This window comes from Virgibacillus oceani (assembly GCF_041521345.1).
Lineage (GTDB): Bacteria > Bacillota > Bacilli > Bacillales > Amphibacillaceae > Virgibacillus_N > Virgibacillus_N oceani_A.
In genome coordinates this window covers 1-57,671 of sequence record NZ_JBGOHB010000020.1, presented here as the reverse complement: position 1 = coordinate 57,671, position 57,671 = coordinate 1, and the positions used below count along the sequence as shown (strand labels likewise).

37 protein-coding genes and 3 pseudogenes (1 of these 40 running past the window's edge) are annotated in these 57,671 nt (G+C 38.9%); 30 read left to right on the top strand and 10 right to left on the bottom strand.

Features of this window, described 5'->3' with window-relative positions:
* The 3 genes from ACDX78_RS14925 to ACDX78_RS14915 all read right to left on the bottom strand — a co-directional run.
* Positions 1–165 carry the 5' end (the start) of a beta-L-arabinofuranosidase domain-containing protein gene (locus ACDX78_RS14925; protein WP_486028951.1) on the bottom strand. The gene continues 1,539 nt to the left of window position 1, outside the view, so 165 of the gene's 1,704 nt are visible here — the first part of the coding sequence; it begins with the start codon at positions 163–165; its stop codon lies off the left edge, out of view.
* A 117-nt stretch (positions 166–282) separates the two neighbouring features.
* Positions 283–1,569: a cyanophycinase gene (locus tag ACDX78_RS14920; protein WP_486028950.1), complete on the bottom strand. Its 1,287-nt coding sequence runs from the start codon at positions 1,567–1,569 to the stop codon at positions 283–285.
* A 154-nt stretch (positions 1,570–1,723) separates the two neighbouring features.
* Entirely contained in the window at positions 1,724–3,112 is a 1,389-nt protein-coding gene (locus tag ACDX78_RS14915; RefSeq protein WP_486028949.1) for a sugar-transfer associated ATP-grasp domain-containing protein, read from the bottom strand.
* Between the two features lie 660 nt (positions 3,113–3,772).
* Between ACDX78_RS14915 and ACDX78_RS14910 the strand changes: the two genes are divergently transcribed.
* From ACDX78_RS14910 to ACDX78_RS14895, 4 genes are all read left to right on the top strand, one after another.
* Positions 3,773–6,460: an N-acetylmuramoyl-L-alanine amidase gene (locus ACDX78_RS14910; protein ID WP_486028948.1), complete on the top strand. Its 2,688-nt coding sequence runs from the start codon at positions 3,773–3,775 to the stop codon at positions 6,458–6,460.
* A 171-nt stretch (positions 6,461–6,631) separates the two neighbouring features.
* Entirely contained in the window at positions 6,632–10,093 is a 3,462-nt protein-coding gene (locus ACDX78_RS14905; protein ID WP_486028947.1) for a peptidoglycan-binding protein, read from the top strand.
* Positions 10,094–10,350: 257 nt separating this feature from the next.
* The gene (locus tag ACDX78_RS14900; protein ID WP_486028946.1) at positions 10,351–11,361 is read left to right on the top strand and encodes a YheC/YheD family protein; all 1,011 of its coding nucleotides are present in this window, start codon (positions 10,351–10,353) and stop codon (positions 11,359–11,361) included.
* A 24-nt stretch (positions 11,362–11,385) separates the two neighbouring features.
* Positions 11,386–12,843 carry an APC family permease gene (locus ACDX78_RS14895; RefSeq protein ID WP_486028945.1) on the top strand — a complete coding sequence of 486 codons (1,458 nt, stop codon included), beginning with the start codon at positions 11,386–11,388 and terminating at the stop codon, positions 12,841–12,843.
* Positions 12,844–12,918: 75 nt separating this feature from the next.
* On the opposite strand, the gene ACDX78_RS14890 is transcribed toward ACDX78_RS14895, so the two are convergent.
* Complete coding sequence (locus ACDX78_RS14890; protein ID WP_486028944.1) at positions 12,919–13,911, bottom strand: YheC/YheD family protein; 993 nt, start codon at positions 13,909–13,911, stop codon at positions 12,919–12,921.
* 524 nt (positions 13,912–14,435) lie between these two features.
* On the opposite strand from ACDX78_RS14890, the gene ACDX78_RS14885 reads away from it, so the two are divergent.
* The 4 genes from ACDX78_RS14885 (at position 14,436) to ACDX78_RS14870 (ending at position 17,973) form a co-directional block, all read left to right on the top strand.
* A complete protein-coding gene (locus ACDX78_RS14885) occupies positions 14,436–15,395 on the top strand; it encodes a PhnD/SsuA/transferrin family substrate-binding protein (protein WP_486028943.1) in 960 nt (319 codons plus the stop codon).
* A gap of 13 nt (positions 15,396–15,408) precedes the next feature.
* The gene (phnC, locus tag ACDX78_RS14880) at positions 15,409–16,224 is read left to right on the top strand and encodes a phosphonate ABC transporter ATP-binding protein (RefSeq protein WP_486028942.1); all 816 of its coding nucleotides are present in this window, start codon (positions 15,409–15,411) and stop codon (positions 16,222–16,224) included.
* Positions 16,202–17,062: a phosphonate ABC transporter, permease protein PhnE gene (phnE, locus tag ACDX78_RS14875; protein WP_486028941.1), complete on the top strand. Its 861-nt coding sequence runs from the start codon at positions 16,202–16,204 to the stop codon at positions 17,060–17,062. Before phnC ends, phnE begins: the two co-directional genes overlap by 23 nt.
* 341 nt (positions 17,063–17,403) lie before the next feature.
* Entirely contained in the window at positions 17,404–17,973 is a 570-nt protein-coding gene (locus ACDX78_RS14870) for a DUF6434 domain-containing protein (RefSeq protein WP_486028940.1), read from the top strand.
* Between the two features lie 72 nt (positions 17,974–18,045).
* On the opposite strand, the pseudogene ACDX78_RS14865 reads toward ACDX78_RS14870, so the two are convergent.
* A pseudogene (locus ACDX78_RS14865) lies at positions 18,046–18,798 on the bottom strand (IS1595 family transposase); the annotation flags it as partial.
* Positions 18,799–19,123: 325 nt separating this feature from the next.
* Between ACDX78_RS14865 and ACDX78_RS14860 the strand changes: the two are divergent.
* Positions 19,124–20,212, top strand: coding sequence for an MraY family glycosyltransferase (locus tag ACDX78_RS14860; RefSeq protein WP_486028939.1), 1,089 nt, complete (start codon positions 19,124–19,126; stop codon positions 20,210–20,212).
* 342 nt (positions 20,213–20,554) lie between these two features.
* On the opposite strand, the gene ACDX78_RS14855 is transcribed toward ACDX78_RS14860, so the two are convergent.
* Positions 20,555–22,141, bottom strand: coding sequence for an ABC transporter substrate-binding protein (locus tag ACDX78_RS14855; protein ID WP_486028938.1), 1,587 nt, complete (start codon positions 22,139–22,141; stop codon positions 20,555–20,557).
* Between the two features lie 871 nt (positions 22,142–23,012).
* On the opposite strand from ACDX78_RS14855, the gene ACDX78_RS14850 reads away from it, so the two are divergent.
* From ACDX78_RS14850 to ACDX78_RS14790, 13 genes and pseudogenes are all read left to right on the top strand, one after another.
* On the top strand, positions 23,013–26,822 hold the full coding sequence (locus tag ACDX78_RS14850) for a M14 family zinc carboxypeptidase (RefSeq protein ID WP_486028937.1): 3,810 nt from the start codon (positions 23,013–23,015) through the stop codon (positions 26,820–26,822).
* Between the two features lie 502 nt (positions 26,823–27,324).
* The gene (locus ACDX78_RS14845) at positions 27,325–28,914 is read left to right on the top strand and encodes an ABC transporter substrate-binding protein (RefSeq protein WP_486028936.1); all 1,590 of its coding nucleotides are present in this window, start codon (positions 27,325–27,327) and stop codon (positions 28,912–28,914) included.
* 85 nt (positions 28,915–28,999) lie between these two features.
* Entirely contained in the window at positions 29,000–29,950 is a 951-nt protein-coding gene (locus tag ACDX78_RS14840; RefSeq protein WP_486028935.1) for an ABC transporter permease, read from the top strand.
* Between the two features lie 12 nt (positions 29,951–29,962).
* The gene (locus ACDX78_RS14835; RefSeq protein ID WP_486028934.1) at positions 29,963–30,892 is read left to right on the top strand and encodes an ABC transporter permease; all 930 of its coding nucleotides are present in this window, start codon (positions 29,963–29,965) and stop codon (positions 30,890–30,892) included.
* Complete coding sequence (locus tag ACDX78_RS14830; RefSeq protein ID WP_486028933.1) at positions 30,882–31,901, top strand: ABC transporter ATP-binding protein; 1,020 nt, start codon at positions 30,882–30,884, stop codon at positions 31,899–31,901. The genes ACDX78_RS14835 and ACDX78_RS14830 overlap by 11 nt, the downstream gene beginning before the upstream one ends.
* The gene (locus ACDX78_RS14825) at positions 31,885–32,904 is read left to right on the top strand and encodes an ABC transporter ATP-binding protein (protein WP_486028932.1); all 1,020 of its coding nucleotides are present in this window, start codon (positions 31,885–31,887) and stop codon (positions 32,902–32,904) included. The genes ACDX78_RS14830 and ACDX78_RS14825 overlap by 17 nt, the downstream gene beginning before the upstream one ends.
* A 27-nt stretch (positions 32,905–32,931) precedes the next feature.
* Entirely contained in the window at positions 32,932–33,753 is an 822-nt protein-coding gene (locus ACDX78_RS14820; RefSeq protein WP_486028931.1) for a M55 family metallopeptidase, read from the top strand.
* Positions 33,754–34,235: 482 nt separating this feature from the next.
* On the top strand, positions 34,236–38,285 hold the full coding sequence (locus ACDX78_RS14815; RefSeq protein ID WP_486028930.1) for a M14 family zinc carboxypeptidase: 4,050 nt from the start codon (positions 34,236–34,238) through the stop codon (positions 38,283–38,285).
* A 521-nt stretch (positions 38,286–38,806) separates the two neighbouring features.
* The gene (locus ACDX78_RS14810; protein WP_486028929.1) at positions 38,807–42,079 is read left to right on the top strand and encodes a M14 family zinc carboxypeptidase; all 3,273 of its coding nucleotides are present in this window, start codon (positions 38,807–38,809) and stop codon (positions 42,077–42,079) included.
* Positions 42,080–42,201: 122 nt separating this feature from the next.
* The gene (locus tag ACDX78_RS14805; RefSeq protein ID WP_486028928.1) at positions 42,202–43,590 is read left to right on the top strand and encodes a leucyl aminopeptidase family protein; all 1,389 of its coding nucleotides are present in this window, start codon (positions 42,202–42,204) and stop codon (positions 43,588–43,590) included.
* Between the two features lie 233 nt (positions 43,591–43,823).
* Positions 43,824–44,546, top strand: coding sequence for a GntR family transcriptional regulator (locus tag ACDX78_RS14800; RefSeq protein ID WP_486028927.1), 723 nt, complete (start codon positions 43,824–43,826; stop codon positions 44,544–44,546).
* A gap of 372 nt (positions 44,547–44,918) precedes the next feature.
* A pseudogene (locus tag ACDX78_RS14795) lies at positions 44,919–45,359 on the top strand (aminotransferase class III-fold pyridoxal phosphate-dependent enzyme); the annotation flags it as partial.
* A gap of 120 nt (positions 45,360–45,479) precedes the next feature.
* Positions 45,480–46,256 carry an SDR family NAD(P)-dependent oxidoreductase gene (locus tag ACDX78_RS14790; RefSeq protein ID WP_486028926.1) on the top strand — a complete coding sequence of 259 codons (777 nt, stop codon included), beginning with the start codon at positions 45,480–45,482 and terminating at the stop codon, positions 46,254–46,256.
* Positions 46,257–46,627: 371 nt separating this feature from the next.
* On the opposite strand, the gene ACDX78_RS14785 is transcribed toward ACDX78_RS14790, so the two are convergent.
* The 3 genes from ACDX78_RS14785 to ACDX78_RS14775 form a co-directional block, all read right to left on the bottom strand.
* Entirely contained in the window at positions 46,628–47,680 is a 1,053-nt protein-coding gene (locus ACDX78_RS14785) for an LCP family protein (RefSeq protein WP_486028925.1), read from the bottom strand.
* A gap of 301 nt (positions 47,681–47,981) precedes the next feature.
* On the bottom strand, positions 47,982–48,365 hold the full coding sequence (gene tagD / locus ACDX78_RS14780; protein WP_486028924.1) for a glycerol-3-phosphate cytidylyltransferase: 384 nt from the start codon (positions 48,363–48,365) through the stop codon (positions 47,982–47,984).
* Between the two features lie 68 nt (positions 48,366–48,433).
* Positions 48,434–49,444, bottom strand: a complete 1,011-nt coding sequence (locus ACDX78_RS14775) for an LCP family protein (protein WP_486028923.1) — start codon at positions 49,442–49,444, stop codon at positions 48,434–48,436.
* A gap of 665 nt (positions 49,445–50,109) precedes the next feature.
* On the opposite strand from ACDX78_RS14775, the gene ACDX78_RS14770 reads away from it, so the two are divergent.
* From ACDX78_RS14770 to ACDX78_RS14735, 8 genes and pseudogenes are all read left to right on the top strand, one after another.
* Complete coding sequence (locus ACDX78_RS14770) at positions 50,110–50,334, top strand: DUF1659 domain-containing protein (RefSeq protein WP_486028922.1); 225 nt, start codon at positions 50,110–50,112, stop codon at positions 50,332–50,334.
* Positions 50,335–50,368: 34 nt separating this feature from the next.
* Positions 50,369–50,587 (top strand): DUF2922 domain-containing protein, encoded by a 219-nt coding sequence (locus ACDX78_RS14765; protein WP_486028921.1) that lies wholly within the window; start codon positions 50,369–50,371, stop codon positions 50,585–50,587.
* A 75-nt stretch (positions 50,588–50,662) separates the two neighbouring features.
* Positions 50,663–50,800, top strand: coding sequence for a YvrJ family protein (locus ACDX78_RS14760; RefSeq protein ID WP_164218500.1), 138 nt, complete (start codon positions 50,663–50,665; stop codon positions 50,798–50,800).
* Between the two features lie 271 nt (positions 50,801–51,071).
* The gene (locus ACDX78_RS14755) at positions 51,072–52,127 is read left to right on the top strand and encodes an LLM class flavin-dependent oxidoreductase (RefSeq protein ID WP_486028920.1); all 1,056 of its coding nucleotides are present in this window, start codon (positions 51,072–51,074) and stop codon (positions 52,125–52,127) included.
* Between the two features lie 46 nt (positions 52,128–52,173).
* A complete protein-coding gene (locus tag ACDX78_RS14750; protein ID WP_486028919.1) occupies positions 52,174–52,740 on the top strand; it encodes an NADPH-dependent FMN reductase in 567 nt (188 codons plus the stop codon).
* A 324-nt stretch (positions 52,741–53,064) separates the two neighbouring features.
* Positions 53,065–53,652 carry a M15 family metallopeptidase gene (locus ACDX78_RS14745; protein WP_486028918.1) on the top strand — a complete coding sequence of 196 codons (588 nt, stop codon included), beginning with the start codon at positions 53,065–53,067 and terminating at the stop codon, positions 53,650–53,652.
* A 29-nt stretch (positions 53,653–53,681) separates the two neighbouring features.
* Positions 53,682–55,025 (top strand): GTP cyclohydrolase IIa, encoded by a 1,344-nt coding sequence (locus ACDX78_RS14740; protein ID WP_486028917.1) that lies wholly within the window; start codon positions 53,682–53,684, stop codon positions 55,023–55,025.
* 99 nt (positions 55,026–55,124) lie between these two features.
* Positions 55,125–56,340, top strand: a pseudogene (locus tag ACDX78_RS14735) (DUF819 family protein).
* A gap of 187 nt (positions 56,341–56,527) precedes the next feature.
* Here the strand turns inward: ACDX78_RS14735 and ACDX78_RS14730 are convergent.
* On the bottom strand, positions 56,528–57,406 hold the full coding sequence (locus ACDX78_RS14730) for an acyl-CoA dehydrogenase family protein (RefSeq protein ID WP_486028973.1): 879 nt from the start codon (positions 57,404–57,406) through the stop codon (positions 56,528–56,530).
* Between the last annotated feature and the right edge of the window lie 265 nt (positions 57,407–57,671).

Sequence of the window (57,671 nt, the reverse complement as noted above, 5' to 3'; positions counted from 1 at the left end):
ACCCATGACAACGTAGGATCGTGTATAGCCGTTATCAATTGATATAAATACTACAAGCTCACCGTTGTCGTTTGTATAATACTTCTTTCTATCTAATTTGAAATTGGAAATAGTTTCTTTATTATTTATGATTACATCATATAAGTCATCCATGATTTTTTGCATTAGAAAAACTCCTTCATTTCATCAATATATTCTTATTAAAGATACCATAATATAGTTTTTTTATGAAGCTCAATTGAAAATAAGAAAAGTGATGTGAGCAACAAGGCTAAAATATCTTTAATATGCATAGTGCAAATCTATTTGTAAACCAGTATAAGAAATCTTTCGTTTGCCATCTTCATTAACAAAGTGGGCTTGGGTATGTTCAGACTTACTGAAAACCACCTCGTATTGAGGTACTGAAGTTCGTGTATATCCGTAGGCCATATCCAATTTAAATGTATCGACAAGATGACAAGCTGTATTAATAAATTCATTTTTTACACGTTTGGCAGAGCTAAATATGTCTTTAGAAAGGATTAAATTGCCACTAAGATCTTCCTTATTACTAATATTTTCTTTGTTAGAATGAAAAATCACTTTGTCGGTTTGTGGTATATACCGGTCACCTTCAGTTAAATAAGTTCCTTGAACATTTTCTATAGCCCACAACCCTTGATCATCTTCTTCTGTTATAGCTTGACTCAGGTCAAGTATTTGCACGCCGCTTTTACCAATTATCTCCATCATTGCCTGTGGTTTATGCGCATCTGTAACAACGAGGGCAGTAGTCTCATCTAAACCAAATACCATGTCATTTCCTGTATCGGAAGCTAATCGAATAGCACGTCCTTCACGACCTCTTTCCGAGAAATGAGAATCCACAATCCCATAGTTGAAAAAACCAAAACCTCCTTCTTCTATGTATGTGAGAACAGATGAATCAGATTGGTAGTCTTTCTGAGCTCCTTCAACGATAGCTCGGTCACTTGAGCCACCTATAATCATATCATCTAAAGATTGAACTGCTGCTCCTGCTGAAGTTCCAGCAATCATCGTTCCCGCTGATGTAAATTGATCTCGAATCGCCTCTAGCACTACACTATCAGTACTTTCCCCTTCATCATTTTCCCGATAAAACGATTCTATGTATTGGTATTGTTTACCGCCTCCAAAAAAGAAACCACTGAATTCCCCTTTTGCTATACGATGAGCCCATTTTTCATTATCTGCTATTTCTACATTTGCTAAGTCAACTGGTATCCATTCAGCATGGATTCCGTACTTATTTAAGAGTTCAATATAATTATTTGCAACTGTTTTACTGTTACCTGCCTTCGGATCGTTACAACCTCCATCTGTCGAGTCTCCTTTTTTTTCACAGTCCCAATCATATGGAGTACGAGCTGAAGTAATCACTCCAATTTTTCCTTCTTTTCCTCCAGCCAATTCAACTATCTTTTTATATATCTTCTGTGCATGTTCGCCGATTCCCAATTTGCCTCCAATTAAAACTAAGCTACTACCTTGATTTGGATTTGTTGCTGCCTCCGTTGCTCCAAAAGAATTTGTGGAAGTTAACAATACTATAAACTCTCCCATCATAATAATTTACAATACACTTTCATAATAGTATATAATACTTTGAATGTTGATTAATGAAAGTATTAAGTGTGATCTTTTCTGTTTTTTAAGAACTAATAGACAATGATAAGTGCTTTTTTGCCCTTTATTATACTCACTCAGAACTTCTTGGTTTACCTTTTTTATTTTTAAATTTACTAATGATAGTTCGTACAGGTTGTGTGTATCTAAATGTCTTGGAATTCTTCAAATTATTGTATTGCATATTTATCTCTTCTAATTTTTTTTCGTTATCTTTCAATGAATGCTCAAGTTTTTTGTTTTTCTTTTTTATTTTGCTTAATTTTTTCCTTAAAATTATTTCAGCACTATTATAATTACTAACTTCTTCTTCCATCTTTACTATTTTTTTATCTTGTCTTTTAATTGCTTTATCTCTATTTTTTAGTTGTTGTATGTATGAAAAAGAAATTCTTTCTTTTTCATTGGCTACATAATGAAGGACTTCATCTGTTAGTTCACCAAAAATAGGTTTCTGGGCTGCTAATTGATACAGCCAAGTAGCTCCTGCAAAGTTAGCTTCAATAAAAATAGGGCGACCATCCTCACCTACTGCTACATCCCAAGATATAAAATCATGATGGATAATATCTTTATGAGATGTAATAACAAAATCTTTGAATTCTTCGAAGTTAGGTATTTGATCAAGTTCAGCAAAACAGAAATTGGTCGTAGGATGATGTGTATAGGTTTGTGTCTTTTCATCTATTGCTAAGTCTAAAAAACATCCTGTATCAGTTACGCCTAGACAGACGCCACCAGTACCCGCATTATCTTTAACATCATTATTTGCTCCAAATCGTGCAAATGTTAAAAGGTGATGTATGTTGCCTTTCCATCTAAATGTTACCATTCTGAGGGAATTAACCGATGAAGGATGCGGAGCTGCCATAATTGAATGTTGTTTTATTACTTCCTGAACAATAAAATTTGAATCATAAATATTAGCTAAATCATTAATTGTAACCACTTGGCCATTCAATAATATCTGGTTATTTTTAATTATGAGTTTTTCAATGCCAACTCCGTTATTATTGTTGCTTGGTTTAATGATTAATGATTTATAAGCTAACAGCTTTTCTTTGGCATTTAATTCATCTATATTACTGTTTGATGAATCAAAATAATGTTTCCTAACACACTTTAAAACTGTACTCACTGAACGAGGAGTTTTCATTAAAATGTCATAAATATTTTTGTCTCTATATCCAGGTGTTATACTTAAGTCATTGAAAAAGGGAATAATTTCGTCCCACATTACTGTTCCAGGAATAATTTTTGTGCCTTTTTTACCGGTTAGGTTCATAAATGCCATATTTAAAGAAGGCTCAATCATTTGGCCATAATGATTTTGCCAATAACGTTGGGTTTCTTCTATATAAGGTTTATCAATATCATTTAATAAACCAGCATTTAGATATCGTTTGAAATGTTTTGATTTTGTTTTAAATCCTAGATCTTGGTAAAGTTGCTTTTCCTTCAATTATATTAACCTCCAAATGAGAATTGTATTTCGATTAAGTACCTTATATTTAACATGCAATTTTAGACGTTAAAATATTGCTTTTGATTCTAATAATACTATGAAAAACTATGGGAAGCGAGCCAAACATGAAAAAATGAGCTGAGAATAAAAGTAACTAATTACTCTAATCAATTATATAAAATAGAAAGGATAATTCAATTTGAATAAACAATAGATAACTACGGAGATGCTGAGAGGAGTGCGCCCTGTCTAGTAGACATTGGAAAAAGGAAAGGCTAGTTCCGGTCTTCGAGTGGGGCTAGGCTTTAATTTTTCTTGTATCAATTTACATTATAAAATTTGATTAATTTATATCTTTCGTAAATTCCTCGTAATCTTATGCTGTTTAAAATCGTATCTTTTATACTTGAAATGACAAAAGGAACTATCTAAAGGTAAATTATCAGTACAATCACAATCACTATTATTGAGCTTATTAAAGATGCCATAAATTTCTTAAATTAAAAACTTTACTAGTTTAGTTTTTTTATTGACAGAAATGCGTAAGACTCATAAATGTTGAATAAGGAAAAAATCCTTATATAACAAATAATTTATGTTGAAATGAATATCATTTTGTCCGATACTAGAGTAGTAGAAAATAAGGAGGTGAACTAAATGCAAAGAAAACTTAGAGTTGGTATATTATTGATTGCTTTTTCTCTTTTTTGCTTAACCCCTTTAACAATAACCGCAGCAGAAAATGAAGAACCAGAACAAGAAAGTTCGGAGAAGGAAGAAGTTGAAGAGGGGACAAAGCAAACGGAGGAAGAATCCAATGAAGTTGAATCTGAGGAATCAGCTACTCAGGAGGAACCTGAAGCCAAGGAAGAAGAAGTAATAGATGAAGCAAACGATGCCGAAACGGGACAAAAAGAAAATAACGAAACAGAAGACAGCAATAAGAATCAAGAAAACAACGAGACAAAAGATGAAGCCTCCGATGATGTAAAAAACATAGAAGATGAGGAACGGGAAGAACCTCAAGACTCTATTGAGTCAGAGGACGAAGTATCCATACAGGCGGCTGATGATGATTCACCACTCTACGAGGAAGGAAGCAGGGGCGACCATGTTGTAGAACTGAAAAAGAACCTGACAAAACTTGGTATTGGAAATTATCCGGAAAACCCATCTGATTTCTTCGGAGACTCCACCAAATACAATGTGGAAGAATTTCAGCGTTACTACGGGTTAGAAGTGACAGGTATTGCAGATGAAGAAACCTTATCTGTATTGGAAGACAATGTGAATTCTCCATATAAGGATGGCGAAAGCGGCGACCATGTTGTTGAATTAAAACAAAATTTAACAACACTAGGTATCGGGAATTATCCATCGAGCCCGTCTAATTACTTTGGAGATTCTACAGAGAATAATGTAAAAGCATTCCAGCGTTCACACGGATTAAAGGAAAATGGAATCGCAGATGATGTAACATTAGCCATAATAGATGAACAGTTGGAACTTCTTCATGAACCTCCATACGGAGAAGGAAGCAGGGGCGACCATGTTGTAGAATTGAAAAAGAACCTGACTAAACTTGGTATTGGAAATTACCCAGACAACCCATCTGATTTCTTCGGAGACTCCACCAAATACAATGTGGAGAAATTTCAGCGCTACTACGGATTAGAAGTGACAGGTGTTGCAGATGAAGAAACCTTATCTGTACTAGACGCCAATGTTAACTCTCCATATCAGGATGGAGAACGCGGTGACCATATTGTTGAGCTGAAACAGAATTTAACAACAATGGGAATTGGAAATTATCCATCAAGCCCATCCAACTATTTTGGTGACTCAACAGAAAATAATGTAAAAGAATTTCAGAGATTACATGATTTAAAGGAAAATGGAATCGCAGATGATGTAACATTAGCCAAAATAGAAGAGCTTCTTGAGCTTGGGGAGGGTGCCAGAGGTCAACATGTTGTAGAGCTAAAAAAGAACCTGACTAAACTTGGTATTGGAAATTATCCGGACAACCCATCTAATTTCTTTGGAGATTCCACCAGATACAATGTGGAGGAATTTCAGCGTTACTACGGGTTAGAAATAACAGGTATTGCAGATGAAGAAACTTTATCTGTACTGGAAGCCAATGTGAATTCTCCGTATCAAGATGGCGAACGCGGCGATCATATTGTTGAGTTAAAACAAAATTTAACAGCAGTGGGGATCGGTAATTATCCAACCAATCCATCTAACTACTTTGGAGATTCGACAGCATATAATGTAAGCGAATTTCAGCGTTACTATGGTTTGAAAGTAAACGGAATCGCAGATGATGTAACCATAGTGAAATTACAAGAAGTCCTTGATTCTTCATATAAAGATGGGGAAAGAGGAGAACATGTTGTAGAATTGAAAAAGAATCTGACAAGACTCGGTATAGGCAATTACCCGGAGAATCCATCTAACTATTTTGGAGACTCAACCAAATATAATGTGGAAGCATTTCAACGTTATTATGGAATAAATGTAAATGGAATTGCTGATGAAGTTACATTGGAAAAAATACAAGAAATTCTTAATTCACCATATCAGGATGGAGAAAGAGGAACTCATGTTGTAGAGTTGAAAAAGAAACTTACTAAATTAGACATAGGTAACTATCCAACAAACCCATCCAACTATTTTGGAGACTCAACAGAATATAATGTAAAGGAATTCCAACGTTCATATGGGTTAAATATTAATGGAATTGCCGATGAAGTAACATTAAGAGAATTAGATAAAGCTATTCAAAATAATGTCGTTAAAATTTTCCTTGATCCCGGTCATGGTGGTAACGACCCAGGTGGCCAAGGATATGGACTTGATGAAAAAGATGTAGTATTAGATATTGCCCTTAAAACAGCAGATGTTTTATTGTCCAGTTATACTGGAGTAGATGTTCAATTATCAAGGACAGATGATACATTTGTTGAGCTTGAAGATAGAGCTAACCAAGCAAATGAGTGGGGAGCTGATTATTTCGTCAGTTTTCATGTAAATGCCTTTATGGGTTTGGCTGAAGGATTTGAAACATATATTCATAATGGAAATGTTTCCAGTGAAACCAGAGAGAGGCAAGAGGATATACATGATTACTTAATTGATCGTATTGATGTAAATGATAGAGGAAAAAAGGACGCTAATTTTAGTGTATTACGAAACACTAGTATGCCTGCAATATTGTTAGAGTATATGTTTATTGATAATTACGATGAGAATCAGAAGTTAAGCGATTCTAGTTATAGAGATTTTTTGGGAAGAATAACTGCAGAAGCTATAGCACATTCTTTCGGTTTAAATAATTAAGTGAAAATTATTTTATAGTGGGCCATCATTCGGATGGCTCATTTTTTTGGTTGATTTTCCTAATGATAATGAATCCGTTACTTTATATCAATTGTAATATTTATGTAAGCTATTGAAAAGATTGTTATTTTAGCCGATACTAGAATAGTAGAAAATAAGGAGGTGAACTAAATGAAAAGAAAACTTAGAGTTGGTATATTCTTAATTGTTTTTTCTCTTTTTTGCTTAAACCCTTTAGCAATAACTGCAGCAGAAAATGAAGAACCAGAACAAGAAAGTTCGGAGAAGGAAGAAGTTGAAGAGGGGACAGAGCAAACGGAGGACGAATCCAATGAAGCTGAATCTAAGGGAACAGCTACTCAGGAGGAAACCATATCTGAATCCAATAAAGATGAAAATAATGCAACAGAAGACATTAACAAGGATGAAGAGAACAACGACACAAATAATGAAGAGACTGGGGGTTTAAATAACTCAGAAGATGAGGATAAGGAAGAACCTCAAGACTCTAAAAAGCGAACATCCATAATGGCAGATGATTCACCACCATACGAAGAAGGAACCAGTGGCTCTCATGTTGTTAAGCTGAAAAAGAACCTGACCAAACTCGGCATAGGAAGTTACCCAGAAAATCCATCTAACTACTTCGGGGACTCCACCAGGTACAATGTGGAGGAGTTTCAGCGTTACTATGGATTAGAAGTAATTGGTATTGCAGATGAAGAAACCTTATCTGTATTGGCTGATAATGTGAATTCCTCCTATCAGGATGGAGAACGCGGTGATCATATTGTAGAGTTGAAAAAGAATTTAACAGCTCTGGGAATCGGAAATTACCCGTCAAGCCCATCAAACTACTTTGGAGACTCAACCGAGAATAATGTAAAAGAGTTCCAACGTTTACACGAATTGAAGGAAAACGGGATTGCAGATCAGGTAACATTAGCTAAAATAGATGAAAAGCTGAAACTTCTTCATGAGCCTCCATACGAGGAAGGAACTAGGGGCGACCATGTTGTTGAACTGAAAAAGAACCTGACCAAACTCGGTATTGGAAATTATCCGGAAAATCCATCTAACTACTTCGGGGATTCCACCAAGTATAACGTGGAGGAATTTCAGCGTTACTATGGATTAGAAGTGACAGGTATTGCAAATGAAGAAACCTTATCTGTTTTGGGTGACAATGTAAATTCCTCTTATCAGGATGGAGAACGCGGTGATCATATTGTAAAGCTGAAAAAGAATTTAACAACACTGGGCATCGGGAATTATCCATCAAACCCATCAAATTATTTTGGCGACTCAACAGAACATAATGTAAAAGAGTTTCAAAGATTACATGATTTAAAGGAAAATGGAATAGCAGATGATGTAACATTAGCCAAAATAGAGGAGCTCCTTGAGCTTAGTGAGGGTACAAGAGGTCAACATGTTGTAGAGTTGAAAAAGAACCTGACCAAACTTGGTATTGGAAATTATCCGAAAAACCCATCTAATTTCTTCGGAGACTCTACCCGATACAACGTGGAGGAATTTCAACGTTATTATGGTTTAGAGGTAACTGGTATTGCAGATGAAGGAACCTTATCCGTACTCGGTGATAATGTGAATTCCCCATATCAGGATGGGGAACGCGGCGACCATGTTGTAGAGTTGAAAAAGAATTTAACAACATTGGGCATCGGAAATTACCCGTCAAGCCCATCTAACTACTTTGGTGATTCGACAGAGTACAATGTAAGTGAATTCCAGCGTTATTATGGTCTGAAAGTAAATGGAATCGCCGATGATGTAACATTAGCTAAAATAGAAGATTTACTTGTACCACATGAAGGAGTCAGAGGTCAACATGTTGTTGAGCTAAAAAAGAATCTGACCAAACTCGGCATAGGAAATTACCCGGAAAACCCGTCTAATTTCTACGGGGACTCCACCCGATACAACGTAGAAGAATTTCAGCGTTACTATGGATTAGAAATAACTGGTATTGCAGATGAAGAAACCTTATCTGTACTGGATGACAATGTGAATTCCCCATATCAGGATGGGGAACGTGGTGACCATGTCATTGAACTAAAAGAGAATCTAACCAGATTAGGGATCGGTAACTATCCAGAAAACCCGTCCAATTATTTTGGAGATTCCACTGCATACAATGTCAGTGAGTTTCAACGTTATTATGGTTTAAATGAAAATGGAATAGCAGATGATGTAACTTTAGAAAAAATACAAGAAATTCTTAATTCTTCTCACCAAGAAGGAGAACGTGGTGACCATGTCGTTGAACTAAAAGAAAATCTAACCAGATTAGGGATCGGTAACTATCCAGAAAGCCCGTCCAATTATTTTGGAGATTCCACTGCATACAATGTCAGTGAGTTTCAACGTTATTATGGTTTAAATGAAAATGGAATAGCAGATGATGTTACATTAGAAAAAATAGAAGAAATTCTTAACTCTCCTTTTCAAGATGGAGAAAGAGGCGACCATGTCGTAGAGCTAAAAAGGAATTTGTCAAAGTTAGGAATCGGGAATTATCCAGAGAATCCTTCGAACTATTTCGGAGATTCTACTGAACATAACGTAAAAGAATTCCAACGATTATATGGTCTAAAGGTAAATGGTATAGCTGATGAAGTGACATTAAGCACAATAGATGAACTATTAAGAAGTAATAGATATACTCAATACAACTTGACACTATCTGAAGCAACTGATATTCAAATGAGATTAAATAACCCTGCGCCTCAAACAGATCAAAAATATGCTTATGTCTCAGGTGCATATATTGATGAGGACGAGAGAGTAACTGCAAGTGTACTTAATGTTAGATCCGGACCTAGTACAAACGGAAACATTGTAGGAACACTGGAAGATGGCTCGCAAGTTAATATTATAAGTGAAGTAGGCGGGTGGTATCAGATTGAGTATGAAACCCAGCCTGGTACATGGGTAGACGCTGCTAGAGCTGATGTATTATACTATCTTGATCCATCTAACTTCATAGATGATGAAAGACAAAGGTTCCAATTCCTGGATCTTGCCAGAACAAGTGATGCTTCTGCAGACTTGCTGAATGATTATCTATCTGGTAAAGGTATACTTGAAGGCAGAGGGCAATCATTTATTGATGCCAGTAATACTCATGATGTAAATGATGTATATTTATTATCTCATGCACTGCTAGAAACTGGGCATGGTTCATCCGTTTTAGCAAATGGAGTTGAAGTAGGGAAGAATCAATCTGGAAAACTAGTATTGGTTAATGCCAGCAACAGAAGTAGTTTAACAGATATAAAGACTACTTATAACATGTACGGTATTGGAGCAGTTGACGGGAATGCGCATCAAGGAGGTGCATTCCGGGCATACGAGGAAGGGTGGTATACACCGGAGGCTGCTATTATCGGTGGTGCCGGCTTTATCGGTAATAATTATGTCAAAGCTGGTCAAAATACTTTATACAAAATGCGTTGGAATCCGACTTCAATGGATGAAAACGGATATGCGTCACACCAATATGCGACAGATGTTGGCTGGGCTTCCAAACAAGTAACAAATATGTATAACCTTTATCAAGACTTGAATATCTTTAATGTTTACTTGGAAATACCACAGTATTTAAAATAAGGTTAAATCATAGGGAAGAGTTATAGAAATCCGAACTAATTTAAATCTTAGTTCGGATTTTTTTTATTATAAACTTCTTTAACAGAAATTATTTGACTGAATTGGAGTTAGTGTTAGTTAAGTGTGCAAACTTTCCATTTAGGGTTATCGCCTATATAATAATTAATAATAGATTAAAACACTTGTATATGATACATATGATACAAATTCCTGTTTCTTGTTAATAAAAACCTAAATCGGGAAGGATGTTTAAATAAATGATAATTGGGTACATGAGAAATCAAAAAAAACCTACCTTTAGCGCTAAATTAACTGCTAAGTTATGTAAGTATCATGGTATAGATCTTATTTATATACGGCCTAAGGATGTAGATATAGAAAAAGGAAAAGTTAAAGGAAAACTGCTGGTGAATAACGAATGGATTAGTGTTCAAAAAGAAATTCCCCCTTTTATTGATATTTTTCCAAGTTGCTTTAAAGAAAAAAATAAAAAAATAACGGACTATTTAGCTGAGAAAACTTTTTTATCTGATAATCGCACCAACCGATTACCTAAAAATAAACTACAAAAAAAGCTGGAAAACGACTCGGAATTTTCTCATCTTGTTATTCCAACAGAAAGAGCCAGAAAGTATAAAGATATCAAAGAATTCTCGAGAAACTTTTCTGAAATTGTCTTAAAACCATTAAAAGGAGGCAGGGGTAAGGGCATTTATATCTTATATAAAGATAAAAATTCGTATATACTAGGTTATCAAAAAGAAGAAAAGAGACTTTCTAAGAAGGGTCTAAAAATCTTTTTTGAGAATCATTTAAAAAACAAAGGCTATATTATGCAAAAACATGTACAATCGAGAACCAGTCAAGGTGATCCGTTTGATTGCAGAATTCATCTAGAAAAAAACGGAGAAGGGAAATGGCAAGTTGCTAAAATATTTATTAGAATTGGTATAGGTCAAAAAGTAATTTCCAACGTTAACCAAGGTGGGGGAATAAGTGAAGTTGAACCGTTTTTACAGGCTAATTTTGAAAACAAACATGAAGAAATCATTCACAAATTAAAACTATTAGCAGATACTTTACCGTATAAAATTGAACAATTAAGAGCTACACATATAATGTCTTTAGGGTTAGATGTAGGAATTGACAAAAATGGTCATTTATATTTATTTGAATCAAATGGGTCACCTACGACAAAAACACTTGAGGCAGAAGTTGCAATGCTCAGAAGTGAATATTATACTTATGTTCTCGATAACCTTATTTAATAAATTATGAGAAGGAGCACTTGAATGGAACAAAGAACCACACTAAAAAGAACTCTAAAACCCCATTGGATATGGGCTATAGCACTTGGTTCCTCCATTGGATGGGGAGCGTTTGTTCAACCGGTTAATTGGATGTCAACAGCCGGACCAATGGGCGCTATGGTTGGCTTCCTCCTCGGGGCAGCACTTATGATGGTAATTGCTGTAAGTTATGGATTCTTAATTAAAACCTTCCCAGTATCTGGCGGAGAATTCGCTTATACCTTTGTTAGTTTGGGACGTACACATGCATTTATCAGTGGCTGGTTTCTTACTTTGGGCTACATATGTATTGTTGCGTTAAATGCTTCAGCCCTTGCACTTATGTTTAAATATATTTTTCCTGCAATCCTGGAAAACCTTTATATGTATCAGATTGCTGGTTGGGATGTTTATTTTGTGGAAATTATTATTGCCACTGCTGCTCTTGCATTATTTGGCTATTTTAATGTTAAAGGAAGCAGCTTTTCGGGAAGAATGCAATTTATTTTTTGTATAGTTATGGTTAGTGGTGTAGTAGCTATTTTCTTAATGACCGGGGCTCAGCCGGAAGCAGACTTTAGTAATGTGCAGCCTAGCTTTCCTACTGAAACCACAGCACTCGCAGCTATTTTGTCAATTGTTGCTATCGCACCTTGGGCTTTTGTCGGGTTTGATAATATTCCACAGGCAGCGGAGGAGTTTAAATTTTCTTCAAAGAAAGCATTTAGTTTAATTATTCTTGCGCTTGTGTTTGCTGCTCTCTTATATTGCCTTATGATTTTAGCAACAGCTATGGCGGCGCCTTGGACTGAGTTAGTTGTGGAAGGTCATCTTTGGGGAACAGGTGCAGCAATTCAAGAGTTGTTAGGTACAACCGGGCTGGTTTTATTAGTTATTGCCCTCACAATGGGCATTTTCACTGGACTAAATGGGTTTATAATATCGACAAGCAGGCTATTATTTGCAATGTCACGGGCAAAATTTATCCCACAAGCATTTTCTAAACTTCATAATAAACATGAAACACCATATATCAGTGTGATCTTTACCGTAATTGTAGCGATGATTGCTCCATGGTTTGGAAGAGAAGCATTAACTTGGGTAGTGGACATGTCCTCTGTTGGGGTAACAATTGCTTATTTTTACACATGTTATACAGCCTTTATTATGTTTAGCTGGAATGATTCAGGCGGGATGGATAACAAAAAAGTTGTAGCCCCGGTTAAAAAGGTATTTGCCGGTTTGGGTATGCTTTCAGGTGTAGTATTTCTTGGTTTACTGCTAATTCCGGGCTCACCTGCATTTCTGGTAATGGAATCGAGGATAGCATTAATTGCATGGATTTTGCTTGGTCTTATCTTCTATTTCATTAAAAGGAAAGATTTAAATGCCATTCCGAAAGAAGAATTGAATTATTTGATACTGGGACGTAATGAAGTTAGACTCAGAAAAGATAGTTAGACATAACAATAAAAAACTTGTAAAGAAAATGTCTGTTTTTTTACAAGTTTTTTTATAGCTAAGCATCTTTAGCACCTAATTATTTTTAATGTAATTATAGTGGTCTACTTTTAATGAAACAACTTCCCCTGAGCCAAATTCAAAACCAGGACCTGTTTCTACTTCAAACAAATAAGGTTTCCCACTTTGGTTAATACCTAAATCTAATCCTAAAGAAACTAATCGTTGGTCAAGTATCTCTTCTAATTTAGGAGGGAATTCTTGAGCAATCTTATTTATATTTTCTTCAATCTGTCCAGCTCTATTTTCAAAATTAGCTTTTAAAAAGGAAGGTAATTTACTTACTCCTCCACCTCTTTTAACATTTGATACAATTTTGTTGTTACTTCCAATTCTAACTAAAATTATAGCCACTTCCCATTTCCCTTTTCCATTTTTTTCAAGTCTGACTCTGCAATCAAAGGGTTCGTCTTTCTTGGTCCGAGAAATAATATATTTTTGTATAACAGTTCTATCTTCTTCTATGTTATTTTTTAAAAAGCTCTTAAATTGCCTCTTGTTATATTTTCTTTTGTCATCTAGATAGTCAACCAAAAACTTACGTCCTTCTCTAGTTATTTTATATACATCTTTGCCTTTTGAGCCGAAAATGGGTTTTAAAATTATATTTTTGTGTTGCTTGATAAACCTTATAACATCTTCGTATCCAGTATAAATTTCATATGGAATGAGTAAGTGGGAAAAACTTCCTTCTCTTTTAATTTTATTAAATACCTTTATTTTTGAACCTGGTCGTTTATTGATTGATAATTTACTTCTCTTCTTTAAGAACTTGATCAGATCTTTAAATTTAAAAAAGTATGGTTGAATATCAATATATGGAGGAATTTCTTTCATTTCGATGGTCTCCCATTTATTATTTACCAATTTCTTTCCATATATAATTTCTTTATCGAGATCAACGTTGTTTTCATTGAAATAAATTAAATCAATATCATAGTATTTACAAGCTTTTGCAAGTAATTTTGTAGTTTTACTGGTATTTTTATTCATGTAGCCAATTTGCATGGGATTACCTCCACTTTATAAGTTAATTTTATTATATCTAATACCAAGACATTTATTGCTCGAATTTTACAGAGTATACTTAAATGCGTAGTATTACAAACCTTTTGTGAAATTCGATTATATTAAATTCAGCTTATATTTAGCAACAAAGATATAATTAAATTGTCTTTTTCTACACCTTACTTTTTCTCTCCTTGCTTTTTATATAGTTGTGTAACGTTGTTGGTATGTGAATGAAAACTATAGCTTTTCTTTTATATTCCCCATTTTATTGAATAGAAACACCTTAGTTATTATAATTTTCGGCTAGAGTAGAATTTATATGGGGTGGATAGATCTATGAAATAAAAGAAATTAAAGGAAAATTAAGCTTGCAGAGAAAATACAACTCTCTACAAGCTTTTTTAAGTGACAGCAACAGCCTCCCCGATTCCTTACAAAACCTAAACACTATCTTAACACTATCTAAACATTCCCTTGTTAGACTTATACTGGAATGGATATTTGTCCTTAGGAGGAATTTGATGAAGAAATGGTTAGGCATTGGCATGGTTTTATTTGCACTTATTATCATGCTTACAGCGTGTAATGAAGAAGATGAGGGAGCAGATGTAGCCTCAAGCACGGCAGAAGCAGAGGAAAACACTGCAGACTCTGATGATGCGGAAACGGCAGAAGAAGACGTGGACCGCAGTGATTGGCCGGATACGGTAAAATTTGCAGCGGCTGGAATAGAGGGGATGGAAGAGCTTACGAGAAGATTTGATGAATTTTCAGCGTTAATGGAGGATCTAATGGGAGTGGAATTTGAAATGTTCTCCTTGTCTGACCGGACTGTATCCTCTACTGCATTGGAATATGGCCAAGTTGACATGGTTCTTTTAGGACCATCTGAATATATATTATCCAAGATTGCCAATCCGGAGATAGAGCTGGTTGGCGGGCTGGAAAGAGAAAATTATTATACAGTATTTATCACGCATGCAGACAGCGGGATTGAAACATTGGATGATTTAGTTGGAAAAACAATTGCCATGAAGGATAGTGGTTCCACCTCCGGGCATATTGGGCCAAGTGGAATATTGGTTGATGAAGGATATGACCTGGATGAGGATTTCGATATACAGCTGCTCGGAGATGCCTCTCTGGAAGCATTGCGAGCAGGAGAAGTGGACGCCATGGGAGACGGCGTAAAGCACTATCATACATTAGTTGAGCTGGATGGAGAAGATGAATGGAATTTGTTATACGAAGGACCGCCATTACCCCCGGATCCATTTATTTTAGGGACGACGCTGCCGGATAGCTTTAAAGAAGAATTTGAACGGGTTCTGTCTGAAAGTGACGAAGAAATTTTGGATGCCATCCTGGCTTCTGAGGATAATGATAAGTATGAAGACGGGTCAATCATCGAAGTGATGGATGAAGACTATGATTTAATGCGTGAAACTTATGAAATCTTAGGTCTGGATCTGGAAGAATAGAGGAGCGTTACGCATGTCGATTTTGCAGGTGGAGCATTTAAATAAAGTATATCCCAACGGTACGGAAGCTTTGAAAGATATAAGCTTCCGCATTGAAAAGGGTGAATCTGTCATTATTCTTGGCCACAATGGATCGGGAAAATCCACGTTATTCCGTTGTGTCACCGGTTTTGAAAAGCCGACTAAGGGAAGCGTAAATATTTTTGATCGACCTTTACATCCTATCTCAAAAAAAGAACTTCGGAATGTACGTAAAAATATAGGAATGGTATTCCAGAATTTTGGTCTCATCCACAATCTCAGTGTTTTTCAAAATGTTTTGTTTGGGGCTATGGGTAAAACAACATTTGCATTTCAAACTTTTAGCTCATTTGCTTCAAGTGAATGGCGTGAAAAAGCCATGGATGCCGTTGAAAGAGTCGGATTGGTCCATGTAGCAAAAAGACGGGCGGATCAGTTGTCTGGTGGGCAAAAACAGCGGATTGCTATTGCCCGAATGCTGATGCAGGAGCCGGAAGTTATTTTGGCAGATGAGCCGATTGCAAGTCTTGATCCTAAAGCAGGGAAAGAAGTCATGGACCTGTTATGGAGTATTGTGGAAGAAAAAAATCTGACTGTCATTGCTGTGCTGCACCAATTGGAAATAGCAAAAGAGTATGGTAAACGTATCATTGCTTTGAAAGAAGGAAATAAAATTATCGATGCTGATAAAGATGGGATAGATGAAACATTTTTGAATTCCATCTATGATCTGGAAACCACTCAGAAGAAATACGAAGAAGTAAATGTAAGAAAGATTGGAGGGATTGAGTATTCAACCTTCCAATAAAAAACATGATTCAGAACAGGAAAAAAGGGATGAATCGACATCCCGGTATTCGGAAAACAGTCATATGCCTGCCAGGTGGAAACGTCCTTCGATTGGTACCTGGATGCTTCTGGTAGTCGTATTTGCATTTTTAATAAGTGGAGTACATAACGCAGAAATTACAATTTCCAGACTCATTCAGGGTGCTGGCAACATTGGGAATTTCGTTATAAGTGCCTTTCCGCCAAATCCGGATAGGATCGGTCCTATAATGGAAGCAATTATTGAAACGTTTGAAATGGCACTGGTGGGAACGGTCATAGGTGTAGCCCTTTCCGTACCTGTGGCGATTTTGAGTTCTGCCAATACGACCCCATTTCGTTCCGTTCGTCTCGTCATCAAAACGATGGTGTCCGCTATGCGAACGATTCCCGATTTGATTTGGGCTTTATTGTTTGTCATATCGGTAGGATTGGGTCCATTGGCAGGGATTTTAACCATCGCCGTGGACACGATTGGATTTTGTGCCAGATTCTTTTCAGAGCGGATTGAGGAATTGGATAGAGGACCAAAAGAAGCGCTTGAAGCTACCGGCGCCACTCATTTTGGGGTGATCTCCGGTGCTATACTGCCGCCGGCAATCCCTTCCATGGTTGGTACAAGTCTTTACGCTGTAGAAAAATCGATCCGTTCAGCTACAATACTCGGTCTTGTCGGAGCGGGAGGCATTGGCGTAGAACTTAGTACATCCATGTCATTAAGAAATTTTGATGAAGCATTAATGATTATTTTGCTAATCCTTTTACTCGTGCTGGCCGTGGAGAAAGTATCCTCCACGATTCGAGCAAAATTTATATAAATAGAGAGCATGCAGCGGTTTGTACCCCCTTCCGCTGCATGCTTTCTTATCTCATTAATATTTATTAAACGATCTCCGTATTCCATTATACCTATACTTCCCAAATGTGTTATTACAAGAAAAATAGTAATGATAATGTTTCGAGAAGGATAGTTGCTTCAAGCGAATCTGCTTGTGCGTGAAAAATGTGCCGGATTAATTGTAAGAACAGTGCTGCAAAGGCGATGCAATATTAGAAAAAGGCTGTTTTCGTAAACTTTGTTGTTTTTGATTATGATTACTTTTGATCAACAGGAACAATTGTTCTGTAATAGAAATAAGTAAATATGGAGGTGTAGAAAATGAGACCAAATCTAACAAAAGATATTAGTGTAGATAGTTTTAAAGATTTCTATTGGTTGAAAGAAGAATTACAATCTTTTTGCAGGGAAAGTGGAATAAGTGCTTCTGGTTCAAAAATAGAGATTTCCGATAGAATTCAAACAATTCTTCAAACAGGAGAGATAAAAAAGCCAATTAGAAAATCAAAGGTGAATAGTAAGTCGGAGCCACAGGTCGATTTAAGTCTTGATACAGTCATTTCAGAAAACCATCGTTGTAGTCAAAATGTAAGAGCCTTTTTCAAGACAGTTATCCCTGATTTTCATTTTTCTACCTATATCCAAAACTATTTTAAAAACAACATTGGAAAAACGTATCGAGATGTTAAAGATGCTTGGTATGAAGAAGAAGAACGAAAGAAAGACCCTTCGTACAAGAAAAAAATCGCTCCTCAATTTGAATACAATCAATTTATTCGTGATTTTTTTGCCGACTCCAATAATCAAGGGAAAAGTCGTGAGGAGGCGATTGAAGCCTGGAACAACATCAAAAAACTCCCTGGAAGCAATAAATATACGTCTAATAATTAGTTAAGCACATCTCAACATTGCAACTGTGGTGTGAATTGATTTTCGACAGGATGAAACAAGCATTTGTTTGACTCGTTCATTAACTGTTTCGTGTTGTAATCCTTTTAGTTTGGCGAATTTCTTGTAGTTAGTTGCTGTATCTGTACATAACAAAGCAGACGAGTGATATATTCACCTATCACAGTATCAATTTCTTCTGCCTTTACACGACTTGTTCCTGCTTCCCGAGCAATTATATTACCATTTCGGTCTTGTGCCACGACAACTGCTGTTTTAAGATTAGAAATCCCTCTTTTCTTTCCCTTTCTCCACGTTTCTTGGCTGTTCTATGGGATTTCAAGACCCTTCATAGACTCTCGAAAGAAGGTCTCGTCACTTTCAACGATACCTTGCAGTTGATTAAAACCAAGACTTCCTAATGCGTTCAAGATTTTATGTCTCCAATAGAATGCAGTTGATATATGAATTTTTAAGCGTTCAGCAATTTTTGGTAGGGTATAACCTTCGACCATTAGTTCAATGTATTTTCTCCACTTCTCAGGGGAGAAAGAGCCTGAAAATGGTGTATATATCGTTGAAGGACTTTCCGTAATCATTACACAGATAGTTGTTGTCTTGAACGGTATTTACCGTTTCTTTTTACAGATGTACTTCCACAATAACGCACCCTAAACCAGAAGCAGATCGGGCTTCACGAATGCTTTTGAGTAGTTTATTAATCTTATTTGGCTAGTCTGGAAATAATTCCTGTTTCATAGCATTAAATAACGCCATTTGCTCTGATTTGGTTCGTTCGCTGAACTCTTCATACACATCTCTCCACATACTTGAACACCTCCTTAAACCCCATTATATCAACCCTTTAACAGTGTGGTTAAGAAAGCAACAATCTACACGAAAACAGCCTAGAAAAACAGGGTGAACTGCTGTGGGTCTCACTTCTTTCTTCTTCTGGACTTGGAAGACTGATAGAATTATATTATTCTACTTCTAATATGATTACAACCGCTCCAGTAAGGGAAATAGTTTATAAGTTAATTCTTGAAATATAACAATCTGCCAATTCATTAAACAATCCCTCTATTATTTTCCGCGAGATATGGTAAAATAGATGAGAACATTAACGATTAAACTAAAAGCAGGTGTGACCATGTGGAATATAACGGAATTAGTCATTGCCTTTCTTATATCCGCTGCAACAGCATTACTCATTACGCCATTAATCAGCAAGCTGGCGATTAAATTAAAAGCAGTAGATAAACCGGATCATAGACGAAAAAATCACAATGGAATAAAACCAAGCATGGGCGGCCTTGCTATTTTTATCGGAGCGGCCGCGGGCTTTATTTATCTTCAGCCGGCTGCACCGGAAATGAATGCGATCATTATCGGGGCATTTATCATGCTCATTACCGGCATGCTTGATGATATATTTGAATTAAGAGCCTCTTATAAACTGATCGGACAGACAGCAGCAGCAGTTACGGTAGTTTCATCCGGCCTGATTATTGAAAAACTGACGATCCCATTTATGGGTACCGTATTCTTCAACGATTTTGTTGGTATTGCATTAACGATTTTCTGGATTCTTGCCGCATCCAATGCGATTAATTTAATCGATGGATTGGACGGGCTTGCCGCGGGCGTGTCAGCAATCGCATTATCCAGTATTCTTGTGATGGCAGTGATTGATTATCGAATCGTCGTCGTCTATCTGACGGTAATTTTAGTCGGAAGCATTATCGGATTCTTATTTCACAATTTTTATCCTGCCAACATATTTATGGGCGACACGGGTGCTTTATTCCTGGGCTATTCCATCTCGATCGTTGCGATGCTTGGGTTGTTTAAAAATGTGGCCTTCTTCAGCTTCATCGTGCCAATTATTGTGATCGCCATTCCGGTTTTTGATACGATCCTGGCAATTATCCGCAGGTCGATGAACAATCAGGGGATTGCCACCCCGGATAAAAAGCATATTCATTATCAATTAATGAAAATGGGTTACACGCACAGACAGTCCGTATTAATTATTTACGGCTTCAGCATATTCTTTGGCTTCATGGCAATTATCTTTAACAGTGCTACCTTGTTGTCCTCACTCGTGACAATGGTGATCATTGTCCTCGGGATTCAGTTGATCGCTGAACTGGCCGGCGTCACATTTTATAATCGCCGCCCGCTAATCGATGCATTTCATAGAATGATAGGTCTTAGGAAAATCGATCGGATAAAATAAAAATAATTGTTTTTCTGAAGAGAGTAGATGTTTGTCAGCGGTATAATTCAGAGTAGGAGGCAATCATGTAAATCGTCCCAAACAGTTGCCTGTATAAAAGTATCCCTTATGAGCAGGACGGCACTATGGTTGAACTTGAGGAGGTTTATTATCGCATTGGTTTGAACCGTTGATCAGGCACCTCCTACGCAGCTGCTATGGAAAAAGGAGCGTTATTGAGCATGGGTCGGACCTACTAAGAGAGGAGTAGCCGAAAAAGGCTACTCCTCTCTTAGTAGGCTGTTGCACATCAATATTTTTATTTTACAAAGTATCATTTCCCTGCTTGCAAAATCTTAACCTCTACTCCACCACACTTGTATTCCAAAGCATAGGCCCCATTTGTCCCACAGTAAATCCTTCCACATCATCTGAGATAGCGTAAATACTAGCAAATGTACCTAATTTTGTAATTGGCAGGAACTCTGTCCATGCATATTCCTGTAATTCATTCCAGTATTCTTGTGCATCCTCCTGAGATGGAGACGTACGTATAGCATGGAGTAATTCTACTACTGTAGGATCCTCCACTCCCCCTGCGAAATCCGAGTTGATTTGCAATAGCTGAGTAGGATCGGATTTGAATGGAAAAGCATTAACGAACAAATCCCATGCTTCAGGGTCTTCACGCCGATCAACAATGGTTGGCCAGTCGTATACTTCTAAACTCGTATTTATACCAATCTGCTCGAGCTGCTCGCTAATCACCACAGATGCATTATAATAATGCTCATAGTCTCGAGTTGTCATGATAACTATTTCTTCTCCATCGTAACCTGCTTCATCAAATAATTGTTGAGCCTTTTCTGGATCGTTCTCATTATACATTTCACTTCCGGCATCGCTTGCCCAATGTCTAATATCATTACTCATATAACCGGAGTCCGCTAAAAATAGCGCTTCATCGGAAAAGGATGCTTGTAAGATATCATCAATGTCAATGGCTGCATTTACAGCTTTTCTCATTGTAACATCTTCCATTAGGCCACCACCTTTGTTATAAATTAAATCCATATTGGATGTATAAACTGGTTCAAGGTTTATATCGGGGTTTTCAGCCAATTGTTCATAATTCTCAAAAGCAATGGCAAAAGCAATATCATATTCCCCTGTTTGGATACCTGCTACCCGTGTGGATGCGTCTGTCACAATATCGAAATAAATATCCTTGACCAGTGCTTCTTTTTTTCCGCCTAATCCATCGGCAGGTTCATCAAGAGGCTGGTAATCATCAAATTTTGTGAAATGAACATATTGATCCTGTGCCCATTCAGCAAATTCATAAGGTCCAGTTCCAATAAGTTCATTAACTCCTTCTGGATCTGCTTCATCAATAACTTCTTTCGGCATAATGGCTGCAAATTGTTCTTTTGAGGCCAATACATCTAATGCAATGGAGGATGATCCCTCAAGTTCTAAAACAACCTTATATTCATCAATTTCTTCAAATTCCGCATCACCAAAAGCTTCATTAGCTACAGCGGAGTTTTCCAGCCACCGGTTCATCGATGCAACGACATCCTCAGCCGTCATTTCTTTTCCATTGTGAAAGGTCACACCTTCTCTTAGATGAAAAGTAAATGCATCATTTTCATCACTTTCTTCTACGGATTCCGCAAGCATAGGAATTGGCTGATAATCCATGTCCACTGTTACTAGTGTTTCAAAGGCTATTCTGCTCATATCACTCGTTACCCCTGCTGTCGTCATATGCGGGTCAAGTGTTGGAGGTTGGGCGTTATGGGCAACCCTTAATTCCCCACTTACACTGTCTTCACCAGCTTCAGCTTCCCCTTCTGTTGGTTCTGAATTTGAAGTACATCCAGATATAATGAAAATTGAAATAATCATAATTATAACTGTCCATAGACGTTCGTTTTTATGCTTCAATGATATTTCCTCCTTTATTAAACTTTTTAATTTGATAATTAATGTCGTGAAGTTTGTAAAATATGCTGAAACCGTGAGAGCAAGCCTGTGTTTTTCTACTATTTGATGCTCATTGATGTGCAGGACGTATACTCGCCTCCTCTCAAACCCGCAACAACGTATTGAGTAATGGTAAAGCGTGGAATTATCAATATTTGTAGTTTCTAATGTTGATAACGCTTACACTGAAAAGTTAACATTATGAAAAATTTAGTTTCTTGAAGATACTTACAACTCATAGAGCCTATTTATTATTTTATATATTTACTATATTTGATGAGCCTTCGCAAAGCAAGGATTATTTAATTGAATTGTATAAATGAAACTAATTTTAAGACGTGCAATAAGGGTTTCCATTAAATCTTTAAACTAGAAAATATGTAATTAAAATAGCCAATATTAACGGGCACAGCACATAATAGGATTAAGACAATCAGCAATTCAATAGTGAACACTTCCATTCAATAGATCTATACCTGTAAATAAAACCTTGTGTGTTACTACGTACCAATATTCTTATATATGACAAATAGCATAATACATTAGATTCATTTTAAATATATCATCTAGATCAATATACCTTAATATAAAAACTAGTAATAGCATAAATATACTAATTTTAAGAATTTTAAACAATTTGAAAATACAATCTGCTATACTAGTTTACGATAATACCTGTGAATTCAAAACTTTGAAAATGGGGGGGATATATATGACTTAATTGAAGGTGGTTATATTTAAGATGTGTTTTTTTAACAGTCGATTACCTATGTGGCTATATAGTAGTAATTTGTTTTATGAGTGCTTAGGATCTTAGGAGGAGTTAACAATAATGATAAAGAAGATAAATCTTGGATTATTAGCAGCAATCTTTTTCTTTTTTTTATCACCATTAAACGGACAAGTATACGCTCAAGATGAAGAACCACCCGAAACGGGATTAGAGATACGTAACGATGGAAGTTGGACAACCCATCAGGAGGAATTGGATTTTCTGGAAGAATTATCTCAAAAGTCCGACCGTATGGAATATGAAGTTTACGGACATTCCGCAGAGGGTCTACCGATGCATTTAGTGAAAGTAGGCTACCCAAGTCCCGGCACAAATGAAGAGGTCGCAGAAGGAAGAAACATTTTTATTATGGGAACTATTCATGGAAATGAACCATCCGGCCGTGAAATGGCTTTACAAACAATGAGAAATTTAGCCTATTCTGAAGATCCGGAAATGATAGAGTTACTGGAGAAATCTACTATACTGTTTCTTCCAACAGCAAATCCTGATGGAAGGGAAGCTAATATTAGAAGAGTTCAGGATGACATTGATCCAAATGGAGATTCCATTTTCTTTATGACACCGGAACACCGGGTAATTGCAGAAATCCAGAATGAATTTAAACCCGATATTGTAATGGATGCTCATGAAAGAATATCAGGTCCGAATATTTCTGTGTTAGGAAATTTAAACCTTAATGTCGATTCAGATTTGCAGGCATTAAATTTTGACTTAATTGATAATTATATGTTTCCTGACCTGGAAAAGGGGGGCTTTACCTATGATTACTATCCCCCTAGTGGGAGGCCCGGAAATATACGTGGTATGACAGGATTAAGACATAGTATTGGTATTTTGACTGAAGGTTCATGGACCGATGAACCGCTTGTAAGAGTTGATGGACAGATGCAATCCGTTGAGTCTATTTTACGATTTTATAGTGAACGTTTCGATGATGTAGGAGAAGTTGTAAGAAAGTCGCGTGAAAATAAGCAAAGAATTGGCAGAGAGCAATCCGAACCATTTTACTTAGATGGAATGGTTGGTTTAGATGGAGAGGAAGATGAATTCCCTGAGGATGAATCGGATATTCTAGATCCGCCTGCCTGTGGTTATTTAATTAATGAGAGACAAAAGGAAAGGATTAGTACACAAATAGATTTATTTTCATTGGAAGTTGAAGAAGTAAATAATGGTTTCTTTATTACGATGGATCAGCCAATGATGACCGTTGTACCATTTATATTAGATGAAAACTCTATATATAAAAGAGCTAATGGTTTAGCTGTGCAGGATTGTTCAGAATTAGAATCCTTAGACCCACCTGCTCTGCCTGTGCCAGAACAATTTAACACAGACTTCACCGAATATGATGCTGGAGATATACCGCATGATTGGACAGAGTATTGGGGTGACAGTGACTGGGTAGTGCAAGATGAACCAAAAAGATTAGAGCATGTTGTCAATGAAGGGGAAGGAAAACGATTACTGAACTGGGATAAAGTGGGTGAGGTCCATGGTGATGTGGAAGTAGCTTCCATGGTTCGTTCTGACAGTATGGGAGAATTGTTTCAAATCCATCTGCATGGTTATGGGGATGAAGATAATGAATATGGATACTTCCTTGACGTCTCTAACAATCATAATGAAAATAGGGTAAGCATTAATCGACTATATAATGGACGAACCACCGAGTTAAACAGTGAAATTTTACCGTTTGATGTTGAGGTTGACACATGGTATCAAGTTGTACTGCAGCGTGAAGGAAACACTTTAAAAGGTAAGGTTTGGCCATATGATGAAGAAGAACCCGGCGATTGGCAGATAGAAGTTGAAGAGGATAGATATGTTATTTTAGGAAACGTGGGTGTAGGGCATGACACAGCCGGAGTCATTAATGATTGGAAGTACTTTAGTGTTGGTACTTATGGTGAGCGTGCAGAGCGAGCTCCCAATGATTTAATAGACGGGCTTGATAAGTCTGTGTTAGAAAGACGTATTAATGAAATTAACGATCAAAATTTAGATGAAAGTATCTACTCTCCTGAGAGTTGGGCAGTATTGCAGGATGCTTTGGCAGAGGCTGAGCGGGTTCTGGAAGAAAAGAATGTGACCCAGGCAGAAATTGATGAAGCTGTAAGAAATTTATATGCGGCTTATACCTCGCTTGCAGCACATTACCAAACAGACTTTTCGGAATATGACATTGGACAGATGCCGTTTGATTGGTCAACATTATGGCGTGAAAGCGGCTGGACAATCAAAGATAATCCGAGACGTTTGGAACACTCTGTGACAGAAGGTTCAGGACGTCGTGTATTAACTTGGGATAAACCAGGAGATATAACGGGGGATGTTGAAGTTTCAGCACTTGTTAAAAAAGGAGACTATGATCCAGGCGTTTTATTTCAGCTTCATTTACAAGCATATGGTGATGCGGGAAGTGACAGCAGCTACTACCTTGATGTAACTAATTCAGGGAACATACGAATAAATCGAAATAGAAATGGTGGATTTAGTGTTTTGGGATCAGAAAGTTTATCATTTTCTCCAGAGTTCGAAATGTGGTATCAAGCTGTTTTTAAACGTGAAGGTACGATGTTAAAAGCTAAAGTATGGCCATATGGCACGGAAGAACCTGAAGAGTGGCAGATCGAGGTGGAAGACGATAGTCACTTCAGAGGTAAAGTGGGTGTTGGGCATGTAACAACAGAAGTTACCAATGACTGGGCTTTCTTTGGAGTGGGGACCAATGATCAAGAGGCACCTCGTGCTCCAGAAGATTTAGTTGTAGATACAGCACCACTCGAGTTAAAAATTGAAGAAATGGAATCTTTAGATGAAGCATTATTCACACAAGATAGCTGGAGCAATTTACTACATGCAATGGATGAGGCGAAAGATTTGTTGAATGAATCAGATATAACCCAGGCTGAAGTATTTGAACAAATACAAAACCTGGATGAAGCCTATGCTGAACTACAATCCGTAAACAACCAATTTGCGACAGACTTCATAGAATATGAAACTGGAATAGCCCCTTTCGATTGGTCGACATTGTGGAGAGAAAGTGATTGGACGGTGAAAGCGCATCCAAGCCGACTGGAGCATTTTGTAACTGATGGTGGATTACGCAGGGTCTTAACTTGGGATCAACCAGGCGAAATTTATGGTGATGTAGAAGTTTCAACGCTAGTGAAAAAATCAGAAAATGACATTGGTGTTTTGTTTCAGCTTCATATGCTGGGATCAGGGGATGCAGGGTCAGAAAGCAGTTACTATCTTGATATAACAAATTCAGGAAACATACGGATTAACCGTAATCGAAATGGTGGATTTACTGTTTTAGGATCAGAAAGTTTGCCATTTTCTACAGCAATTGACACGTGGTATCAAGCCGCTTTCAAACGTGAAGGAACAATGTTAAAAGCAAAAGTATGGCCGTACGGTGAGGAAGAACCGGAGGGATGGCAAATAGAAGTTGAAGATGATAGTTTTGTAAAAGGAAAAGTGGGAGTAGGCCATGTCAGCAGTGGAGCAATTAATGAATGGGCATTCTATGGCGTTGGAATTGGAGATATGGAAGCGCCAAGGGCTCCGGCACCTAGTGCAAGTGAATTAATAGAATTTGTTGAGCACTTTGGAGAAACCGGAGAATTTGAAGATGATGAAATGACACGCTTATTTACAACGCACTTAACTGCCGTAAGCCGGTATGAAGACCAGGATGAAACAGATAAAGTTGTGAGGCACATGCAAAGCTTCTTGTTGTTACTGGATCATCATATAGAGAGTTCACTAATAACTGAAGAAGCATATGAGTCCCTTTATGACTATTCAGAGTTAGTCATAAATCATTGGGAATAATTCTAGAAACACCATCTGTCACAGGGTGGTGTTTCCTTGTGTCAGAACAGCTCTAAAGTATATTCCATATATATCAATTTTATTAACTTTAAACAATTTATAAATAGATTTTGTCATACTACTTTTCAAATAAAATTTCCCCATTAATATATTAAATATCACGTTCGTGAGAAAGAGACGCAAATTTTCCATTTTGTTTCACCTTACAAAGATTCATTAAAATATTTTATTAAAAATATAATATTTACGGATAAATCATTTAAAAAATTGCACTTGTAAAGCGAACTTTGTGTGTTATAATATTTTTAACAGTTTTCAGCCTTATCAATATTATCAATATTATCAATATATAAGTTAAATTCTATCCTGGATAAATTTACTAAAAGATTTAGTTAATGGAATTATATAATTCAGTTGAAGAGGCATGAAAATGAAAGGGTTTACAGATGAAGGAGGTGTATTACTTACTTTTCTTTCAAAAGATTAATAAGGGGGAAATTTTGTGAAATTAAAAAGAAGTTTTATTATTTTGTTTTTTCTTGGAGCATTGGCGTTACTGATTGCGGCATGTGACAGTGGAGATGAACCGACGGAAGCTGATGGATCCGGTGAATCAGAAGAAACAGAAGGCGGCCAAACCGGTGGCACATTAAATATTGCGCTTAACGCACAGCCGCCTACATTTGATCCAGTGATGACTACATCTACAGCAACAAGAGATACAGCAAGAATGGTATTTGAATCTTTACTGGTATTAAATGCGGAATATGAGGCGACACCACTCTTGGCAGAAGAAGTGGAAAATGAAAATAATCAAACATTTACTTTTCATTTAAGAGAAGGCATTATGTTTCATGATGGCGAAGAAATGATAGCAGAAGATGTAGTGGCTTCCATGAATCGTTGGAAGGAAAATGCGAATCAGGCAAGTGAAATAATTGGTAATAACGAGTTTGAAGAAGTGGATGAATATACTGTTTCCCTGGAATTGGATGAACCTTCTTCAATGATAATGAGTACAATGGCAAACGCAGGCCAATTTGGTGCTATTATGCCTAAAGAGATCGTTGAAGCAGCCGGGCCGGATGGTGTTACAGAGTATATAGGAACCGGTCCTTATGAATTTGTGGAATGGGCGCAGGATAACTATATCCATGTTAGTAAGTTTGAAGATTATCAACCGCTTGAAGAAGAACCGGATGGATTAGCAGGTGCAAGAACAGCGCCTGTTGATGATATTTACTTTTATATTGCGCCGGATTCTTCAACAAGACTGGCAGGTATACAATCCGGAGAATATGATTTAGCTTATCAGCTGCCATTTGACAGTTATCAGCAATTGATGGAAACCGATTTGCAGGTAGAACCTTCATTAGCAGGTGATATGGTTATGCAATACAATTCATCAGAAGGTTTATTCTCGGATCCGACGATGAGACAAGCCGTCAATGCAGCCTTGAATCTTGATGAAATATTACAAGCATCACTTGTAGATCCGGAAATATATACCATGGGTGCAAACCTGATGGAAGATGAGAATGTACAATGGGCAACGGATGCCGGAGAAGAATATTACAATCAAAACGATCAAGATTTAGCCCAGCAATTATTGGATGAGGCAGGTTATGACGGGGAAGAAGTTAAAATAGTTACAACACGGGATTACCAGCATTATTATGATTCATCGGTAGTAATCCAGGAACAGTTGGAGAATTTAGGGATGAATGTATCACTGGAGGTTTATGATTGGCCATCCTTAACTGATTTGGTAGATGATGAATCAGCTTGGCATTTGCGTGTAAATGGATATACATTTAGACCCAACCCTACCCAAATGCTATATATACAATCAGATACTGCGGGGGTAGCTCAAGATGATCAGGCTGATGCATTAATGGAAGAAATTGAAACAGCAGATACCGAGGAAGAAGCCAGAGCAAGCTGGGAAGAATTGCAGGAATATATATGGTCAGATTACCTGCCAGGAACGAAATTAGGCAGATATAGCCACCTATACGTTATGGCTGATTATGTTGATGGGTTTGTGTATTCAAACGGCGGGATTTTCTGGAACATATCTGTAAATAATTAAGTGTGATTACTCTCCTAAGTAACCCTCTTAGGAGAGTAATCTATTATTAGTTGATTAATTTTGAACAGAAGAGGGAGGTTTATAGATGCTCAGTTACATAGTAAAAAGAATTTTATCCGCCATACCTGTATTATTAGTAGTTTCTATCGTCATTTTTTTAATTATACATATAACCCCGGGTAACCCTGCTTCAGTAATTTTAGGAGAAGAGGCTACTCCGGCACAAATCGCTGAACTTGAAGAAAGTTTAGGGCTTAATTTGCCTATACATCAGCAATACTTCAGTTGGATGGCAGGGGTTTTTCAAGGGGATCTGGGCACTTCTTATTTTATGAATTCACCTGTTACTGAGGCCATTGGCAATAGCATTGTTCCTACAATTTCGCTGGCCATTTTTGCTCAAATTATTTCCCTCTTTATCGCAATTCCTATTGGGGTTCTTGCAGCAAATAAAAGAGGCTCATTAACAGATTCATCCATGATGGTTTTTGCATTACTCGGAATGTCCATACCAAGTTTCCTGCTGGCATTATTGTTAGTGCTGTTATTTGGCGTGCAGCTGGGCTGGTTGCCGGTGGCGGGTTTCAGACCTTTATCAGAAGGTTTGCTGATTCATTTACAGTACCTAATCTTGCCTGCCGTATCCCTTGGAGCTATTCAAGCTGCACTTATTGCAAGAATGACCCGCTCCTCTATGCTAGAAGTATTAAATATGAATTATATTAAATCAGCTCGCGCCAAAGGTGTGAAAAATTTTGGCTTAATACTTAAGCATGCGTTTAGAAATGCGCTTTTACCGATTTTAACGGTAGTTGGTGGAACTTTCGGAACGTTAATTACAGGTGCGGTAGTTGTTGAAACTGTATTTAATATTCCCGGAATCGGACAGTTAGTTATTAATTCTATCGAACGAAGGGACTTTGCAGTTATTCAAGGAGTGGTTTTGTTTATTACCGTTGTATATATTTTCCTGAATTTAATTATTGATATATTGTATGGAATGATTGACCCCAGAGTTCGTCTGGATCGTAAGTAAAGGGGGATAAGAATGCAGACATTGAAAACGGACAGTAATGTAGATCTGTCAGAAATAAAAAGTAAATTGAAATCGGAACAACGAAAAATATTAACGAAGAAAATTTTACGAAATAAATTAATGGTTTTTGGCGGAGTTATATTTATCCTGCTATGCCTTCTGGCTATATTCGGTCCTATGTTAGTAAAGTATACTCCAAATGAGATGACAGTGAGTGAACGTCTTTCTTCACCAAGTGGAGAATATGTATTGGGTACAGATAACTTTGGCCGTGATTTACTTTCGCGTATAGTGTATGGAGCCCGTGCCACATTAGGCGTCGGATTTGCGGTTGCCCTTCTGTCTTCTTTATTTGGTTTAATTATAGGGTTATATTCAAGTTATTATAAAACGTTAGACCATATACTTATGAGGATAAGTGATGGGTTAATGGCCATACCGGGCGTTTTATTAGCTATTGCATTGATGGCAGCACTTGGTCCATCTATCAGAAATGTAATTATTGCATTAACTATCGTTTTCACACCATCTATTGCCAGGATAGTACGTTCAGTTGCTTTGTCGATTCGTGAACAGACGTATGTTGAAGCGATGAGAGCACAAGGAGCAAGTTCATTTAGAATTATTTGGCTGCATATTATGCCGAATACCATTTCTCCTTTGATCGTTCAAGCTACTTTTATTTTTTCAGATGCCATGATCACAGAAGCAGCGTTGAGCTTTTTAGGGGTTGGGGTTCCCGCACCGGACCCGAGTTGGGGAAACATTTTATATGACGGAAAGTTAGTCATTTTTAATTCCTGGTGGATGACGGTTTTTCCTGGAATAATGATCATTTTAGCTGTAATGAGCTTGAACTTATTTGGAGATGGATTGAGAGATTTAATCGACCCGCGTGTAAAATCAGGCAAAAGAATAAAGGGGGATAAGAATGCAAACTGAGGCTCTGCTCAAAGTGTCCAATTTGAAAACACATTTTGGTTCAGATGCAGGTTTTGTTACTGCCGTTGATGGTATATCATTCCATGTTGAAGAAGGGGAGATATTAGGGGTGGTAGGTGAATCGGGTTGTGGCAAAAGTGTAACAGCAGAATCGATTTTACGTCTGCATGATGAAAAGTTTAACACCAAGTATGAGGGTGAGATAAAATACAGGGGAGAAAATTTATTAAAACTGCCAATGTCAAAAATGCAGAAAATTCGGGGTAATGAAATTTCCATGATTTTTCAGGACCCAATGAGTTCTTTAAACCCGGTTTATACCATTGGCAATCAAATTATCGAAGCTATTTTACTGCACCAGGATATATCAAAAAAAGAAGCATATAACAAAGCAATTGAACTTTTGAAGTTAGTGGGAATACCTTCTCCCGAAAAAAGGATTTCGGAATATCCGCATGAGCTGTCCGGAGGAATGCAGCAAAGAGTGATGATCGCTGTAGGGTTGGCATGTCAACCATCACTATTAATTGCGGATGAGCCGACTACGGCATTGGATGTAACAATTCAGGCGCAAATACTTGATATTATCCTTCGTTTAAATGAGGAATTAAAAACGGGAGTCATATTTATTACGCATGATTTAGGGGTTGTAGCTGAAATCTGTGACCGTGTTGCTGTCATGTACCTCGGTCAAATCGTTGAAGAAGCAAGTACTGTAAGTTTATTTGAGCAGCCGCTTCATCCTTATACTTCCGGTTTATTGGAAGCTATACCTAAAATGGATGGAGATCGATCGAAAAAATTGAATGTAGTAAAAGGGAGTGTGCCTTCATTAGACAGTGTTCCCGAGGGATGCCGGTTTGCATCAAGATGTCCATTTGCTGATGAATTATGCTTGAATGAAATGCCTGAGCTAAAGTCTTTGGGGGAAGAAGGTTCTAAAGTCAGGTGCTGGCATGCTGAAAAAATCCTTAATGGAAGGAAGGGAGAACATGTCGCAACAGATTGAAGAAAAAACACCTTTTCATAAGACTGAAGAAAAGACACCTATTCTAAATATAGAAGGATTAAAAAAGTATTTTCCGGTTAGAGGAGTATTTGGGGGATTAGGCGGAGTAAAAGGGTATGTTAAAGCGGTTAATGATATATCAATTAAGCTGAATGAAGGGGAGACTTATGGGCTTGTTGGAGAGTCAGGTTGTGGAAAAAGCACAGCAGGGCGATCTATATTGCGGTTAACAGAACCGACTGAAGGAAGCATTACATATAAAGACCAGGATATACTCAATCTATCCGGGAAAGAAATGCAGGAACTTCGCAGGGATTTGCAAATGGTTTTTCAGGATCCTTATTCATCCTTAAATCCTCGTAAACGTATAGGGAAAATACTCGAAGAACCGTTAATTATTCAATCTATAGGTGATAAGAAAGAACGAAAAGACAGGGTTATGGAAATTATGGACAAAGTCGGGATGCGCCCGGAGCACTACTATAGGTTTCCTCATGAATTTTCCGGTGGACAAAGGCAGCGTTTTGGCTTGGCAAGAGCCTTAGTTGTTAACCCAAAAGTTATTATATGTGATGAGCCAGTATCAGCTCTGGATGTCTCTATTCAATCGCAAATTATTAATTTATTACAGTCTTTACAGGAAGAATTAAATCTATCTTATCTTTTTATTGCACATGATATCAGTGTCGTTCGTCATATTTCTGATCGGATAGGTGTCATGTATTTAGGGAAAATTGTGGAGGAAGCACCTACAGACAGTATGTTTAATGAACAGCTGCATCCATACACACAAGCATTATTTTCAGCAGTACCACAGCCTGACCCTAAATATAAAAAAGAAAGAATTATTTTAAAGGGTGATCTGCCATCACCATTAAATCCGCCAAGTGGTTGTGTATTCCATACAAGATGCCCGTATGCAATGGATATATGCAAGCAGGTTGAACCTGAAAAGAAAGAAATGGAAAAAGATCATTTTGTTGCTTGTCATTTATATAATTAAAATGAAGATGGAGAGGGTGAAAGTATCATGCGTGTCTATATTTCTGCAGATATAGAAGGTGTCGCCGGGGTTGTTCATAGAGATCATACAGCCCGAGAAGGCAAAGACTATGAGCAGGCCAGAGTACTTATGTCCCATGAAACAAATGCTGCGGTCAAAGGAGCTCTAGAGGCTGGTGCTGATGAAATTATAGTGAATGATTCACATGGGACGATGCGGAATATTTATGTGGAATTACTTTCAAATAAGGCAAAATTAATTTCGGGTACCCCTAAAAAGCTGGGTATGATGGAAGGAATAGATAGTAACTTTGATGCTGCTGTTTTTATAGGTTATCATACCAAAAGTGGGTCACAGGGAATTTTAAATCACACTTACAATGGCAGAGTCATCAGCGGGATCAGGGTGAATGATCAGGAGTACGGAGAATTTGGATTAAATGCATTAATAGCAGGAGAACATGATGTTCCCGTAGCCTTTGTATCAGGATGCAACCTGCTTGTTGACGAAGCCAAATCACATATTGATAATATTGTTATTGCCCAGGTTAAGCGTACTATTAATCAGGTTACGAGTGAAAGCCTGCACCCTGAACTATCCTGTGAATTAATTGAACAAGGTGTAACCAATGCGCTATTAAACTATAACGCTATCCAACCATTCAAATTAAATACAAAAGCGTTTAACTTTGAATTACAATTTACAAAAACTTTATTTGCAGACATAGCGGCTACAATGCCAATGGTGAAAAAGAGAGATCCTTTGAGTGTATACTATAGTACAGACAACTTTATTGATGGCTTCTTAATTTTGAGAGGGCTTATTATGATGGCTAATAATTATGCATAAGAGATTCGCGAGTCACCAGAGTTGGTAGAACATATCGCTTTAAAAAATTGAATTTACTCAGTAGCAGGGAAAGTTTAAACTGGGATATTCACTCCGGTTTAAACTTTTTTGTTTTAATGAAATAACTTTTAGAAAAACTTGCAAAGATCACACTCAATGATGTATTACGATGACCGCCTAATACGAATGAAGTACTATTTACCTACTAAACATTAATATTAATGAAATTTACCTATAAGTCATTCATAGAAAAATAGTAGTTTATTACCATTTTTCTTAAAAATTATGAATCTCTATAGCGTATTTTGTTGCTTTTTGTTATTGTCAGTTTAATAGAGTGCATAAAGTCTATATAACATCAGTGAATAAAAGATAAAGGAGGCCGGTTGAATGTAGCTGTTTTCCATAACGCTAATTTAAAAGGAAAGCGTTGCCATTGGCCAGCAGTGTGAACTAAAAAATAAATATGAAGGGGATTAATTATGGATAAAAAGCATTTTTTTATTTCTATCTTAATAGTTTTCTTGACATTCCTTCTCATTCCAATGAATGGACTGGCAATGGTAGAGCCCGGGAATTTGAGTTCTACTGAACAAGCAGCTATTGAAGATGAGGACATTCCACAAACAGGCTTGGAAATTCGTAATGACGGCAGTTGGACTACGCATGAAGAAGAGTTGGAATTTTTAGAAGAAGTTTCGCAAAAATCTGACCGAATGGAATACACAGTACATGGGCATTCGGCAGATGGACGGCCTTTACATTTAGTAAGAGTAGCAAATCCGGGGCCGGGAACAGATGAAGAAATAGCAGAAGGAAGAAATATATTAATTGCTGGAACATTTCACGGAAACGAACCTTCAGGACGTGAAATGTCTTTAAAATTACTCAGAGACTTGGCGTTTACTGAGGATCCGGAATTACTGGAACTAATGGAAGATTCTACGATTCTATTTATTCCAACAATAAATCCGGACGGCAGGGAAAGGAACGTAAGAAGGAACCTGGATGATTTTGATCTGAATCGTGATCATTTGATGTTAAAAACGCCGGAGGTTCAAACATTAGCATCAGTACAACAGGAGTTTAAACCTGATATTATTTTGGATGCGCATGAAAGAATTTCTGGTCCTAATATATCTTTGTTGGGTAACCTCAATCTAAATGTGGATACAGATTTACGAGAATTAAACGATGAATTATTTGAAGATTTCATGTTTCCTGATCTGGAGGATGCAGGCTTTACCGTAGATTATTATCCACCAGGGGCAAGACCGACAAATACTCGGAGTATGTCAGGGTTAAGACATAGTATTGGGGTACTCACAGAAGGTTCGTGGACTGATGAACCACTGGTAAGAGTAGCTGGACAAATGGAATCGGCTTACTCGATATTACGTTTTTATTATGAGGAATTTGACCGTGTTGGCGAGGTAGTATCTGAATCTCGTGAAAATAAAATGCGCCAAGGGGAAGAACGAGATCAGCCATTTTATCTGGAAGGCAGGGTTGGGCATCCGCCGGATGATGAGTCGGCCATATTGGATCCACCGCCTTGTGGATACTTAATTAATGAAGTGCAAAAAGAACATCTGGAAATACAAATAGATTTATTTGGATTGGAAATAGAAAAAGTAGAGAATGGATACTTTGTCACCATGGCGCAGCCGATGATGACCGTCATCCCTTTTATGCTTGATGAAAATTCCGAAATAAAATTAGTGAATGGTTTAGCAGTTGATAATTGTTCCGAGGTTGGTACGCTTGATCCGCCAAGCATTCCTGAACCTGAGGCGTTTCAAACTGATTTCGGAAATAATGACGCTGGAGAAGCACCTGCCGGCTGGGAAAACATATGGGGCGACAGCAGCTGGACAATTAAGGACGAACCAAAACGCTTGGAGCATTTTGTAACTGATGGTGGAGATCGCCGCTTACTTGTTTGGGATGAGATTGGAGAAGTGCATGGCGATGTGGAAGCAGCAGCTTTAGTTCGTGCCAGTAATGAGGGGGAATTATTTGAACTGCATCTCCACGGTACCGGAAGTGTTGGAAATGAGGGTAGCTATTACCTGGATGTAACGAAACAACATGGTGAGAATAGCATTCGGATCAGCCGTCTTTTAGGTGGCAGAAATACCACTTTGGTCACGGAGGATTTAGATTTTGATTTGGAAATTGATCAATGGTACCAAGTCGTATTTCAACGAGATGGTAATGCATTAAATGGAAAAGTATGGCCTTATGGAGATGAGGAACCTGAAGAATGGTCAATCACTTTTGAAGATGATATGTATCTCGACTATGGCAGAGTTGGATTTGGTCATTCATCAACAGGAATGATAAATGATTGGAAATACCTTAGTGTTGGGACATATGGCGAAAACGCAGAAAGAGCTCCTGATGATTTAATAGATGGGGTGGATAAATCAGTATTGGAAAGAAGAATTAACGAAATTGTTGAAGAAGATTTGAATGAAGAAGACTTTTTACCGGATAGCTGGGAAAATTTACAGCAAGCGTTAAATGCTGCAACGGATGTTCTGCAAGATGAGGAAGCAACACAATCGGAAGTGGATAGTGCAATTAGCACATTATATAACGCATATTCATCACTGGCGGCCCAGTATAGTACCGACTTTTCCGAATATGAAGTCGGACAGGCTCCGTCAGATTGGTCTACATTATGGCGGGAAAGTGGCTGGACGGTGAAAGATGACCCTAGCAGACTGGAACATTTTGTTACAGAAGGTGGAGGACGTCGTGTATTAACTTGGGATAAAGCCGGAGAAATTACTGGTGATGTTGAATTATCCGCATTAGTAAAAGCAAATCCAGGGAACACGATGTTTCAAATTCACCTGCAGGGATCAGGAATTGCGGGCGGAGACAGTAGTTACTATTTAGATTTACGGAGTTCCGGAAATGTTCGTATCAACCGTAATATGAATGGAGGATTTTCAGTCCTGCAAAGCAGTTCCATTTCGTTCACCCCTGAAGGTAATCAATGGTACCAGGTGGTGTTCCAACGAGAAGGGTCAACTTTAAAAGGTAAAGTTTGGCCGTACGGAGAAGAGGAACCGAATGAGTGGCAAGTAGAAACAGAAGATGACAATTTTATTCAAGGAAAAGTAGGAGTCGGACATGTCAGCAGCGGTGTGACAAATGAGTGGGCACATTTTGCGGTAGGAACGAATGAAGCTGAAGCTGTTCGTGCACCAGACGATCTCATTGTCGATAGAGCTCCCCTGGAAGGTAAACTAGCTGAAATTGAAGCTGAAAACTTAAATGAAGCGGATTTCACTGATAGCAGCTGGGAGTATCTGCAAAATGCAATTCGTGATGCAGAGGCTTTATTGGAAAGATCTGATCTTACACAAGAAGAAATATTGGAAGAGATACAAAAACTGGATGAAGTTTTTGGCCAATTACAAACGATTTCCAGTCAATTTACCAATGACTTTAGTGCATATGAAACAGGAGAAGCTCCATTAGACTGGTCGACGTTATGGAGAGAAAGTGGCTGGACAGTGAAGGATGATCCTAGCCGTCTGGAACATTATGTAACAGAGGGCGGAGGACGCCGGGTATTAACTTGGGATGAAGCAGAAACTGTTTACGGAGATGTTGAAGTCACTGCGGTTGTAAGAGCAAGAGATTATGCTGCTTCCATGTTCCAATTGCATCTTCAAGGATCAGGAACTGCAGGAAGTGAGAATAGTTACTATTTAGATTTACGTAATGACAGAGTAAGGATAAACCGCAATATGAATGCGTACTTTGATGTATTGGGAACCGCCGAGTATCCTTATACAGCAGAGTCAAATGATTGGCTGCAAGTAGCATTTAAGAAAGAAGGATCCACATTGAAAGGTAAAATCTGGCCATTTGGAGAGGAAGAACCAAACGATTGGCAGATTGAAGTGGAAGACGACAATTTTCATAAAGGAAAAGTAGGTGTTGGCCACGTTACAAGTGGTGCGACAAACGACTGGGCTTATTATGCAGTTGGTACGAATGATACGGATGCTCCTCGTGCTCCGGCAGATCTATTTGATCCAGTTGATAAAACAGAACTGCAGGATCGCGTTGATGAGATCAATGCTGAAAACCTTAACGAAGCCGATTACACGGAAGAAAGCTGGCAAGTATTGCAGGATGCTTTAACCGGAGCTGAAGAAGTACTGAGTAACTCGGATGCAACGCAAGAAGAAGTGGATACTGCACTGACAATACTGAATGAAGCCCGTGACGGATTGGTAGAAGCGGAGCCAGTCAGTGCAGCCAGCATGATAACAAGTATTGAACAGTTTGATGAAGAGGAAGCTTTTGAAAATGACCAGGTTGTAAGGTCATTAACCCTTCATTTAACTGCAGTGGATCAGTATGAATCACAAGAAGAGGCAGGAAAAGTAGTGAGACATATGGAAAACTTTAAATTATTGCTTGATCATACGGCAGAGCAGATGTCCGGGGAAGCGTATCATTCTCTTTACGCTGACGCTGAATCTATGATTGCCGGGTGGGAATAACAGACAGAAATTGTTCTCTGCGGCAACTGTTGGAGTTGTCGCGGGGATATATTCATCATCTTTTCATCCTGTATCTTTGACTCTTGGGAATGAAGATAAAGTTAAAGAACAGGTTACTGGATCAAGGTGAAACAACAACAGATAAAACCGGAATAAGAGGTGTAATCACAAAGTTGGTGAAAAAACTGCTTAACACTGCCATACCTTATTAATTGATTGTTCATCGGTTTCATATTCATTGTTTTTGTTGAAGAATATGGCAGATTAATAGAAGAAGAAAGTTACAGTAATATAGTAGATACAGATAAAAGAGATTCATAATTTACCGATTAAAGGTAACAAACTAAGAAATATTATCATTATAAAATATATGAAGAATAGGGGGTGTACTGGAAGTAGTTTAGGAAATTAGTATGTAAACCTACATGAGGATTAATTTATCTTAAGCAAATTGTTAACGCTGCCAAGAATTTCAAGCTAAACAGAAATAATATTACTTTGGAGGAGGACATTAAATAACTATGGGAAGACAAATGCGTAATAGAATAGTTTTCATGACAATTTTATTAATCTTCACGCTTATCCCGGCAAGTAGTTTTGCAGCATTATATGATAATGAACAAGACTTGCCGACGACTGGCTTTGAAGACCGAAACAGTGGCGAGTGGACCACATTGGAAGAAGAGATAGATTTTATTAATGAAGTAGCAGAACTATCAGACAGGGTTTGGTATGAAGAAGTTGGACAATCTGTTGATGGAAAACCTATATATATGGTCTATGTTGGAGAATCTGAACGCTCCAAAGAAGAGATTCAAAATGGCCGTACTGTATTTATTATGGGTACGCCACACGGAAACGAGCCAGCAGGTCGAGAGGGAGCTTTTAAGATCCTACGTGATTTAGCTTTTACGGATGACCCTGCTATGCTTGAAGTCCTTGAAAATTCAACTGTTTTAATTATGCCTACACCGAACCCGGATGGGCGTGAGGCGAACAATCGTAGAAATTCTTGGGGAATTGACAACAACCGGGACAATCTAAATCTAGTAACTCCTGAAAACCAAACAATTGCAAAAGTATTAAGGGATTTCAACCCAGATATAACAATCGATGCCCATGAACGTCCAAGCGGCAGCAACCCGGATATTGAGTACTTGTGGCCACGTAACCTTAACGTGGATCGTGACATATACGATCTGAATGTCGAGTTGGTACAAGACTACATGATGCCTGATGCGATAAATGATGGATGGTCAACAGGATTGTATGGGAGACCAGGTGGATCTGGTAGAGAAGATGTGCGTATTCTTCGGAATATGGGAGGTCTCAGGCACGGTATAAGTGTTTTAACAGAATCTGCCGGAACAGCTACTAACGAAGATCGAGTTGATATGCAGTTGAGTTCTTATAATTCCGTCTTGTCTTTTTATCAGGAAAGATTTGATGAAATTGCAGCTGCGGTAGATGGAGCGCCTATACGTAAACAGGCTGATGGTAAAAATAAAGCTGATTTTTATTTAGCTGGTGCAGATGATGAACCAGAAAAAGAACAAATAATAGATCCACCGGTATGTGGATATTTGCTTCATACAAAGCAAGCAGAGGTAATTGAGCGTCATATTGACTTATTTGCACTGGAAACAGAGCAGGTAAGTGATGATGCTGTATTTATAACGATGGATCAACCTATGATGACAGTTATCCCGTTTTTAGTTGATGATCGGGCGCTTTATAATGAGATAGAAGGAATGCCATTAGAGGACTGTACAGACCCGGGATCAATGGAGCCTCCAGAGCCTCCGGAGCCGCCAGAAGAGACAGAGCCTGCTCAATATCAAACTGATTTCTCGGATACTGAATCAGGTGTACCATCTGATTGGACAATGCAATGGAGAGATAGTAACTGGGAAATCAAGGATGAGCCACATAGATTGGAACATTTTGTAGATAGTGCAGGTGGTCGCAGATTATTAGCGTGGGATACAGTCGGTGAAGTTCATGGGGATGTTGAAGTATCAGCCCTGGTACGTCCAAGGGGAAGTGGTGCAACCCTCTTCCAGCTTCAACTGCATGCAACTGGAGAAGCAGGGGCAGAAAATAGTTACTATTTAGATGTTCGGACAAATAATGACGTTCGTATAAATCGTAACTTAGGTGGCTCTTTTAGTACGCGTACAACGGCAAATCTACCGTTTATTGTAGATGAAAATACATGGTTAAACGTTGTGTTTAAACGTGAAGGATCCATGTTAAAAGGAAAGGTTTGGCCATATGGTGCTGATGAACCACAAGATTGGTCAATTACAGTAGAAGACCCACTTACAAATAGTGGTCAAATAGGACTTGGACATGTTACCAGTAACAGATACAATGACTGGGCATTCGTTGGAGTCGGTACAGGTGGTGAAGATGCGCCGCGAGCACCGGAAGATATGCCTGGATATATTAGTACTGTTGGCCTGGATGATCTTGTTGATTCCATCGAAGGCGAAAACCTTGTTGAAGAAGACTATACAGAAGGAACGTGGGAGTCATTAGAAACTGCGCTGGAAAATGCTAGAGATGTGTTGGAAAATGCCGAGAATAATCCGAATGAAGCAGTGCAATCTGCCATCAACGATGCAATGGCACAATTAGAAAATGCGCGTTCCGGATTATTAAGTAAGGATGCAGCACAGTATGAAACAGATTTTATTGAATATGAGTTGGATCAAACTCCATCAGATTGGTCGACCTTATGGAGAGATAGTGACTGGAAAGTCGTTGATAACCCTCGTAGACTCGAGCATTCATTAGATGGCGGAGGACGTCGGGCATTAACATGGGATGCCGTTGGTGAACATGAGGGAGATTCTGAGGTTTCAGCTGTTGTTCGGGCAAGTAATGTTGGAGACACTATGTTCCAAGTAGGCTTCCACATGTCTGGAGAAGCAGGCAGTGAGAATGCTTATTACATTGATATGAGAAGCCCGGATGCCAGTTCACGAGCAAACCAGTTACGAATTGGCAAATATGTAAATGGAAGCTACACATTAATTGGAGGCAGCGGCGCATTACCATTTGAAGTTGGTGAAGATATTTGGTATGAGGTTATTTTTAAAATTGAAGGTGACAGGCTATATGCAAAAGCTTGGCCGTATGGTGAAGAAGAACCTGATTTCCAAGTATTAGGACAAGATAGTTCCTTATCTAGTGGAAAATTAGGACTTGCAGCATTTACAAATGGTACCATTAATGACTGGGCATTCGTTGGGGTTGGTACAGGTGGTTTAGAAGCCCCGCGCGCACCAGAAGATCTGTTTGATCCAGAAGATCCAGAAGTTGACAAAACGGCACTGCAGGATCGCGTCGATGAGATCATTGCTGAAAACCTGAACGAGGCTGATTATACGGAAGAAAGCTGGCAAGTATTGCAGGATGCTTTAACCGGAGCTGAAGAAGTACTGAGTAACCCGGATGCAACGCAAGAAGAAGTGGATACTGCACTGACAATACTGAATGAAGCCCGTGACGGAGTGGTAGAAGTGGGATCAATCAGTGCAGCCAGCATGATAACAAGTATTGAACAGTTTGATGAAGAGGGAGCTTTTGAAAATGATCAGGTTGTAAGGTCATTAATTCTTCATTTAACTGCAGTGGATCAATATGAATCACAGGAAGAAGCAGAAAAAGTCGTGAGGCATATGGAAAGCTTTAATTTATTGCTTGACCATATGGCAGAGCAGATGTCCGAGGAAGCGTACGATTCGCTTTACGCTGATGCTGAATTGTTAATTGCCAAATGGGAATAAGCAGAGAATGAGATAATAAATGATGAAAACCATCATCTCCTTGTTTAAAACGGGGAGATGATGGTATTTTGTAATCAATAGTCAGGTTAGTGTTAAAAAAATAACAAAGGGTGAAATATACGATGACTGAACAGATCAATGTATTGTTTTCAAACAATCAAAAAGTAAAAGAAAATAATAATCTGCAACGCTTATTATCACTGGAAACTGGAAAAGATTGTTTCTTAACAACTTTAGATGATGAAATAGCGTTCATTGTCACCATAGGCAATAATAATTATGAACTGGATGAAATTAGAATGTTAGCAGGTGATATATCAAGAGAACTAGGGAAACACAGGATTAGATCAGGGAAAGTTGATCTCAATGAACTATTAAAAACATTTGATTATATCAGTAAACCTGAGCTTATTACTGCATTTGTAGAGGGGTGGACGTTAGGCAATTATTCTTTCTCAAAGTACAAAACGAGAGAGTTGAAAATAGAAACTGATTTAAAATTTAACGATATTACTGGAATTGAATCATATATCGAACGTGGTAAAACAAGAGCTAATGCAACTGCCTTTACCCGTGATTTAGTAAATGAAACACCTGAAGCATTAAACCCGACTACTTTTCCGAAATATTTAGAGAAGGAATTCAATAATTCAAATGTTGATATGAAGTTATTGGATGAGGCTGAAATTAGTAAAATGCATGGTGTTTTGGCTGTGAATAAAGGTAGTAAACACCCCGCTGCTTTTATAGAATTAGCTTACTGTGGTGATCAATCAAAACCACTAACAGTACTTGTAGGTAAGGGTGTAACATTTGATACTGGTGGTATAAGTTTAAAGGTCCGCAGAAATATTAGTGTAATGAAAATGGATATGGCAGGAGCGGCAGCTGTTGCAGGTGCAGTAAAATTATTAGCAGATACGCATGCTCAAGTGAATGTAATTGGTCTTATCCCAGTAGTAGAAAATATATTGGGGGAGGATTCTTATTTACCTGGAGATATCATTACATATAATAATAATCTTTCTGTTGAAATCGGCAATACAGATGCCGAGGGAAGACTAATATTGGCGGATGGGCTTTTGCGTGCAAATGAAATTGGAGCAGAATATGTAGTGGATATCGCTACACTAACCAGCTCAGTAAAACAGGCTTTAGGAAATGAAATGGCCGGTGTTTTTGGCGATAATGAATTAACGCGTAAAATTGAGGAAATAGGAAATAAAAATGGGGATTTTGTTTGGTCGTTACCCTTATTAAATAAATATGAGAAAAATATAAAAAGTGATTATGCGGATATTTGTAATATAAGTTCAGGCGATGGTCCGGGTTCAATTATTGCCGCATTATTTTTACGTCATTTTGTTAAGGACGTTAAAAAATGGCTGCATATTGATATGGCAGGTGTAAAGGAAAGTGATGAAGCTGGTTATTATTCAAAATCAGCTAGTGGGTATGGGGCAAGATTGTTGGCGGATTATGCTGAGTATATTTCAAATCAAGAATGGTAAATCCAGTTCCCATGAGTTGTTCAAAATGCACCGGACATTAACAATATTGGGCTAATGGAAGGCCGTGCTGGTTCGTATCTTTTTCCTAAGTAGGGAAATACATCTCCGAGTTACTTCAACAAAATTCTGGAAGTGCCTAGCACCCACTCAGGCGCTCAAGCATGTGACTAGGCACCAAAATATCTAGTATTATATACAAAAGAGTTCAAACAAGCATGAAAGGAGGTGGGACAGTGGAGTTGGATTATAACAGCTTTATCCCATTGCATATTCAACTAAAAGAAGAAATTGAGAAACAGATTAGAAAAGGATTTTATAAAGGGCAGATTCCAAGTGAGAGACAACTTATGGAGGAATTTCATACAAGCAGAAGCACGGTAAGGGAGGCCATAAATCTTCTTGTCATGGAAGGAATTCTGGAAAAAAAACACGGAAAAGGGACGTTTGTTTCTTTACGCCCCGTAGATGATTGGCTTGGACATTTGAGCAGTACGACGGAAACGATACGAAACTTGGGGATGAAGCCGGGTGCAAAATTGATTGATCATTACGTTACAGTACCTCCAGCATATGTTCAGAAAGTATCCAGGTTTGAGAAAGCTTATTTTATAAGGCGAGTGCGTTATGCAGACAATATTGCGCTTGGAATTGAACGGCACTATTACCCCGTGAAAATTGGGGAACGTCTTGTGAAATATAATCTGGATGATGCCACCTTATATGATTTGGTGGAAAATGAACTTGGTATTCAATTTGCGGATGCGAGACAAGTGATAAGCAGCGGAGCGCTGTTGGAGGAAGACCGGGATTATCTTCAAGTACCTGAAAAATCGGGGGCGATAATTGCCGAAAGGATCATTAAAGACGTTTTCGGAAATGTGATTGAATACGAAGAGGCTTATTACCGGAGCGACATGTATCAGTTTACGATTAACCTGTCACGTAAGAGCAGATAGTTATAAAACTTATTTATAAAGGATATTTGAAAAAAATATCTGAATTTAGAAATAATATTGAAATTTAATCTGCTATACTAAATGTATTCTGTTGTATTTTAACTGGTACAGATGTCATGATGTCACTATGAAATATAATTTAAATAAGGAGGGGTTCTCTTTTATTGACTTTATGGAGAGGATTTCAGGAGCGGTGCAAGAAGAAAAAAGGAGGAGCTATTTAATCAAAATGAAAGCGATTGCAAATAGTGGACTTTCAAGTGTCTAAGCTCCATAAAAGTAAATTATTTTTAATAGACGGGAGGAAGGAAGATGAAAACAAAAACGGAGATGAATCAAGCGACCAAAAAAGATTCAGCTTTGTGGAATGCTATGCACTGGTATATTCCAGAAGAAAAAAGGATGATTGCCGCTTCCGGTTTATGGTGTTTAAACCTGGGTCATGGCAGACAGGAGATTGTGGATGCAGCAGCAGAGCAGATGAAAAAACTCTCTTATTTTCCCTTAACCATGAATCATAGGCCTGCTATTAAACTGGCAGAAAAAATCAGCGATTTGCTTGGTGCGAGATTTCAGACTTTCTTTTCGAACAGCGGATCCGAAGCGAATGAAACTGCTTTTAAAATTGTACGGCAATATCATATACAGACAGGCAATCCAGGAAAATACGAGGTAATTTCCAGATATCGCGGGTATCATGGTTCCACACTCGGCGCGTTGAGTGCGATTGCCCAGGCAAACCGTCGGATGAAATATGATACGGGATTGCCGGAATTTCTGCATGTTAATCCGCCATATAGCTACAGGTCCATTTGTGGAAGTTATAGGACAAGCTCCGCTATTTATAACTCATTCAAAAGCATTTCGTTTAATTACCCCACTGATGGGAAAACTATCTAAGAACTCAAATGATGCCATAAGGAGTGATGTTTCATGAGATTGGAAGGAAAAAGAATCATCGTGACGGGAGGAGCCAGTGGAATGGCGGCTGCGACTGTCCGTACTTACGTAAAAGAGGGTGCCACCGTAACGTCACTGGATGTAAATGATGAAGAGGGACGTAAAGTTGCAGAAGATGCAACCGAAAAAGGGCCCGGGAAAGCCACCTATTATCACTGTGATATTTCTAAGCGAGAAGAAGTGCAATCTGCTTTTAAAAAGGCGGTTGAAGAAATGGGCGGACTGGATGTGCTGGCGCATGTCGCAGCTGTACAAAGATCCGTTCCTGCAGCTGAGATTTCAGATAAAGATTATGATTTCCTGATGAATATAAATATTCGCGGCACGATACTTACGAACCAGGAAGCATTCAAAGCGATGCAAGATCAGTCCAAGGGTGTCATTATTAATTATGGCTCCATTTCCGGTTTGCGGAAAGAGGCTGGTGCCACACTGTATTCTGCTTCCAAAGGGGCGGTAATGTCATGGACTCGCAGTATCGCGGCTGAGTGGGGGTCACACGGAATTCGTGTGAATGCCATTCTACCGGCTATCCATACGCCAATGTATGAGGCAGCACGTGAAAGCTTAAAGCCTGAACAGCTTGAAGCGATGGAGGCAGAAAACCAAAAAGAAATCCCGCTTGGTGGAAAGTACGGTGATCCTGACGAGGATCTCGGCCCTGTTATGGTCTTTTTAGCAAGTGAGGATTCCCGATTTATCACAGGACAGCTTCTTCCTGTAGATGGCGGTCAGGCAACGGTCCGGTAGCTCCTAGAAAGCTTGTAAGATGGGATAAACAGAAGGAAGGCTGGGACATATATAAAGTAATCCACTCTAAATACAAACAATGAACGAATGGAGTGAAGTTATATTTCCGGAGCGGGCTATAGGCTGTCATTATTATTGCTGGGATAAAAATAATTTTGTCCCAGCTTCTATTCTCACAATCATATTTCCTCATGCTTCAATGAACTGTTGCTAATATTTTCATGACATAGGGTGTATCAAGGCGAATGGAACACGAAAAATTGGATTATGCTATTTCGGTTTTATATAGAGAGGGGAAGTGACTAGGAACCTATTAAAAAAGCGCTATTTGAGAATTTTTTCCTCAAATAGCGCTTATTCCTTCTTTATTATTAAGAACCAGATCCGGATGCTTCAGATGTTTCCGATGAACTCTCCGACTCTGCCTGCACAGTATTCGTAACCTCTAAATGATCCTGCAGGATAGATTTCGTTTCATTCAAAGCTACTTCATCCAGCTGCCAGTAATATGTGTTTCCTGGCTGATAATCATCGCCTTCGAGAGTCATAGAATCAATTTGCAGAGAAGATCCGCTTGTTCCGTAAGATAAAAAGCTTTTCATTTCACTGAATGACATGTTCGTTGCCATATTTGAACCAACAGCATCAATGATATCATCAAATTTCAAAATGGAACTTACAGAAGCGGTCTTTTCGACCATTGCTTCAATAATATCCTGCTGCCGTTTACCGCGTTCAATATCATTGTCCAGCTTTCTCGTACGAGCCAGTGCCAATGCTTCTTCCCCGTCTAGCTCCTGCTCACCTTCCAGCAAGTGAATCGCATCTCGCTGATCCATGGAATTAGATTCAGTGAATTCGTACGGTACTTCCGCTGTAATTCCGTCGAGTGCATCAACAACATCCACAAAGGCATGGAAGTTCACACGAACCCAATAATCAATGGGAATATCCAGTAAATTTTCTACTGTTTCTCTTGTTGCACTTGGTCCGCCATAAAAATGTGCATGGTTAATTTTGTCTTCGTAACCCACTTCAGGAATATGCACATAGGAATCACGCGGGATACTTACGAGATTCACACTTTTATCTTCTTCATTCAACGTTGCAACCATGAGTGCGTCTGTTCTTGCAGTTTCAGTGTTGTCTCTGTGGTCATTTGCGTCCACACCCATAATCAGTATAGAAACATTGTCAACTTGTGGATCGACTTTTTCTTCTCTTAAATCGGATTTTTCTACATTATCATCTACATAGGAATCGGATAGTACGGAGTCTGCCTTCAAATATAAATACGTGCCATAACTTACAACGCCAAGAAAAAGCGTAACAAGTGGGATCAGTATAAAGAGGGCTCTCTTACGCAATCTGCGCTTTTTTTTCTGTTTCACCATCCTGCTTCTTGTCTCATTGTTTCTATCCATTTAGGGCTCTCCTTTATCTTTGTTTCCATTTTACCATAAACCAACTTATATTGTACTATGAATCTCACAAAAGGTAAATACGTATTTTGCTACGCTCTAAAGCCATTCGAAAAGACTCTCATATATATAGACGTATGTAAGGAAAAAAAGATTCAAAGAAACAAAAAAAGTCACGTTTTCACGATGCCAAATACTGTAAATAATGCTTGCAATTTATTGAAATTCCGAGAAAATTCGAGGGATTTCGGGGAGTGACAACGCTTTACGGTGGGGCGAGCATTTAGCGCAGCCCCAGTAACCTTCAGAACAAATCGTCTTTAATTTTGGTGGTGGAAATGCCTTTTGTTCTAGGGAGGTAAATGACTTCACAATACGCTTTGAGATAATCAAATTCTCCTTCCCAGTCGTCTCCCATCACTAAAATATTTGCATCATACTGTTTGACATCTTCCATTTTTTGTTCCCATGTATTTTCAGGGATGATTTGATCAACATAGCGAATAGCCTGAAGTACAATTTTCCGCTGCGCATACGTATGATATGCCTTCTTATTTTTCACCCCGTTAAAATGATCCGTGGAGAGGCCGACAATGAGAAAATTCCCCATCGCTTTTGCCCGGCGCAGTATATTGATATGTCCTTCATGAAGTAAGTCAAAGGTGCCATAGGTAATGACACGTGTCATTTGGAGTCACCTCTCGTCCAGTGTTTCTGCCATCATATCATATTTTCCACCCGGACAATAAAAGCATTTTAATAAACGATCTCTTCTTCATCGTCCTCTGCATAATCAGTTACCTCATTGTTTGGAGAGAGATCGAGGTGCCTTCGCAGCTTATTGCTGATTTCAACTCTGTTGTCATCCTCTACCATATAATACCATCCGCCATCATCCAAATAGGTTCCCTCCCCGTCAAAGTTAACCGTCTCCATCGCTAAATCCTTCGCCATGCCATAACTGACAAAACTTTGCATTTCCTTAAAAGTAAAATTTGTTTGCATATTGCTGCCAATGGCCGTAATGACATCTTCCAATTTCAATATAGAAGTAGACGATATTGCTTTATCGGCAATCGCTTGCAAAATTTCCTGCTGACGTTTACCGCGCGCTACATCACTGTCTTGATCCCTCGTACGAGCTAATGCCAGGGCTTCTTCGCCATCTAATTCCTGATATCCTTCATGTAAATGAATGGAATCTCTTTTGTCCTGGGAATCAGACTCCTGGAACTCGTATGGAACATCAAACATAATACCATCAAGCGCATCCACCACCTCCACAAAACCTTCAAAATTCATCGTTACATAATAGTCGACAGGTATCTGAAGAAAGTGTTCGACCGCATCCATCGATGCCCGCGGTCCGCCGTAGGCATGTGCATGGTTAATTTTAGTGTGGTAGCCGACCTCAGGAATATAGGCGTAGGAATCGCGCGGGATACTTAATAGTTTAATCGATTCAGAGTCCTGATTAAATGTGGCCAGCACCATCGCATCTGTCCTGCTCACTTCCTCATTTCGGTGCTCACTGTTATCCACGCCCAAAAGCAGCACAGATACATGGTCTTCCACAGGATCCACTTTCCCCTCCCGCAAGTCGGAAGTCTCGTTTTCTCGGCCAGTATCTTCAAAAGACTCGGTCACCAAATCCTCCGTTTTATTATACAGGTAGGCTGCATAACCAACCCCAATACTCAGCAGGAAAAGGAGGGCGACCCCAATTGTCAGTATCCATTTTTTCAACTTGCCTTTTTGCTTAGTCATAGTCCGAACTCCTCAGTTAATTCTATGCTTATTTTACAGATAATTATGTATAAAGTATAGGGGAATGTCGTTTTTTGGGGTAAGTTGTTGGAAGCTACTTTTAGAAGAAGAAAGCGCCTTTCATTTACTATACCCAAAAAGGGAAGGGAGTAAAATAGAGGAGAGAATCTGAGGCATAGTCGGGCTCGCTGAATCAAGGGAAAATGGAACATATTTATTGTTCACTCAGTAGCTCGCGCGCTGCCCGAAGTTGCTCATGAACCCATGGAAGTAGCTCGCGCGCTGCCCGAAGTTGCTCATGCAGCCCCGAAATTAGCTCGCGCGCTGCCCGAAAGTAGCTCATGCAGCCCCGAAATTAGCTCGCGTGCTGCCCGAAGTTGCTCATGCAGCCCCGAAAGTAGCTCGCGCGCTGCCTAAAGTTGCTCATGAACCTATGGAAGTGGCTCGCGCGCTGCCCGAAGTTGCTCATGCAGCTCCGAAAGTAGCTCGCGCGCTGCCAAAAGTTGCTCATGAACCTATCAAAGTCGCTCATAGCATACCTTGGCTTCAAACCATCACCTGCATTATCATTTGCTAAACTGATACAATTTCCCCACAATTATTTTCAGTCATGCCACCTTTTACCTAGTACTTACGATTGTATGGGTGAAAGGGAGGTGAGAAATATGGCAATTCAGGAATTAATGTCAACCTCGTTGCAGCTTGTTTTCAGTGATGGCATTGATGAAAGCTCAGGCAATCCTGTTTACAGAACAAAGAGCTTCAACAATGTGAAGACAGCAGCGGACGCTGAACAGCTGTATGCAGTGTCTACAGCGATGGCAGCATTGCAGGAGCTTCCACTCTACAATGTTCATCGCAGGGACAGCTCTGACATCTACGAAGAATAATCTTATCTAAAAAATGGGGAAAGGAGGTAAGACGATGGCTAAAACAATTCAACTTCAGTTTGAAAATTACGACGGGAGAGCAGTGACCTATTCATTGGACAATCCTGTGGAGCCAGTGGATCCTGAAGCAGTGAATGCTGCCATGGACGAAATCATCGAGCAGAATGTATTTACATCAAGCGGCGGTGACTTGGTTGCCAAGAGAAATGCCCGTCTGGTTGAACGAACGGTAGAAGAAATCGAAATCTTTTAATGAGATAGACCAGTGGCTCGGCTGCTGGTCTATTTTTTCTAAGGATCAAAATCCATTTAAAAGGATGTGAAAATCATGGAAACCTGGATTTCCTTTTTAACAGAGGTTGGCTTTCCGATCGCGGTCACTTTTTATTTGCTGCACCGAATTGAAGGAAAGCTGAATTTGTTAATTGAATCCATTCATGCATTGCCTGATAAAATGCGAGATTAAAACTTCGGCCTGGCCGGAGTTTTTTTATATAAGTCCTTAAACTTAGAACTGGTAGGTATGTAGTAGAAAATTGAACAATCTGGGTTGACTTAAAGACCACGAGTTGAAAATATGATGATTATAAATATGAATGAACCTAAAGCACCTTTCCAGGAACAGGGATTGGTGCTTTGTTTTTTCCATAAAGCATGTATTTTGGAAAAAAGAATGTAATACTTTATAATGGATTACGAAAAGTAATGATTAATCTGCAGTAAAGGTTGTGTACAATTTGGAAAAATACCGTATAGATAAAAATAAACCGATGGAATTTGGGCTATATACACTAGGTGATCACCTGCCAAACCCGGCGAAGGGTGAACGAATATCGGCAGAGCAGCGAATTCATGAGATTATCGAACTCGCTCAACTTGCTGAACAAGCAGGGATTGATTTCTTTAGTGTGGGGGAGAGTCATCAGGAATATTTTGCGACACAAGCGCATTCTGTCGTGTTAGCTGCGATTGCACAGGCGACAGAGAAGATAAAAATCTCCAGCTCATCCACGATTGTCAGTACGCTGGATCCGGTTCGGGTATTTGAGGATTTTGCGACCATTGACTTGATATCGAAGGGAAGGGCGGAAATTGTTGCCGGCCGTGCGTCACGAGTTGGATTGTATGATTTGCTCGGCTACGACCTCAATGATTATGAAGCATTGTATGAAGAGAAATTTGACCTGCTATTAAAAATTAGTCAGCAGGAAGAGCTTGACTGGGAAGGGAAGTTTCGGGCCCCTCTAAAAAATGCCCAAGTGATACCGCGGCCGCAAAATGGATCGATGCCGATCTGGCGTGCAGTAGGTGGAACCCCGACCAGTGCTATTAAAGCAGGGTACGCAGGCGTCCCGATGTTTTTAGCGCATCTTGGCGGACCTGTGTCTGTTTTTCAAAGATCGATTGATGCTTACCGCGAGGCAGCAAGGACGAATGGTCATGACCCAGCTGAACTCCCGGTTTCCACGGCAGGCTTTTTCTACGCGGCGGAAACGACGCAGCAGGCGCAAAGGGAGTATTATGATCATATAAATGAAGGAATGAAACTGACAAACGGTCGCGGATTTCCAAAGCAAAATTTCGCTCAAGGTGCGGATTTGCGTGACGTCATGAATATTGGCAGCCCGGAATTGATCGTGGAAAAACTTCTATATCAACATGAACAATTCGGCCACCAGCGATTCATCGGCCAAATGGACTTCGGCGGTGTGCCATTTGATAAATTGAAGAAGAATATCGATCTGATTGGAACGAAAATTTTACCGGAAATAAAGAAACATACAGGGAAGTAGATAGCATATTTTGGATTGAGGGGGGCAGTCCCCAAGGAGGAATTGCATGAAAGTAGTAGGATTGTCTGGTTCCAATATGGGATCAAAGACGAGAACAGCAATGAATTATGTCATGAAAACAATAGCTGAAAAATATCCGGATGTAGAGTCAACAATGATTGATCTGGCGGACTACGACGTTCAATTTAGCGATGGACGAAATTATTTAGATTATGAAGGGGATACAGGATATGTGACCAAAATGATCATGGAAGCAGATGCGATTGTCATCGGCACACCGATTTTTCAGGCTTCCATCCCCGCTACTTTGAAAAATATATTTGATTTGCTGCCAGTAGACGGTCTGCAGGATAAAGTGGTGGCAATGCTTGTGACAGCAGGGTCTGCCAAACATTACCTGATTGCGGAGCAGCAGCTGAAACCGATTTTGGCCTATATGAAAGCGCAAATTGTGCAGACATATGTGTTTATAGAGGAGAAAGACTTTCTGCAGAAGGAAATTATCAATGATGATGTCTTTTTCCGGATTGACCGGCTGGTAGAGGACACCGCACTACTGACAGAAACGTATTTGAAGATGAAGGAAGCGAAAGAAGCAGAATATGGATTTTAAAGTAACAGGAGCCTGCATGGTGCAGGCTCCTGGTTGAATCTATTGGAAGAAAATGTACGACACTTCTCTCTATTAAAGGACTATTAACGGACGTTGACACTTAATACGTCCTTTTATAAGATGTACTTATACAGACGGTATTCGACAAAATTCGGGGAGTGACAATTCTTTTCGGCGGGACAAGCATTTAGCGCAGTTCCAGGCACCATAGAAAGAAAGGAGCATCTTGATATCTATAGAGACAAAAAAGACGTACCAATTAGTGATTGCGGGGAGAAGCTGATCAGTCTTTCCGGGATTTCAAAAAAAATAAAGGTTAAACCAATGTATTACCTAAATAAAATACCGGCTTCCCTGAATGATTGCTTTGCCAGAGAGGGAGCGGTGGAGCGGTTATTGGAAGCAAGTGAGAAACTCCCCGAAAACCATCATTTTATTATTTTTGACGCCTGGCGTCCGTATGAAGTACAACTGGAATTATATGAGCAGCTGAAAGAAAAATTGCGTTCTCAGGGTCTGGAAAATGAAAGCCTTCACAAAGAGCTTTCCCAATATGTTGATGTACCTGCGAAAGATCCAATGCAACCTTCTAATCATTTGACGGGAGGAGCCATAGATTTAACCATAGCAACACCTAATGGCCCGCTTGATATGGGGACAGGTTTTGATGATTTCACCGAAAAATCACATACAAATGCTTATGAAAATTGCACGGATGCAGATGAAAAGGAAGCAAGGGCAAGAGACAACCGCCGGCTTTTAAAAGAAATGATGGAGAATGCCGGCTTCACTAACTATGAAAAAGAGTGGTGGCATTATGATTACGGCAATCAAAACTGGGGCAAAGCAACCGGGCATACTGCCTTCTATGGAGGCGTTATCAATTTGAAAGGCCATTTGGGTGCAAAGTAAATCTGACCGCATTTTAATCCGAAAGCGGGGTGAAAGATATTGGCAAAATAAAAGTTCTGGCAGTTGGTCCGAGTGACATAAAAGTACTTGTGCTGGATGTTGCAAAAGAGTATCCTGAAATGAATATTCATTATGCTATTTATACAAATGAAAATGAGGTCGTTGATACGGTTAAACAGCATGAAAATAATCATGACATTCTATTGTTTGCCGGATCGCTGCCATATAATATTGTGAAAGAAAATATGAATATAACGAAGCCAATGTATTATATTAAATTTCAAGGAACCGCATTATATCGTGTCTTGTATCATTTAAACCGAAAGTCAAATAATGATTTTACGGAAGAAATGATGAATATCAGTATGGACAATATGAGGAAGTTTGAAGTAGATGAGTGTTTTGAAGAACTTGAAATAAATGTAAATAAATTATTTATGTATGAAAACAGTCTGGAGCAGAATATGGATCGCTTGATCGATTATCACCGGCAGTTATGGCAAAACAAGAAAATAGATGTAGCCATTACATGCGTAGGTTCGGTGTACGAGCAGCTGAAGAAACTTGATATACCTGTCGCACGTGTCAGACCTACCCGGGTTGCTGTCAGAAACAGTCTCGAGCAGGTGCTGCTTGAGGGGGAAAATCTGCAGCAGCATGGCTCGCAAATTGCTGTTGGTATTATCGATGTTAGTAATATGTACAAAGACGATCATCTGACTGAATACCAGCAGCAGCGAAGAATCCTGTCCCTGCAAAATATATTGGTAGACTACGGGGAAGCGTCTCAGTCCATTATAAAATGGCCTGATGGAAAAGAGGTAAAATTCATTACTACAAGAGGTGCGCTCCAATTTGAAAATGGCGAGTCCAAGGAATTGAATTTGCTCAAAAATATTTTTAGTAAAACAGAAGTGAAAGCAAAACTCGGGATTGGCATAGGCCGTACTGCGAATGAGGCAGAAAACCATGCCAGGGAAGCATTAATGAAAGCATCGGGAAATAAATCAAACTGTTTCGTTGTAGATATGGACGGGACTGTTAGCGGACCGCTTGGAAACCAATTACAGCTGACTTATTCTATAAGGAATGATAATGAAGAATTGCTTGCTATGGCTAAAAAAGCAAATGTCAGCAGCGCAACACTTAATAGAATCGCTTCTTTTTGCGAGGTCCAGGGAAAAAATACAGTAACAACTGTGGAGTTGGCAGGTGGTCTCGGCATCACACAGAGAAGCGCAAGAAGAATTTTGAATAAACTCGAACAAGTTGATTTAGCGGTTGTGACCGGGGAGGAACAGCCGGTAAATAGAGGAAGGCCGCGTCAGGTTTATTCGCTTTTTCCGGAGAAATCATCGATAAAAACAGAATAGTGCCGTGCGTTTTATTTTTGAAAATAAACTGGTTTAATAAATAATTGAAACCGATTTCTAATAAATGTAATAACCATGATAACAATAGGGGGAAGCAATATGATCTACTCAATAATAAGCCCTGATGACACATGGATCCTGTGGGGTTTTTTGGCAGGCTGGGCAGCAGTCAGTATTTACTTGGAGCAAAAATATGAATGGGCATCAAAACTTTCAGGTGCAATTATCGCCCTGATTGGAGCAATGGTGCTGGCCAACCTGCAAATCATCCCAACGGAATCACCTTTATGATACGGTTTGGTCCTATGTGGTGCCGCTGTCCATTCCACTTTTGTTATTCCGTTCAAACATTTTAAAAATATGGAATGAAAGTGGCAGGCTGCTGATTATGTTTCTGATTGGTGCAATAGGTACGGTAACAGGGGCTATCGTAAGCTTCTTTTTACTCAGAGATGTCATTCCGTATGCTGATAGAATTGCTGCGATCATGAGCGGCTCGTATTCTGGAGGAGGCGTTAACTTAGCGGCATTATCCGCAAGATTTGAATTGCCGGGTGAGACCCTTTCTGCCACTGTAGTAGCAGATAATTTGCTGATGGCGATGTATTTTCTCGTATTAATTGCCATTCCGACATTATCTTTTTTCAGAAAGAAATATAAAACACCTTATATAGACGAACTGGAAAAAAACGGTTCATCAGATGGCAACATGGCATCATCCTACTGGGGGAAAAAAGAAGTTTCCTTGAAGGATATTGCTTTAGCAGTAGGAACTGCGTTTGTTATTGTGGCTGCTTCCTTTAAAATTGCTGATGTTTTTGCAGCGATCATACCATCTGGCGAAAACGTGAATTTCTTTATTAATATGCTGCACGGCGTTTTAGGGGACGGGTATTTGGTGCTCACCACGATAACGATGTTACTGGTTACCGTCTTTCCGCGTTACTTTGAAAGCATTAATGGCGCGCAGGAAATTGGGACTTATTTAATTTATATTTTCTTCGTAGTCATCGGTGTTCCTGCTTCATTGCCAGTGATTATACAGCATGCACCATTAATACTTGTCCTTGTAACCATTATGGTGGTAGTTAATATGATTGTATCATTTACGTTTGGAAAACTGTTCAAGTTCTCTTTGGAAGAAATTATTCTTTCCAGTAATGCCAATATCGGCGGGCCAACAACCGCAGCCGCCATGGCGATCTCCAGAGGCTGGACAAAACTAGTTGGACCGATCCTGATCGTAGGAACCCTGGGATATATTATCGGAAACTACTTTGGCATCTTCCTGGGCAACTGGTTCATGGGTTTATAGTCGGTGCCTGGGATTATGCTAAATGCTCGACCCACCGAAAAGAATTGTCACTTTCCGTAAAAGCACGAACTTTGTCAGATGATATTGGGATCAGCCTCTCATTGCTTAAAAGTGGGGGGCTGATCCCATTTTTATGGCGGGAAGGAACTAAAGAGCGTGTGACAAAATTCGGGAAGTGACGGGCACCTCAAATCATGTTGATTTCTTCAAATTTTACTATGGCTGGCGGTGTTTCTTCTATGGCATCATGCTCCCAGACAGCATGAAGGAAAACCTCGGAAACAGCTGCTTGCCTGCTATCTCCATGTTCTAACATTTCCAAGGCGACAACACTTTCAAAAATGGCTGTCATCCCTTTAGCCAGTCTTTTTGTATAATAGGTTTGCATATCAGGGGAAAGTCTCTTCACCTCTGCAATTTTCTCACCAAGCTGATCCAGTTCATCTGCCATTCGTTTCTTCCATACACCATCTGATACAGATTCCAATCTTCTTTTCATTTCTGCTGAAAAAATCTCGTCTACTTGATATTTTCCAATCAAACGCAGTACTTCTAATCCCAAAATATTGGCAGTCCCTTCCCAAACAGTGAGCACCTGAGCATCACGGAGCAGCCGAGGGGTGACAAAATCTTCAATATATCCATTCCCGCCATGCATTTCAATAGACTCATGGGAAAAATGGATTGCCTGTTCAGCTGTTTCTTTTTTCATGATGGCGACATACAAGCGGAAAAGAATTTCGTCCTGTTTTGAAGCATCCGCTTCCGCATTCATCACCCGGTCCATCAGCTCAATCACTTCAAAAAGTGCCTGCAGCTCGACTTCCTGCTTTGACGCCATATTGCTCAATGTTTCCTTCACCATCGGGTAGGCGGTCAATTTTTTGCCAAAAGCATCGCGATCCATCGCATAATCACGCGCCTCCAGATAAGCACGCTTCATGATGCCAAGCGATGCCACTGCATTGGAAACCCGGGAAAGGTTCAGCGCCTCCATCATGTAATAAAATCCGCGATCTGCTTCACCAACTAAATACCCTTTAGCACCTTCAAATTCTCTGCACAGTAGAGTTATTCCGCAAGTTTGCTAAATGAACGTTCCCGCACACCTCATGAAAAACGCCCTCCATACGTTAGCCACCTATGATAAAATAGGAGCAGCACAATAAAGAAAAGGTGATCCAACTTGAAAATATCCGTTACTCTACCATGAAAATAAAGTTCTAAAATAAGGAATAAATGTCAATACTAAAGTAGACGCAGCTCATTCATTTTTTTAAAAGGAGTGCGCCATCACTCAAAATCTATAGGAATATGGCGATATGGTTTAA

Bases quoted from the DNA above. Each gene is read 5' to 3' on its own strand.
- ACDX78_RS14910 (WP_486028948.1), top strand. From the start codon at position 3,773: ATGCAAAGAAAACTTAGAGTTGGTATATTATTGATTGCTTTTTCTCTT.
- ACDX78_RS14905 (WP_486028947.1), top strand. From the start codon at position 6,632: ATGAAAAGAAAACTTAGAGTTGGTATATTCTTAATTGTTTTTTCTCTT.
- ACDX78_RS14900 (WP_486028946.1), top strand. From the start codon at position 10,351: ATGATAATTGGGTACATGAGAAATCAAAAAAAACCTACCTTTAGCGCT.
- ACDX78_RS14895 (WP_486028945.1), top strand. From the start codon at position 11,386: ATGGAACAAAGAACCACACTAAAAAGAACTCTAAAACCCCATTGGATA.
- ACDX78_RS14890 (WP_486028944.1), bottom strand. From the start codon at position 13,911: ATGCAAATTGGCTACATGAATAAAAATACCAGTAAAACTACAAAATTA.
- ACDX78_RS14885 (WP_486028943.1), top strand. From the start codon at position 14,436: ATGAAGAAATGGTTAGGCATTGGCATGGTTTTATTTGCACTTATTATC.
- phnC (WP_486028942.1), top strand. From the start codon at position 15,409: ATGTCGATTTTGCAGGTGGAGCATTTAAATAAAGTATATCCCAACGGT.
- ACDX78_RS14870 (WP_486028940.1), top strand. From the start codon at position 17,404: ATGAGACCAAATCTAACAAAAGATATTAGTGTAGATAGTTTTAAAGAT.
- ACDX78_RS14860 (WP_486028939.1), top strand. From the start codon at position 19,124: ATGTGGAATATAACGGAATTAGTCATTGCCTTTCTTATATCCGCTGCA.
- ACDX78_RS14850 (WP_486028937.1), top strand. From the start codon at position 23,013: ATGATAAAGAAGATAAATCTTGGATTATTAGCAGCAATCTTTTTCTTT.
- ACDX78_RS14840 (WP_486028935.1), top strand. From the start codon at position 29,000: ATGCTCAGTTACATAGTAAAAAGAATTTTATCCGCCATACCTGTATTA.
- ACDX78_RS14835 (WP_486028934.1), top strand. From the start codon at position 29,963: ATGCAGACATTGAAAACGGACAGTAATGTAGATCTGTCAGAAATAAAA.
- ACDX78_RS14830 (WP_486028933.1), top strand. From the start codon at position 30,882: ATGCAAACTGAGGCTCTGCTCAAAGTGTCCAATTTGAAAACACATTTT.
- ACDX78_RS14825 (WP_486028932.1), top strand. From the start codon at position 31,885: ATGTCGCAACAGATTGAAGAAAAAACACCTTTTCATAAGACTGAAGAA.
- ACDX78_RS14820 (WP_486028931.1), top strand. From the start codon at position 32,932: ATGCGTGTCTATATTTCTGCAGATATAGAAGGTGTCGCCGGGGTTGTT.
- ACDX78_RS14815 (WP_486028930.1), top strand. From the start codon at position 34,236: ATGGATAAAAAGCATTTTTTTATTTCTATCTTAATAGTTTTCTTGACA.
- ACDX78_RS14810 (WP_486028929.1), top strand. From the start codon at position 38,807: ATGGGAAGACAAATGCGTAATAGAATAGTTTTCATGACAATTTTATTA.
- ACDX78_RS14805 (WP_486028928.1), top strand. From the start codon at position 42,202: ATGACTGAACAGATCAATGTATTGTTTTCAAACAATCAAAAAGTAAAA.
- ACDX78_RS14790 (WP_486028926.1), top strand. From the start codon at position 45,480: ATGAGATTGGAAGGAAAAAGAATCATCGTGACGGGAGGAGCCAGTGGA.
- ACDX78_RS14785 (WP_486028925.1), bottom strand. From the start codon at position 47,680: ATGGATAGAAACAATGAGACAAGAAGCAGGATGGTGAAACAGAAAAAA.
- tagD (WP_486028924.1), bottom strand. From the start codon at position 48,365: ATGACACGTGTCATTACCTATGGCACCTTTGACTTACTTCATGAAGGA.
- ACDX78_RS14775 (WP_486028923.1), bottom strand. From the start codon at position 49,444: ATGACTAAGCAAAAAGGCAAGTTGAAAAAATGGATACTGACAATTGGG.
- ACDX78_RS14770 (WP_486028922.1), top strand. From the start codon at position 50,110: ATGGCAATTCAGGAATTAATGTCAACCTCGTTGCAGCTTGTTTTCAGT.
- ACDX78_RS14765 (WP_486028921.1), top strand. From the start codon at position 50,369: ATGGCTAAAACAATTCAACTTCAGTTTGAAAATTACGACGGGAGAGCA.
- ACDX78_RS14760 (WP_164218500.1), top strand. From the start codon at position 50,663: ATGGAAACCTGGATTTCCTTTTTAACAGAGGTTGGCTTTCCGATCGCG.
- ACDX78_RS14750 (WP_486028919.1), top strand. From the start codon at position 52,174: ATGAAAGTAGTAGGATTGTCTGGTTCCAATATGGGATCAAAGACGAGA.
- ACDX78_RS14745 (WP_486028918.1), top strand. From the start codon at position 53,065: ATGTATTACCTAAATAAAATACCGGCTTCCCTGAATGATTGCTTTGCC.